Origin of the sequence: Sediminibacillus terrae (genome assembly GCF_009602435.1) — a bacterium.
In the GTDB taxonomy this organism is placed as follows: domain Bacteria; phylum Bacillota; class Bacilli; order Bacillales; family Amphibacillaceae; genus Sediminibacillus; species Sediminibacillus terrae.
Window position 1 is genome coordinate 346,029 of the sequence record NZ_VZDQ01000023.1, and the last position, 57,671, is coordinate 403,699.

The 57,671-nt window shown below is 43.4% G+C and carries 58 protein-coding genes and 1 riboswitch (2 of these 59 cut by a window edge); of the genes, 53 read left to right on the forward strand and 5 right to left on the reverse strand.

Annotated elements, in window-relative coordinates; all coding sequences use genetic code 11:
- From F6X55_RS10670 to hxlB, 13 genes are all read left to right on the forward strand, one after another.
- Positions 1 to 281: the 3' portion of an ABC transporter permease gene (locus tag F6X55_RS10670; RefSeq protein WP_153463147.1), read on the forward strand. It extends 664 nt beyond the left edge of the window; 281 of the gene's 945 nt are visible here — the last part of the coding sequence; the start codon falls outside the window, past its left edge; its stop codon occupies positions 279 to 281.
- A gap of 34 nt (positions 282 to 315) precedes the next feature.
- Positions 316 to 1,143, forward strand: coding sequence for an ABC transporter permease (locus F6X55_RS10675; protein ID WP_153463149.1), 828 nt, complete (start codon positions 316 to 318; stop codon positions 1,141 to 1,143).
- A 19-nt stretch (positions 1,144 to 1,162) separates the two neighbouring features.
- Positions 1,163 to 2,080, forward strand: coding sequence for an N-acetylmuramic acid 6-phosphate etherase (gene murQ / locus F6X55_RS10680; RefSeq protein ID WP_153463151.1), 918 nt, complete (start codon positions 1,163 to 1,165; stop codon positions 2,078 to 2,080).
- The gene (locus F6X55_RS10685) at positions 2,080 to 3,288 is read left to right on the forward strand and encodes an anhydro-N-acetylmuramic acid kinase (RefSeq protein WP_153463154.1); all 1,209 of its coding nucleotides are present in this window, start codon (positions 2,080 to 2,082) and stop codon (positions 3,286 to 3,288) included. The genes murQ and F6X55_RS10685 overlap by 1 nt, the downstream gene beginning before the upstream one ends.
- The gene (locus F6X55_RS10690; protein ID WP_153463157.1) at positions 3,285 to 4,271 is read left to right on the forward strand and encodes an ABC transporter ATP-binding protein; all 987 of its coding nucleotides are present in this window, start codon (positions 3,285 to 3,287) and stop codon (positions 4,269 to 4,271) included. The genes F6X55_RS10685 and F6X55_RS10690 overlap by 4 nt, the downstream gene beginning before the upstream one ends.
- Complete coding sequence (locus tag F6X55_RS10695) at positions 4,264 to 5,238, forward strand: ABC transporter ATP-binding protein (protein WP_026571002.1); 975 nt, start codon at positions 4,264 to 4,266, stop codon at positions 5,236 to 5,238. Before F6X55_RS10690 ends, F6X55_RS10695 begins: the two co-directional genes overlap by 8 nt.
- 1,080 nt (positions 5,239 to 6,318) lie before the next feature.
- Complete coding sequence (locus F6X55_RS10700; protein ID WP_272914943.1) at positions 6,319 to 7,326, forward strand: substrate-binding domain-containing protein; 1,008 nt, start codon at positions 6,319 to 6,321, stop codon at positions 7,324 to 7,326.
- Between the two features lies 1 nt (position 7,327).
- Complete coding sequence (locus F6X55_RS10705) at positions 7,328 to 8,338, forward strand: TRAP transporter substrate-binding protein (protein WP_153463161.1); 1,011 nt, start codon at positions 7,328 to 7,330, stop codon at positions 8,336 to 8,338.
- 318 nt (positions 8,339 to 8,656) lie between these two features.
- The gene (locus F6X55_RS10710) at positions 8,657 to 9,151 is read left to right on the forward strand and encodes a TRAP transporter small permease (protein ID WP_026570998.1); all 495 of its coding nucleotides are present in this window, start codon (positions 8,657 to 8,659) and stop codon (positions 9,149 to 9,151) included.
- Positions 9,148 to 10,428: a TRAP transporter large permease gene (locus tag F6X55_RS10715; protein WP_153463163.1), complete on the forward strand. Its 1,281-nt coding sequence runs from the start codon at positions 9,148 to 9,150 to the stop codon at positions 10,426 to 10,428. Before F6X55_RS10710 ends, F6X55_RS10715 begins: the two co-directional genes overlap by 4 nt.
- Positions 10,429 to 10,507: 79 nt before the next feature.
- Complete coding sequence (locus F6X55_RS10720) at positions 10,508 to 11,461, forward strand: sugar kinase (protein ID WP_153463165.1); 954 nt, start codon at positions 10,508 to 10,510, stop codon at positions 11,459 to 11,461.
- Between the two features lie 21 nt (positions 11,462 to 11,482).
- Positions 11,483 to 12,103 carry a 3-hexulose-6-phosphate synthase gene (hxlA, locus tag F6X55_RS10725; RefSeq protein WP_153463167.1) on the forward strand — a complete coding sequence of 207 codons (621 nt, stop codon included), beginning with the start codon at positions 11,483 to 11,485 and terminating at the stop codon, positions 12,101 to 12,103.
- Positions 12,100 to 12,663: a 6-phospho-3-hexuloisomerase gene (gene hxlB / locus F6X55_RS10730; RefSeq protein WP_035427030.1), complete on the forward strand. Its 564-nt coding sequence runs from the start codon at positions 12,100 to 12,102 to the stop codon at positions 12,661 to 12,663. Before hxlA ends, hxlB begins: the two co-directional genes overlap by 4 nt.
- Before the next feature lie 400 nt (positions 12,664 to 13,063).
- On the opposite strand, the gene F6X55_RS10735 is transcribed toward hxlB, so the two are convergent.
- From F6X55_RS10735 to F6X55_RS10745, 3 genes are all read right to left on the reverse strand, one after another.
- On the reverse strand, positions 13,064 to 15,085 hold the full coding sequence (locus F6X55_RS10735) for a penicillin-binding transpeptidase domain-containing protein (RefSeq protein WP_153463169.1): 2,022 nt from the start codon (positions 15,083 to 15,085) through the stop codon (positions 13,064 to 13,066).
- Between the two features lie 27 nt (positions 15,086 to 15,112).
- Positions 15,113 to 16,123 (reverse strand): LCP family glycopolymer transferase, encoded by a 1,011-nt coding sequence (locus F6X55_RS10740; protein ID WP_153463171.1) that lies wholly within the window; start codon positions 16,121 to 16,123, stop codon positions 15,113 to 15,115.
- A 398-nt stretch (positions 16,124 to 16,521) separates the two neighbouring features.
- Positions 16,522 to 17,133: a class D sortase gene (locus F6X55_RS10745; protein ID WP_035427028.1), complete on the reverse strand. Its 612-nt coding sequence runs from the start codon at positions 17,131 to 17,133 to the stop codon at positions 16,522 to 16,524.
- A 366-nt stretch (positions 17,134 to 17,499) separates the two neighbouring features.
- A riboswitch (cyclic di-GMP riboswitch) is annotated at positions 17,500 to 17,586 on the forward strand.
- A gap of 23 nt (positions 17,587 to 17,609) precedes the next feature.
- Between F6X55_RS10745 and F6X55_RS10750 the strand changes: the two genes are divergently transcribed.
- From F6X55_RS10750 to nagE, 5 genes are all read left to right on the forward strand, one after another.
- Complete coding sequence (locus F6X55_RS10750) at positions 17,610 to 17,744, forward strand: anti-repressor SinI family protein (protein WP_081704646.1); 135 nt, start codon at positions 17,610 to 17,612, stop codon at positions 17,742 to 17,744.
- A 79-nt stretch (positions 17,745 to 17,823) separates the two neighbouring features.
- Positions 17,824 to 18,156, forward strand: coding sequence for a helix-turn-helix domain-containing protein (locus tag F6X55_RS10755; protein ID WP_026570991.1), 333 nt, complete (start codon positions 17,824 to 17,826; stop codon positions 18,154 to 18,156).
- A gap of 861 nt (positions 18,157 to 19,017) precedes the next feature.
- Complete coding sequence (locus tag F6X55_RS10760) at positions 19,018 to 19,164, forward strand: hypothetical protein (RefSeq protein ID WP_153463173.1); 147 nt, start codon at positions 19,018 to 19,020, stop codon at positions 19,162 to 19,164.
- Positions 19,165 to 19,344: 180 nt separating this feature from the next.
- Positions 19,345 to 19,938, forward strand: a complete 594-nt coding sequence (locus F6X55_RS10765) for an REP-associated tyrosine transposase (RefSeq protein ID WP_051390451.1) — start codon at positions 19,345 to 19,347, stop codon at positions 19,936 to 19,938.
- A gap of 160 nt (positions 19,939 to 20,098) precedes the next feature.
- Positions 20,099 to 22,024 (forward strand): N-acetylglucosamine-specific PTS transporter subunit IIBC, encoded by a 1,926-nt coding sequence (gene nagE, locus F6X55_RS10770; RefSeq protein ID WP_153463175.1) that lies wholly within the window; start codon positions 20,099 to 20,101, stop codon positions 22,022 to 22,024.
- A 400-nt stretch (positions 22,025 to 22,424) separates the two neighbouring features.
- Here nagE and F6X55_RS10775 read toward each other — a convergent pair whose 3' ends face one another.
- Entirely contained in the window at positions 22,425 to 23,147 is a 723-nt protein-coding gene (locus tag F6X55_RS10775) for a GntR family transcriptional regulator (protein ID WP_153463177.1), read from the reverse strand.
- Between the two features lie 182 nt (positions 23,148 to 23,329).
- Here F6X55_RS10775 and nagA point away from each other — a divergent pair, with 182 nt between their 5' ends.
- Complete coding sequence (gene nagA / locus F6X55_RS10780; protein ID WP_153463179.1) at positions 23,330 to 24,523, forward strand: N-acetylglucosamine-6-phosphate deacetylase; 1,194 nt, start codon at positions 23,330 to 23,332, stop codon at positions 24,521 to 24,523.
- Entirely contained in the window at positions 24,513 to 25,244 is a 732-nt protein-coding gene (nagB, locus tag F6X55_RS10785) for a glucosamine-6-phosphate deaminase (protein WP_202616133.1), read from the forward strand. The genes nagA and nagB overlap by 11 nt, the downstream gene beginning before the upstream one ends.
- 90 nt (positions 25,245 to 25,334) lie before the next feature.
- Here nagB and F6X55_RS10790 read toward each other — a convergent pair whose 3' ends face one another.
- Positions 25,335 to 25,967, reverse strand: coding sequence for a YigZ family protein (locus F6X55_RS10790; protein WP_153463183.1), 633 nt, complete (start codon positions 25,965 to 25,967; stop codon positions 25,335 to 25,337).
- 213 nt (positions 25,968 to 26,180) lie between these two features.
- Here F6X55_RS10790 and F6X55_RS10795 point away from each other — a divergent pair, with 213 nt between their 5' ends.
- The 33 genes from F6X55_RS10795 to F6X55_RS10955 form a co-directional block, all read left to right on the forward strand.
- Positions 26,181 to 27,326, forward strand: coding sequence for a sensor histidine kinase (locus F6X55_RS10795; RefSeq protein WP_026570985.1), 1,146 nt, complete (start codon positions 26,181 to 26,183; stop codon positions 27,324 to 27,326).
- A gap of 296 nt (positions 27,327 to 27,622) precedes the next feature.
- Positions 27,623 to 28,303 (forward strand): response regulator, encoded by a 681-nt coding sequence (locus F6X55_RS10800; RefSeq protein ID WP_026570984.1) that lies wholly within the window; start codon positions 27,623 to 27,625, stop codon positions 28,301 to 28,303.
- A 184-nt stretch (positions 28,304 to 28,487) separates the two neighbouring features.
- Positions 28,488 to 29,330, forward strand: a complete 843-nt coding sequence (locus tag F6X55_RS10805; protein ID WP_153463185.1) for a DegV family protein — start codon at positions 28,488 to 28,490, stop codon at positions 29,328 to 29,330.
- Positions 29,311 to 30,906, forward strand: coding sequence for an ATP-dependent helicase ComFA (locus F6X55_RS10810; RefSeq protein ID WP_337189829.1), 1,596 nt, complete (start codon positions 29,311 to 29,313; stop codon positions 30,904 to 30,906). The genes F6X55_RS10805 and F6X55_RS10810 overlap by 20 nt, the downstream gene beginning before the upstream one ends.
- On the forward strand, positions 30,906 to 31,598 hold the full coding sequence (locus F6X55_RS10815; protein ID WP_153463187.1) for a ComF family protein: 693 nt from the start codon (positions 30,906 to 30,908) through the stop codon (positions 31,596 to 31,598). Before F6X55_RS10810 ends, F6X55_RS10815 begins: the two co-directional genes overlap by 1 nt.
- Before the next feature lie 339 nt (positions 31,599 to 31,937).
- Entirely contained in the window at positions 31,938 to 32,357 is a 420-nt protein-coding gene (locus F6X55_RS10820) for a TIGR03826 family flagellar region protein (RefSeq protein ID WP_026570980.1), read from the forward strand.
- An 84-nt stretch (positions 32,358 to 32,441) separates the two neighbouring features.
- Complete coding sequence (gene flgM, locus F6X55_RS10825; protein ID WP_026570979.1) at positions 32,442 to 32,711, forward strand: flagellar biosynthesis anti-sigma factor FlgM; 270 nt, start codon at positions 32,442 to 32,444, stop codon at positions 32,709 to 32,711.
- A gap of 16 nt (positions 32,712 to 32,727) precedes the next feature.
- The gene (locus tag F6X55_RS10830; protein WP_026772256.1) at positions 32,728 to 33,225 is read left to right on the forward strand and encodes a flagellar protein FlgN; all 498 of its coding nucleotides are present in this window, start codon (positions 32,728 to 32,730) and stop codon (positions 33,223 to 33,225) included.
- Between the two features lie 21 nt (positions 33,226 to 33,246).
- Positions 33,247 to 34,779, forward strand: coding sequence for a flagellar hook-associated protein FlgK (gene flgK, locus F6X55_RS10835; RefSeq protein WP_153463189.1), 1,533 nt, complete (start codon positions 33,247 to 33,249; stop codon positions 34,777 to 34,779).
- A 10-nt stretch (positions 34,780 to 34,789) separates the two neighbouring features.
- A complete protein-coding gene (flgL, locus tag F6X55_RS10840; RefSeq protein WP_153463191.1) occupies positions 34,790 to 35,659 on the forward strand; it encodes a flagellar hook-associated protein FlgL in 870 nt (289 codons plus the stop codon).
- 76 nt (positions 35,660 to 35,735) lie between these two features.
- Positions 35,736 to 36,326, forward strand: a complete 591-nt coding sequence (locus F6X55_RS10845; protein ID WP_153463193.1) for a DUF6470 family protein — start codon at positions 35,736 to 35,738, stop codon at positions 36,324 to 36,326.
- A 13-nt stretch (positions 36,327 to 36,339) separates the two neighbouring features.
- The gene (gene fliW, locus F6X55_RS10850; RefSeq protein ID WP_026570975.1) at positions 36,340 to 36,792 is read left to right on the forward strand and encodes a flagellar assembly protein FliW; all 453 of its coding nucleotides are present in this window, start codon (positions 36,340 to 36,342) and stop codon (positions 36,790 to 36,792) included.
- 2 nt (positions 36,793 to 36,794) lie between these two features.
- Positions 36,795 to 37,025 carry a carbon storage regulator CsrA gene (gene csrA, locus F6X55_RS10855; protein WP_026570974.1) on the forward strand — a complete coding sequence of 77 codons (231 nt, stop codon included), beginning with the start codon at positions 36,795 to 36,797 and terminating at the stop codon, positions 37,023 to 37,025.
- Positions 37,026 to 37,151: 126 nt separating this feature from the next.
- Positions 37,152 to 38,174, forward strand: a complete 1,023-nt coding sequence (locus F6X55_RS10860; RefSeq protein WP_153463195.1) for a flagellin N-terminal helical domain-containing protein — start codon at positions 37,152 to 37,154, stop codon at positions 38,172 to 38,174.
- A 144-nt stretch (positions 38,175 to 38,318) separates the two neighbouring features.
- Positions 38,319 to 38,927 carry a hypothetical protein gene (locus F6X55_RS10865; protein WP_153463197.1) on the forward strand — a complete coding sequence of 203 codons (609 nt, stop codon included), beginning with the start codon at positions 38,319 to 38,321 and terminating at the stop codon, positions 38,925 to 38,927.
- Positions 38,917 to 40,788, forward strand: coding sequence for a motility associated factor glycosyltransferase family protein (locus tag F6X55_RS10870; RefSeq protein WP_153463199.1), 1,872 nt, complete (start codon positions 38,917 to 38,919; stop codon positions 40,786 to 40,788). The genes F6X55_RS10865 and F6X55_RS10870 overlap by 11 nt, the downstream gene beginning before the upstream one ends.
- The gene (locus tag F6X55_RS10875) at positions 40,789 to 41,457 is read left to right on the forward strand and encodes a TylF/MycF/NovP-related O-methyltransferase (protein WP_153463201.1); all 669 of its coding nucleotides are present in this window, start codon (positions 40,789 to 40,791) and stop codon (positions 41,455 to 41,457) included.
- 31 nt (positions 41,458 to 41,488) lie between these two features.
- Positions 41,489 to 42,367 carry an N-acetylneuraminate synthase family protein gene (locus F6X55_RS10880; RefSeq protein ID WP_153463203.1) on the forward strand — a complete coding sequence of 293 codons (879 nt, stop codon included), beginning with the start codon at positions 41,489 to 41,491 and terminating at the stop codon, positions 42,365 to 42,367.
- On the forward strand, positions 42,364 to 43,557 hold the full coding sequence (locus tag F6X55_RS10885; protein WP_153463205.1) for an acylneuraminate cytidylyltransferase: 1,194 nt from the start codon (positions 42,364 to 42,366) through the stop codon (positions 43,555 to 43,557). Before F6X55_RS10880 ends, F6X55_RS10885 begins: the two co-directional genes overlap by 4 nt.
- A 113-nt stretch (positions 43,558 to 43,670) precedes the next feature.
- Positions 43,671 to 44,258 carry a hypothetical protein gene (locus tag F6X55_RS10890; RefSeq protein ID WP_026772263.1) on the forward strand — a complete coding sequence of 196 codons (588 nt, stop codon included), beginning with the start codon at positions 43,671 to 43,673 and terminating at the stop codon, positions 44,256 to 44,258.
- Positions 44,259 to 44,260: 2 nt separating this feature from the next.
- Positions 44,261 to 45,673 (forward strand): hypothetical protein, encoded by a 1,413-nt coding sequence (locus F6X55_RS10895; protein WP_153463207.1) that lies wholly within the window; start codon positions 44,261 to 44,263, stop codon positions 45,671 to 45,673.
- Positions 45,627 to 45,914, forward strand: coding sequence for an SH3 domain-containing protein (locus tag F6X55_RS10900; protein WP_153463209.1), 288 nt, complete (start codon positions 45,627 to 45,629; stop codon positions 45,912 to 45,914). Before F6X55_RS10895 ends, F6X55_RS10900 begins: the two co-directional genes overlap by 47 nt.
- A 197-nt stretch (positions 45,915 to 46,111) precedes the next feature.
- A complete protein-coding gene (locus F6X55_RS10905) occupies positions 46,112 to 47,173 on the forward strand; it encodes an NAD(P)/FAD-dependent oxidoreductase (RefSeq protein ID WP_153463211.1) in 1,062 nt (353 codons plus the stop codon).
- Between the two features lie 129 nt (positions 47,174 to 47,302).
- Positions 47,303 to 47,680: a flagellar protein FlaG gene (flaG, locus tag F6X55_RS10910; RefSeq protein ID WP_026570966.1), complete on the forward strand. Its 378-nt coding sequence runs from the start codon at positions 47,303 to 47,305 to the stop codon at positions 47,678 to 47,680.
- 14 nt (positions 47,681 to 47,694) lie between these two features.
- A complete protein-coding gene (locus F6X55_RS10915; protein ID WP_035427025.1) occupies positions 47,695 to 49,206 on the forward strand; it encodes a flagellar hook-associated protein 2 in 1,512 nt (503 codons plus the stop codon).
- 26 nt (positions 49,207 to 49,232) lie between these two features.
- The gene (gene fliS, locus F6X55_RS10920) at positions 49,233 to 49,634 is read left to right on the forward strand and encodes a flagellar export chaperone FliS (protein ID WP_026570964.1); all 402 of its coding nucleotides are present in this window, start codon (positions 49,233 to 49,235) and stop codon (positions 49,632 to 49,634) included.
- Positions 49,631 to 49,987, forward strand: a complete 357-nt coding sequence (fliT, locus tag F6X55_RS10925) for a flagellar protein FliT (protein ID WP_035427022.1) — start codon at positions 49,631 to 49,633, stop codon at positions 49,985 to 49,987. Before fliS ends, fliT begins: the two co-directional genes overlap by 4 nt.
- A gap of 187 nt (positions 49,988 to 50,174) precedes the next feature.
- Entirely contained in the window at positions 50,175 to 50,747 is a 573-nt protein-coding gene (gene hpf / locus F6X55_RS10930) for a ribosome hibernation-promoting factor, HPF/YfiA family (protein WP_153463213.1), read from the forward strand.
- Positions 50,748 to 51,224: 477 nt separating this feature from the next.
- Positions 51,225 to 51,461 carry a hypothetical protein gene (locus F6X55_RS10935; RefSeq protein ID WP_153463215.1) on the forward strand — a complete coding sequence of 79 codons (237 nt, stop codon included), beginning with the start codon at positions 51,225 to 51,227 and terminating at the stop codon, positions 51,459 to 51,461.
- A gap of 187 nt (positions 51,462 to 51,648) precedes the next feature.
- Complete coding sequence (gene secA / locus F6X55_RS10940; protein ID WP_153463217.1) at positions 51,649 to 54,159, forward strand: preprotein translocase subunit SecA; 2,511 nt, start codon at positions 51,649 to 51,651, stop codon at positions 54,157 to 54,159.
- 101 nt (positions 54,160 to 54,260) lie between these two features.
- Positions 54,261 to 55,359, forward strand: a protein-coding gene (gene prfB, locus F6X55_RS10945; RefSeq protein ID WP_235162508.1) for a peptide chain release factor 2 whose coding sequence is annotated in 2 segments (ribosomal slippage) — positions 54,261 to 54,323 and positions 54,325 to 55,359 — 1,098 coding nt in all. Because the reading frame shifts where the segments join, the coding sequence is not laid out codon by codon here.
- 310 nt (positions 55,360 to 55,669) lie between these two features.
- The gene (locus tag F6X55_RS10950; RefSeq protein WP_035427020.1) at positions 55,670 to 56,776 is read left to right on the forward strand and encodes an AI-2E family transporter; all 1,107 of its coding nucleotides are present in this window, start codon (positions 55,670 to 55,672) and stop codon (positions 56,774 to 56,776) included.
- A gap of 198 nt (positions 56,777 to 56,974) precedes the next feature.
- Positions 56,975 to 57,671 carry the 5' portion of a YitT family protein gene (locus F6X55_RS10955; RefSeq protein ID WP_419866467.1) on the forward strand. Its footprint extends 143 nt past the window's final position, so 697 of the gene's 840 nt are visible here — the first part of the coding sequence; its start codon is at positions 56,975 to 56,977; its stop codon lies beyond the right edge, outside the window.

Consider the following 57,671-nt stretch of genomic DNA (forward strand, 5'->3'; position numbering starts at 1 on the left):
GGGAAAGAGTAGTGATCTTTCAACACGCCCTGCGGAATGCGATGATTCCGATTCTTACAATCATAGGGATGCAAATCGGAACACTATTGGGCGGAACAGTCATCATTGAGCAAATCTTTTCGCTTCCAGGGTTAGGCCAACTTGTCCTCACCGCTATTACGCAAAGGGATTTTACAGTTGTACAGGGTGCTGTTCTTTTTATTGCCTTTGTTTTTGTATTGATCAATTTGTTGGTTGATCTTCTTTATTCCTATCTGGATCCAAGAATAACGTACAAATAAGTTAGTGGAAAGATTCAGGGAAAAGAGTGATGAAATGAAAAGTTTTTTTGAAAGATTGAGAAAAGATAAGGTTGGTTTAATAGGTTTCCTGGGTATCTTCATTGTCATATTGATCGGACTACTGTCGCCCTTTATCGCCCCCTATAGTCCGGAGCAGATGTTCACAGAACATACAATGGAAGGACCGAGCAGACAGTTTATATTTGGGACTGATGAATTTGGACGCGATATATTTTCACGAATTGTATATGGGACGCAAGTATCTTTAAAGGTGGGAATCATTGCTGTAGGCATCGGAGCCGGATGCGGCTTGATATTCGGTTTGATTAGCGGGTATTTTCAAGGCAAAGTCGATCAGGTAATCATGAGGATCATGGATGTCTTTTTTGCTTTCCCGGATATTTTACTGGCATTGGCTATAGTTGCTGTTTTGGGTCCCAGCTTGACGAACACCATGATAGCCATAGGGATTGTTTTTACTCCCGTATTCACCCGGACAGTCAGGGCGGCAGTTATCGCTGTGAAGGAAAATGAGTATATCACAAGTGCCGTGGCGATCGGCGTGAATCCGATAAATATAATACTTAAACATATAACCCCTAATATACTTGCTCCTTTCATTGTGCAAATCACACTGGCTTTGTCCGGAGCAATACTCACTGAAGCCGCCCTGAGCTTTTTAGGTTTGGGCATCCAGCCGCCGAATCCCTCGTGGGGGGTAATGCTTGATGCGAGCAGGACATATATGGAATTCGCCCCTTGGACAATCTTGTTCCCGGCAGGCGCCATTGTATTCACGATCTTTTGCTTTAATCTTTTTGGAGATAGTTTAAGGGACATTCTGGATCCGAAAATGAAATAGTACATGAGGAGCGTTTGGGATGGACGTAAAAAAAAGACAGCTTGTTACCGAAGAGACGAATTATTCAAGCCGAAAGATAGATGAAATGGGTACGGAGGAAATATTGACGCTCATCAATGAAGAAGATAGCTCAGTTGCTTCGGCCGTAAAAAAACAAATACCAAATATCCATAAAGCTGTGGATTTAATTGTCGCAAGTATGAAAAATGGCGGACGTTTATTTTATGTCGGGGCAGGGACAAGCGGCAGGTTGGGAGTACTAGATGCCTCTGAGTGTCCTCCAACGTATAACACTCCGTCCGATTTAGTGAGGGGATTGATTGCAGGGGGATATTATGCGCTTGTACACTCCCTTGAGGGTGTGGAAGATAACGAAAATCAAGCCGCGGAAGATTTGGTGGATGAGAAACTGTGTTCAGCTGATGTGGTTGTCGGAATCGCGGCAAGCGGCTCTACTCCTTATGTAGTAGGAGCATTGAAGTATGCGGGGATAATGGATGCTGGTACTGTCAGCATTTCGTGCAATCCTGGCTCCGTTATTTCCGATTATGCGGATGTTGCAATTGAAACTGTCACTGGTCCCGAGGTAGTGACAGGGTCTACTAGAATGAAAGCAGGAACTGCGCAAAAAATGGTACTGAACATGTTAAGTACAACGACTATGATAAAACTCGGAAAGGTCTATCAAAACTATATGGTGGATCTGCAGGCGTCTAATGAAAAACTAAGAAGAAGAGCATGCCGGATTTTGAGCAAGTTGACCTCAGTAAGCGAATCTGTCGCCTATTCCAAGCTGTCTGAATCAGAATGGAACATTAAAGAAGCCCTTGTCATGCATGAGGCAAACGTTAGCAGAAGCATTTCCCGAAAGTATCTGGAAGAAAACGCTGGGTTTGTAGCAAAGGCGATCAATTCAGCTAGACGGGAGGTGGATTAGTGGATAAACAGTTAGGGATCGGCTTGATGTCAGGTACTTCCCTTGACGGAATAGACGCTGTATTGATTGAAATAGAAGGTAGTTCCATCCACACAAAAGTAAACGTAATAGAGTCATTGACCCATGAATACGAATCAGATGTAAGGACCGCGATAAAAGAGTTGTGTAATCCCGAAAAAGCAACATTGGAAAAAATCTGTTCGATGAATATGTTCCTGGGTAGAGAATTGGGAATGATCGTCAACGAACTATTGGATAAAGCGGACATAGGCAAAGAAGAGGTCCTGTTTGTCAGTTCACATGGCCAAACCATTTTTCATAAACCGGTGGGTGGAGAAAATAGAATGGATGTGCCGGGCACATTGCAAATAGGGGATCTGTCGATGTTATCAGAAATGACGGGGATAACGGCTGTAGGAGATTTTCGGACAGCGGATATGTCTGCAGGTGGACAGGGAGCTCCGTTGGTATCTTTTGTTGATTATATTCTTTTCAACAATCCTGATCGTTCCAGGGCCATTCAAAATATCGGCGGCATAGGCAATGTCACCTACATACCGAAAAACGCAAAAAAGGATCAGATAATGTCTTTTGACACAGGCCCGGGGAATATGGTGATCGATGAAGTTGTTTATAGATTAACCGAAGGAAAACAAGCTTATGACAAGGATGGAAGAATAGCTTACAGGGGAGAAGCGAATAAAAAGCTATTGAATAAATTGATGGAGCATCCATACTTTGCGATGAAGCCTCCTAAAACTACCGGTCGTGAACTTTTTGGTAGTTCATTCGTAGACACTTTTATGAGAGATTCCGCAGATTTGTCTTTTGAAGACAGAGTGGCCACTGTGACCGCCTGGACTGCAAAGACAATAGCCCAAAGCTATTCGTCTTTTATCGAATCCTCTTGTAATTCTATTGATGACGTCGTGATAGGAGGAGGAGGAAGCTATAATCCGTTTTTAATGGAACAGTTACATCGATACCTTCCGAATCAAACAGTTTACAAGCATGAGGATTTTCAACTTTCCAGCGATTTGAAGGAAGCGATTGCCTTTGCCATTCTTGGCTACCACTGTCTTATTGGACAGTCCAACCAGATTCCTTCTGCCACCGGAGCTGACAATCCAGTTATCATGGGGAAAATCTCGCATACTCAGCAGCAAGCATTTCAACGCTTGAACGTTTTGAGGGGGAATTTACATTGAGTTCGTTGCTTGAAATAAAAAATCTTTCAATAGATTTGCATGCAGACCGTGAAAGATTCAATGTGATAAATAACATCAACCTTACCATTGAAAAAAGGCAAAAGTATGGCATCGTCGGTGAATCTGGAAGTGGAAAGAGTCTGACTTCTCTTTCCATTATGAACCTGCTTCCCGATGCTCTGACTATAAGTAGCGGGGATATTATATTCAATGGAGAAACAGATTTGACAAACCTCTCAAAAAAAGATTTTTTGAATATCAGAGGAAACGAAATCTCGATGATATTTCAGGAACCGATGACTGCTTTGGATCCTCTTTATCCTATAGAGCATCAAATAATGGAAGTACTGAAATTTCACGGAAGTTATAACAAAAAGCAAATGAAACAGTTGGCTGTAGAAATGTTGGAAAAAGTGGGGATTCCCAGGCCGCATCAATTGATGAAAGAATATCCTCATCAATTGTCTGGCGGCATGAGACAAAGGATCATGATTGCCATTGCTTTAATTTGTAATCCAAAGCTCCTTATTGCGGATGAACCGACTACAGCCCTCGATGTCACCATTCAGGCGCAAATTCTTGACTTGATGAATGAACTGACCGATACCTATGATACCTCGATTTTAATGATCACACATGACCTGGGCGTCATAGCGGAAACATGTGAACGGGTTGCGGTGATGTACTCAGGGGAAATTGTCGAAGAAGCCGATGTAGCCACATTATTTAAAAATCCTACTCACCCCTATACAGTAGGTTTACTTGAATCGGTAAAAACACTAGGGGATAAATCGAATAAATTATATTCCATACCAGGCAACGTGCCAACACCGAAGCAACTGACAGGAGGATGTCGTTTTGCTTCCAGGTGTCCCCATGCAATGGAAATATGTCGCAATCAAGCGCCGCCTTTGTTTTCTATTGAAGCAGATCATAGAAGTAAATGTTGGCTTTATGGGGAGGAGGAAGTGGTCAATGGCTGATCAACAAGCAGTGCTGGAAGTGAAACATTTAAAAAAGTATTTTCCCATAAAAGAGGGAGTATTTAAAAGGACGAAAAATCATGTGAAAGCTGTGAATGATATAAGTTTTGACGTCCAAGAACAGGAAACTTTTGCTTTAGTGGGGGAAAGTGGTTGTGGTAAATCTACTACTGGCCGTTCTATTTTAAGAATTTTAGAGCCAAGTGAGGGGGAAGTTTTTTTTAAAGGGGTAAATCTATTAGATTATTCAAAAAGGGAATTCAGAAAAGTGAGGAAGGATTTGCAGCTTATTTTTCAGGATCCATACAGCTCGCTGAACCCGAGAATGACTGTGAAAAAATTGCTTTTGGAACCGTTGCTCACACATGGAATCGCAAATAAAAAGGAAGCGGAACAAAAGGTAGTAGAAATTGCTGAAAGAGTAGGACTATCGAAAGAACAAATAAACAGGCATCCACATGAGTTCAGCGGGGGACAACGCCAGCGGATCAGCATTGCCCGTGCTTTGATACTTAATCCACAGCTCGTTATTTTAGATGAAGCCGTATCAGCACTTGATGTTTCGATTCAGGCACAGATTTTAAACCTTTTAATCGAGTTGCAAAGAGACCTGAAACTCACCTATATATTTATTTCCCATGATTTAAACGTGGTGAAACATATCAGCGACCGAGTAGGTGTTATGTATTTGGGCCAAATGATGGAACTTTCGGATACGGAAGATATGTATAGCAACCCACTACACCCTTACACGCAATCCCTTCTTTCCGCTATACCATCACATGATCCAACGATCAAAAAGGAAAGAATCATTTTAAAAGGTGATGTGCCTGACCCTGCCAACCCGCCTGCTGGTTGTCCGTTTCATTTGAGATGTCCAAAAGCCCATGAAAGATGTGCGGTGGAAAAGCCTGCTTTTTTTGAAAAAGAGCCGAACCATTGGGTTGCTTGTCACCTTTATGAATAATGATTATGTTTGCCGGAAGTTTTATCGCTAATGGATCCCTTCGTACGTATCCGGAATTTTAAAAGAAATCTCTATGCTGTAATACTTCTGGATCCGCCAGCATATCGGTTGATGGTGGAAACATACTTAAAAGAAGAATTAAATAATAGCATTATCAAAGTAATTGCGTTTCCGCCTCTTACTTATGATGATGCTTTTTTTACCCCGTTTTCTTTCCAACCTATTTGCCTGATGGTAGGATTTATTAAACAGGAAATGTAAGAAAAAATAGTACAGCAAAAAGTTTCCAACAATCTCAACCCCGGCACTCCAGCCAGTAACGTCCTTTGCAAACAGATTTGGAAGGAAGAAAGCAGATCCATCTTCTACATATAAAGTTAAAAAAGGAAAGGGAAAACCATACGAATAAGCATATTTGGATGAAGACACAAGGGTAGGAGCCATGTCTGGAATGAAAAAAGACAAGAGAAAAACTAATACTATGGAAGTGAGGAGAATTTTTTTGTTAAATACCCTTCCCCAGCCCATTTTTCTATAAAAGAAAAAAAGGGTGACCATGACAACGAACGATACAGCATATTCGACTGTATTTACACTGGAATATGGAAAAAGTAAGGATGCAATTCCGCCAAGTATCATCGAGAGAATGAAAAACAGGAGGATAAACCGTAGTGTCTCAAGCGTAACTTTCATTTTTCTCCCCCCTTGGAATCTTATGTTCCTGATATACAAACATCACTGTCATTTTAACATAAAATCACATTCATGAATGGGGTGTGAGCAGTGATTCCACTGTATCCTTTGCAAGCGACGAAGAGGTTTTCCGAAAAAAATTTTACCGGGTGTAAAAAATATAAGCCGGGGTGGCAGTTGGGCGGAAGGACGGTTGACTGATTCGCCTTCTTTCGACAAATTTAGCTATCTGCTTAATTTATGGGTTGCAAATTGAATGCGTTTACATTATACTCATACTAAATCGATTTACTAAACCGTTTTACTAAACGGTTGCTAATCTTTTACTCTATCTTTTAAAAAGGTGGAAGTGAGGGAGAGGGGGGCAAGGCTATAAAAACAGTTACGATAAAGGATGTCGCGCGAAAAGCTGGCGTGTCACCAAGCACGGTATCCCAGTATGTCAACAAGCGATATCATTATATGGGGGAAAAAACAAAGAAGAAAGTCGCCGAAGCCATTGAAGAACTCGGCTTCCATCCGAATACAGTGGCAAGAAGTTTGAAACAAAAGAAAACGCTTACCATAGGGGTGATCATTTCTAATATTTTGCACCGGTATTCGACCGTTGTCAGCCGATCGATCGAAGACTATTGCTACAATTTCGAATATCATACGATTATCTGCAACGCTGATGATGACCCGGAGAAAGAACAAAAATATGTGGAAATGCTGCTTGCCAAGCAGATAGACGGTTTGATAGTCGTTCCGACCAATCATAACCGGGAGCTTTACCAAAGTTTGAAAGACCGCAATATTCCGGTTGTTTTTCTCGATCGATACATCGAAGGGTTGGAAATACCGACCGTCATCGTTGACAACCAAAAGGTTACCGAGCAGGCGATCAATCATTGGATTGAAGCTGGCCACAAGCGGATTTCCCTAATCACCGCACCGTTGAAGGTAAGCACGCGAATCGAAAGGGTACAAGGGTATAAGCAAGCATTGGCAAAGGCGGAGCTTCCGATAGAGGACGACTACCTACACCACGTAAAAATGAAGAATGTGCAGGATGTTTGCCGACAGATGATGGAACTGGCACAGCCTCCTACAGCTATTTTGGCAGCCAGTGACCTCGTTTTGATGGAGCTCGTGAAGTTTATCAAGCAGGAGCATATCCAAGTACCGGAAGAACTGGCGGTGATGGTATTTGATGAGGTGCATTTGGCAGAATTGCATGAGCCGCCCATTACTACTATCAATCAACCATTCTACGAAATGGGTCAAAAAGCAGCGAGCCTGCTGATGGATATGATCGACCACAAACAGGTGGAAGATAAAAAGTATGTGTTCGAGGCCACCATCAATATAAGAGAATCGAGTGAAACCAAATTATTAGACAAAGGGGTTTTATAATATGAAAAAACGATTGGGAGTTATTTTTTCTGCACTCATTTTATCCGTTATGACTGCTTGCGGTGGAGGGGATACGGAAAATAGCAATGCTGCTGAAAATGGAAGCGTTAACTTGATTGCAGCTACGCAATTGAATTCAGATAGTGCCTTTGCCACCGGTTTTGAAAAATTCAAGGAAGTGATCGAATCGGAAACGGATGGCGATGTAACTGTTGAAATTCATACAGACGGCGCTTTGGGCGGGAATGAAGATGAATTGGTGCAAAATCTGGAGTCCGGATCCGTCGATTTGGTTGTTGCTTCTCCAGGCTTTATGACACAAGCGGTGCAGGATGTGGACTTCTTCGCCCTTCCTTATTTGTTTGAAAGCCGGGACCATTGGAAAAAAGTTGTCGATGGAGAAGTAGGAGAAACCATTTTCAATAGAATCGAAGAAAACACCTCTTTCAAGATGCTTGGTTACTGGTCTGCTGGTGTCCGCAATTACTATGGTTTCAAACCTGTCGAAAAGCCTGAAGATCTAAAAGGTGTAAAGGTTCGTGTGCAAAACTCTCCAGTTGTTCAGGATACTTGGAAATCGTTTGGCGCCCAACCGGCTAACGTCGCGTGGAATGAAATGTATCAGGCACTGCAAAACAAAGTAATCGACGCAGCGGAAAATGACTTTACGAATATTTACCAGGCAAGCCATTATGAGCTGGCGGATTATATTTCGGAAACTGAACATGATTTCACCACCCGCCTATTCTTTACAGCAGACAGAGTTTACGACCAGTTAAATGACGAACAAAAAGCCGCCTTTGACAAAGCGGCAAAAGAGGCAACGAAAGCTGCACTTGAAGCAGATGATAAATTGGCGGAAGAATCCTTGAAAGCAATGGAAGAACAAGGGGTAAAAGTCAACGAGGTGGATAAGCAACCGTTCATCGATGCCACCGAACAAATCAGAAAAGATGCAGTCAAAAAGCTGGGAATGGAAGACTTGTATCAAAAAGTTCAAGAATTGAAATAAGACACCAAATATGTTGAGTATATAATCCAAACGAGCAAACAAAGGGGATAAGCAGTAAACAGCATAAATAAAAAACCAAACACCCGCCGCCCCGCATGAAAGTTGTCGGGGGACAACCAACATGCAGGGAAGGGGACAGACCCCGGAACCAGCATTTGAACTCTGACGAAACGAAACTTCCGGGGTCTGACCCCATTTCATCGGATTCGCGCCTGAAATAGAAGCGGAATGCTATTATGACGGGATTTTCACCCTCATGGGGACTGACCCCGGTAGTGGTGCTTGGCGGGTTGGTTTTTAGATTGAGGGGTGTTATGTGTGAAGAAATTAATCAATGGCTTAGCGAAGGTTCAATTGGTATTGGCCGCTATCTTTTTCATCGTTTTTATCGTGTGTGTGATTTTGCAGGTAGCATCCCGTTATATCCCGGGGATTACTGTATTTTGGGCATCGACGATTGCAACGTATTCCTTCATATGGATGGTGTTCTTCGGAGCGGCAATCACCTTGCGTGAGAAGGAACACTTCAAGCTGACCATTTTGCTGGATAAGCTGAAAGGGATGCCACTACTGGTTTTGCAAATCGTGATTCAACTGATTCTGATCTGGTTCGGCTATGTCATGGTAACCGATGGCTATGAAATCAGTCAGCAGTTCTGGGGTTGGACGGTCAACAGCATGCCGCAACTGAAACAAGGCTATATGTGGCTGATTCTGCCAATCACCGGGGTAACTTTCATGATTTACGCATTAGAAAGCCTTATCGATGAAATTGTGAAATACCGTAAAGATAAAGGGGGGTATCAAGCATGACAGGCCTTTTACTTGTTCTATTGTTCGCCATTTTGCTGATTATCGGTTTGCCGATCGCATTCGTCATTGCAGTAACCGCTTACGTGGGCATTGCCATGCTTGATACCATTCCGATGACAACGGTCGTGCAAAGGATGTTTTCCGGCCTTGACTCCTTTATTTTGCTGGCTGTTCCGTTATTCATCCTTGCAGCCAACATCATGAACCAAGGAAAAATCTCCGATATGCTGATCAAATTCGCCGTGTCGCTCGTCGGGCATATCAAAGGCGGATTGGCGCAGGCGAACATCGTGGTTTCCATGTTTTTCGGGGGCATTTCCGGAGCATCGACGGCCGATACGGCGGGAGTCGGAAAAATTTTGATCCCCAACATGCTCCGTGAAAAATACAGCAAAGAAACATCAGTCGCGGTAACAGCCGCTTCTTCGACCATGGGAATGATCATCCCGCCTAGTATTCCAATGGTGATCTACGGAAGCATTGCCAATGTGTCAGTCGGAAAAATGTTTATGGCCGGTATCATCCCGGGGCTTGCCATCGGAATCGCGCAGATGATTTATGTGAATTTTGTCGCCAAAAAGCATGGTTATCCTAGTCATCAACGGATGAAAGTCGGCGAGATTCTTAAAGAAGGGCTGAAAAGTCTGCCGCCCCTTCTGACACCGATCATTATTTTAGGCGGAATCGTCGCAGGTATCGTTACACCGACAGAGGCAGCGGTAATCGCTTGTATCTATGCGTTTATTCTATCTTTCTTCTTTTATCGGACCATCAAGATAAAAGATTTGATGCCTATTTTGTATGACACATTGAAACTAAGCTCGCTGACATTGTTTGCGTTGGCAGCTGCCAGTGCATTAGGCCGCTTGATCAGCTATTACAATCTGCCGGTAGTCATCGGCAATTTCTTCACCCAGTACATGCCGTACAAATGGTTGTTCATTGTCGCTGTCATCATCCTGTTCCTGTTGATCGGCATGATTCTGGACACAGTTCCGGCTATCATTTTGTTCGTACCGATCGTTCTGCCGACTGCTTTGAACCTAGGAGTAGACCCAATCCACATCGGCGTCGTGATCATGATGTGCCTGGCAATCGGATTGGTAACACCGCCGTACGGTCTGTGCCTTTTACTGGCAAGCCAGATTGCCAAACTTCAAATCGGCAAATCATTCCGTGCCGTATTGCCCTATATCGGCATCATACTAATAGTGATTTTGCTTATCGCATTTGTGCCGGCTGTTTTCATGTGGCTGCCGACCATGTTTGACATCTAAATAGAAAATGAAAAGCAGCCAAGCGCACCGGGCGTCATGTTCGGCTGCTTTTCCAGTTCACACAAAGGAAGTGTTTCAAATGCTGGACGTAATAACAATCGGAGATGGAATGATCACTTTCAATCCCAAAAGTACCGGACCGATGCGGTTTGTAAACGAGTTTGAACGCAAAGTGGGGGGAGCAGAACTGAATTTTGCCGTAGGCTGCGCCCGGCTTGGACTTCGCAGCGGCTGGATCAGCCGGGTCGGGAAAGACGAATTTGGAAAGTTCATACTCAACTTTATGCGCGGGGAAGGAGTCGACGTCACGGAAGCCCGCCTTGTCGAGGGATACCCGACTTCTGTCAATTTTAAAGAAATTCGTGAATCCGGGGATGGCAAAACGTTTTATTATCGGGAAAAATCACCGACCGAAACGATGACGTTGGAAGACATTGACGAAGCCTACATCAAACAAGCAAAAATCCTTCATATTACCGGCGTTTTTCCGGCAATATCTGAACGGAATGTCGAATTGGTCAGAAGGACCATTTCACTCGCAAAAAAACACGGATTGAAGGTTTCTTTCGACCCGAATATCCGGTTGAAGCTGTGGAGCAAAGCAAGAGCGAGGGAAGTGCTCAAATCTTTTCTCCCGGATGTCGATATCCTGTTAGCGGGAATTGAGGAGTTGAGTTTCCTTTTCGAGATGGATGAAAAGGAAACGGAATTGGTCGAGAAGCTCGAGCCTTTTGGCATAGAAGCCATTGTCATCAAAAAAGGAGCTGACGGCAGTGTCGGATATATACATGGCCAACGCTTGCAAGCCCCTGGTTTCCTTGTAGGAAAAGTGGTCGATACAGTAGGGGCCGGGGACGGATTCGATGCAGGATTCATCTATGCATGGAATCAAGATTGGCCTGCCGAACGGATGTTGACGTTTGCCAATGCAGTGGGAGCGCTCGTTGTTTCCGTGGCTGGTGACAATGAGGGCTTGCCTGATTTAGATGAAGTGTTGGAAATGATAGGGGAGAAAAAACGAATCGAACGGTAGAAAGCGAAGGAGGAATGTTCCGTGAAATTACAAGTGGCGTTGGATCGCCTGTCATGGCCTGAATGCTTTGCGGTAATCGAATCTGTGAGGGGTTCTGTTGATTACATTGAAATAGGTACCGGTACCATCAAAGAATTCGGTGTTGAAATCATCAAAGCGATGAAACAAGCCTATCCAGAAAAAACATTGGTCGCTGATATGAAAATTTGCGATGCGGGTAAGCATGAAACGGCATTGGCGTTGGATGCAGGAGCTGATGTTATCACAGTAATGGGATTCGCACCATTGCAAACGATAAGGGACTGTGTCGAAGTGGCTGATCAGTCCGGCAAGCAGATCATGGTAGACTTGCTTGGAATCAGGAGTCGCGAAAAGATAGAAGAACTGGTGGGGAGTGGAGCCGAATTGTTATCGCTTCACATCGGCAAAGACGAACAGAAGAGCGGCGGACTGGAGGCGGAGCATTTTCGCCTGGTCGAAGGGCTGAACGGTGTCCAAACTGCTGTGGCTGGGGGAATCAATCAAGACAGCCTGCCGGCATTCATGGAGCACCGTCCGGATATCGTTATCGTCGGGAGTGCGATCACAAAAGCTGTGAACAAGGAAGAAGCTGCCAAAACGATTAAAGGGATGATCGAATGAAAAATATGAACCAAATCCTCGATACAGTCGGGAAAGAAATCACAGGAGTACTTAACCAGGTAGATACCGAGAGCGTTCAGCGCCTTGCTGAAGAATTGAACAGCGCCAAGCGGATTTTTGTCGACGGTGAGGGACGCACCGGCCTGATGGGGAAAGCATTTGCCATGCGGTTGATGCATGCTGGTTTTCCGGTGTATGTGGTCGGTGAGACTATCACGCCAAGCATAGCGGCAGACGACTTATATGTGGCACTTTCCGGTTCTGGTTCGACCGGCGGCACGTACACGAAAGCTGATAAAGCACGAGAAGTAGGTGCCAGAGTTGCAGCGGTTACTGCGAATCCTGAGTCCCCTTTGAGTCAGCTGGCTCATCATGCTGTCTACCTGCCGACAGCAACGAAAAAAAGGTTGGCACATGAGCCTGATACAATCCAGCCGCTCGGCAATCAGTTTGACCAAACCTTGCATTTAGTGTTGGACGCTTCAATTATTTACGCAATAGAAGCGTTCAAGAGCACCAGTCACGAGGCACTAAAACAACAGCATACAAATTTGGAATAAGATTTTAAAAGGGACTGTCAAACCGATAGTCCCTTTTGTTATTGGGGTTTTATTGTGGGGAAGTATTATGACATAGCGTAGGCAAACAAAGCAAAGAATGTTACGATTACCCAAATCAGCGGATGGATTCCTGTGTTTTCAAGAACGAAATCATGATAGCTTTTGGAAAAAGAAGAAAAGAAAAACCGAGCATTACCGAGTACAATTAGCATCCCATTGATAAAGGGTGTAACGTATTTCTGTGAAAAGCTGCGGATTTTGATTCACCTTTTTCATGGTTTTTCGAAAAGTGTTTCATGCACATTAAGGATCCTAGTTTAGAGAACAAAAAGAAGGATGACAGCTTATTTGCAAGTTGTCATCCCTCTTCACTGTCTTCCCGGCAGTCAATAGCTGGAAGCTATTTTATTTCCTGTAATGCTTCAACGGCCCGGTCGACTACGATATGGCTGCCACCTTGTTCTTTCACGTTTTCCATCATCATGGAAATTAAGAGGTCTTCATCTTCAGGATAGGTGACGAACCAACCGTTTTCCTCGGCATTTTCATCGTCCAGGCTTTTTTTCAATTCGGCCGTTCCTGTTTTCCCGGACAAATTGATGTCCAACGAAGCTGCACTGTGCGCCGTCCCGTTCGGAGCGGACACGACCTTGCGAAGTGCATCGCGGATTGTATCGATGTTTTTCCCGCTGACGATGCCTTCCTTCCAAACCTTGCTGTCTTCTTCACTTTCTTCCAAGGTCGGCTGAATCATATTACCGTCGTTTAGCAAAATGGTGTAGGCAACTGCCAGATGCAGTGCACTCATTTCCAATTGGCCTTGACCGTAGCTTGTGTCGGCCAACATTGCTTCACTATCGATTTCACCATTATTGGAAACGGTCGAAGCCTCGATTGGATAGGTGTAAGGGAAGTCTTCCCCGACACCAAATTGGTTAAGGCCGTCAATCAATTTGTCGGAGCCGATTTCCAGCGCCTGCTGAGCGAAGTAAATATTATCGGATCGGACGAGTGCATCTGTCAAATCGACAGGGCTGCCTTCAGATACCCGTGTTACACGATAGTCACCCCAGGACTCATCTTTTTGCCAGGTGAGACCGTTGATTTCGATTGCTTCTTTCGGATCGATTGCCCCTGTTTCAAGTCCGATTGCTGCGGTAATCGGTTTAATCGAAGATCCTGGGGCAAAAGTAGCGCTGAAACGGTTTTGCAGCGGCTTTTGTTCGTCCTCCTGCAATTCTTTCAGTCTTGATTGACTGATGCCATATGCAAGTTCGTTAGGATCGAATCCAGGTGCACTCACAAGTGCGAGTGTTTCACCGGTTTTCGGCTGTATAGCAGCGGCTGTCCCTGTTTGATCCTCGTACGAATCGTAAATCGATTGCTGGATATCTGCATCAATGGTGACCGTGATATCTTCTCCGTCTTTGACTTCCTTCTGGGTCAGTATCTGGTCTTCTTCTCCTTCTTTCGTAACAGCAATCGTCACTCCGGATTCTCCCTTGAGACGGTCTTCAAACAATAATTCCAATCCTCGTTTTCCGATAACGTCTCCATTGGAATACGCACCCGGCTCTGCTTCTTCCATTTCTTCTGCAGTGACAGAGCCGATATATCCGACCAGATGAGAAGCCGACTCCCCGTATGGATAAACCCTGCCGGTGGTAGTTTGGCTCAACACCGGTCCTAGTTCAAACAAGGCATCCAGTTGTTCTTTGTTTGTTTTTGGTACTTTTTTCAGCGGAACAAAGGAGTCATCTTGCACCCATTCAGCGTTCAAAGCTGTATTGATGGAATCGACATTCATTGCTAGAAGGTCGGCTATTTCTTTTTTTGTTTCTTCTGCGTTTTCCCCGAATTCCCCGGGAACGACGCCGATTTCGTAAATTTCTTCATTTATTGCAAGTCCGTTTTGATTCCGATCGAAAATCTCCCCTCTTTCAGGAGACTCGCTTTGGAACGAAATTTCCCCGCCATCCTTCAATTGCGGAAAAATGTAGCCTGGATCCCAATTGACTACCCAGTCAGTCTCTCCATCTTCATCTTCTATCTTGTTCATCGTGGCTTGATAATCAAAAGATATCGGTCCACCGATGGTATCCATTTCAACTGAAAGCGGGAAAGAAGCTTTATCTTCCTCTTCGCTGTTTTCTTCCCCTTCTTCAGGTTTTTCATAGCTGACACTCAGATTTTCCACATTTAAATCGTTATAGATTTTTTCGTACCGATCGACGAATTCCTCGGTTGGGTAAGCCTCTTTAGATTCGGAAGAAGCCATTTTATACATAGCTTCAAAATCCTTATCGTTCCAGTGTCCTACAAATTCATCCATCCGTTTTTTGGGGGTGACTTCATCGTTGGAACAAGCTGACAGTCCCAATATCAGTGTAACCATTGCTAGCAAACTATAAATTTTTCTCACGTAGTGAACCCTTCCTTTCTTTTATCGTTAGCGGGCTTGCATATGTTCCTTCAGTTCTGCGTGCAGCCGTGCCAATTCTTCATCCTTGACCATGTAGTACCAAATGCCATCATCCAGTGTTTCTCCGGATCCCTTGATTTCCAGTGTATCGATTGTTTTACGGGTCTGGCGGTAATTGGAATACACATTCCGGATATTTTCCATTTTCATATCGGTCCGGACGTTTCCTCCGATAATATCAAGAATTCGGCCGATCTTTGTGAAATTGGAGAAGTTAGCTGCCTGATCCAGGGAAGCCTGAATGACTTGACGCTGTCTCTCATTCCGTCCCAAGTCCCCCTGCGGATCTTTTTTTCGCATTCTCGTATAGGCGAGAGCTTCTTCGCCATTCAAATGGATTTCTCCTTTTGGGAAATCCATGCCATCCCGAGTGAAGGCGAAACTATTTTCAACCGTCACCCCGTTCAGAGCATCGATGCCGTCCCGGAACCCTTCCATGTTTATCTTTATATAAAAATCGATGGGGACATCGAAGGTTTGTTTGACCGTCTGGACAGCAAGTGCAGTACCGCCAAAAGCATACGCGTGATTGATTTTATCCATTCCCTCTCCGGGGATCTCGGTGTATGTATCACGGGGGATGCTCATCATCACCATAGAATCGGTATTTGGATTGGCGGATACCAGGATCATCGTATCGGAACGCCCCTGGTCATTGTCGCGTTCATCAACTCCTAGTAATAGGAAATTCAACGTCTTTTGTTCGTCATCGGTTTTCGTGACAGTATCGTCGTCAGATGAATTTGATTGTCCATCGGCGGTTTGATTGTTTCCTGACTGGTTGTTCGTGCCGGTTTCCTCTGATTGTTGTTCTCCGTTCAAGGGTTCATGGATATTTTCAACAGTGTCTTGCAACTTTTCGTATAAATAGATTCCGTATCCAGCCGCCGCAATAAGCACTACTAATAATACACCGCCCAACCAGAGCAGCAAGCGCCGCCGATTTCCGCGCTTTTTCCTGTGCGTCTGCCGTGCCACTGCATAACCCCTTTTTTATTGTTTAGTTAAAAGATTCCAAAAACCATTATACCCCATTAACCCGGCCAACGTCTAAAACAGAAACCAAAAAAACTGTGAATTCAGAAGGAAAGGAGAAGAGATCGATGCAGGGTCGATTCGGGGTCAGCGATTCGGGGTCAGGATTCGGGGGTCAGTCCCCGCTTCGGTCATTAAACGCTTGAAAAGGTAGAAACAATTAAAGGAGGGTCAGACCCCCTAAATGGCAAAAAGCCGATATTATAGGGTTTATAGTGAAATAACGGGGTGAAGCTCCTGTTTTGGGGACAGTTCCCCGTATCACGGAGAAGTCGTCTATATTCTATGTAGGACTTTTACGGGGACTGACCCCAATACTGGTCCCAAAGGCTGCTAATTGGTTATTCCACGGGAACAGCGGTGATAACATAGCGCTGAGGGGCATTGCCTAAATAGGAAAAGGGATAGCAAGTTGTCAGTGTCAATATTTCTTCCGGTGCAGTGGGCTTGATTACGGTTCGGTCATCGGCATCGACAACTCTGGCGCTCTTCATTTCATAACGGAACTCCCCGTATGGAAGCCTGACAATAAATATATCACCGACTTCTACTTCTCCCATCCGTCGGAAAACGGTGTCTCTATGTCCGGAAAGGACAATCTGGTCATCTTCGGCTGGATATGCTGTTCCTTTATAATGACCTACTCCTTTTTCCAAATCATCTGGATCGGTTCCCTCCACAATCGGCAGTTCAGCGCCTATTTTTGGTATTGACAGAATCCCGGCCGTTTCTCCTTGTCCCGGAAGATACTCAGCCGTGTTGGCTGCTCCTTGTTCGGATGTTTGAGCGGTATTCATTCTTTCATTCGTTTTCTCTCCATTCAGTAAAGCATGAGCATCAGCAAGACTGTTTTGCTGGGCACGTTCTGTGTGCATCAACTGTATGAATCCGCAGCTCAATAATACAATTCCAGCAATCATTACCAGAAACGCTATTTTTTTCACCCGGTTCATCTCTCTTTCCCATTTCCGATTTATTTTTTGAAAGCAATAGAAATCCGTCAATTTAGCTTACTTGCAGTTTAAATTTACCAGTTTTCCGTAGGCAAAACAACAGACAATAACCTTTGTGATTCGCTAATCTTTTCAAAGTGATCCTAGCAGATATATCACATTAGGGCCATCTGCCCGGAATATTGTTTCGGAAAAACGCCAGAAAAAAGAAACAACTTCGAATAGAGCGGTATTTTGTCATTTTAATGGGAGAATTTCATTACTTGCTGTTTTTTTGCCCTTTACAAAACTAGTAGTTATTAGACAAAAATACCCCGTAGGAAAGCCATGGGAAATATAGTATATTTTGAATATAACATTGCTTCTTCAGTAAAAAGGCAAACTTATTGAAAAGTAAGGACGCAAAGCAACAGATCTAAAGCGCCTAGGTGCAAGGATGGCTGTGCTGCCTGACAGAATATTGGAGGGTAAATTGTATGTTGAAAACGGTAGACGATAGAGTTTTGGATAAAGATTGGGTAAACCTGATGGAAGAAGCAAAGCAAATCGGACTGGAACTAGAAGACGTCAGGCTCTTTTTAACACAACACACCTCCATGAACAGCAAATAACTGTGATTGTTTTTTGTGCTTTATATAGAACCATTCACCTTTCTTATGATATAATCTGGTTGAAAGAAGGTGAATGGCCTTGATCGGGGATAAAATCAAACAATTACGTCAAGAGAAAAAAATGTCCTTATCTGAATTGGCAGAACAAGCTGGTGTGGCCAAATCATACTTGAGCTCTATCGAAAGAAACCTGCAAACCAATCCCTCTATACAGTTTATGGAGAAAGTCGGCGCTGTATTGGGAGTGTCCATCAACGAACTGCTAATGAAGGAAGACAGCGAAGAAATGAAGAAGCAGTTGGACGAAGATTGGTTGGAACTCGTTCAAGATGCCATGGACTCAGGAGTTTCAAAAGAGCAATTCAGAGAATTTCTCGAATTTAACCGTTGGAGAATCAACCAGGAAAAATAAATAAGAATAGAAAAACTGACACCCGGAGGGATGAACCCCTCTGGGTGTTTTGCGTTTCGTGGGGAAAAAATTTATATAAAAGGGTCAGTCCCTCATCTTATTAGTACGGTAAATCAGTAAAGCATTGTTTAACAAAAGGAAAACCTTGGGGGACATAGGCCAAGCAGGTTTTAGATGGTAAGTCCCAAGAATTTTCAGGGACTGACCCCCATTCTGGTAGAGCGGTAAAGGAATGGTATAAATGACAGATTGAATTAATTGCATGAAGGAAAGTGGGAGATGCAGCTCTTGTAAAAGCAGTGTTTCCGGATGTTGCCGATTTGTAGGACGAGAACAGATTTTGCTTTTCATCATAACCGTACAAAACAGAGCATGGAGCCTTATGTTAGGTGCATGTTTCTTGGAGATTATCCTTGATGGGAGAGGGGTTGTGAATCCGCTGAGTCCGAGATTACCGTGATTAGCATTCGTGCAATAGGGGTATATGGATTGGTAGAATCCTTCATATTGGCAGGGTTGAATGTGATCTTTATATTGAAGCTTTGTTTTTATACCGCCTTCAGAAAACAGTTGAATTCCAAATTAATTACATTCACAGATAATCTCGTTTTTTACTAAAATCGAACTCGCTTGTTGGTAGGGGATGAAGTACTGGAGAGAAGAGGAACCAACCGGCAATTGAGTGTAGCCTGCTAAAAAAATAAAAAGCCGCCTGAAAAATTTGTCAAATTTTGAAAAAAACATCGCTTTTTTGTCCCAGAAGATGGTATAGTAATGATATTATGTTTCAAAAAGTTTAGTTGTCAGATTATTCTGTTATTTAAAGTGATTGATAGATTGATAGAAAATTGAGGTGAAAAAATGAAAGAACAAGAGTTATATAAAAATGTATTGACTAAATTAATTGATAAAACAGAGAGTGCCCAAATAAATGATTCCCATGAATTTATCGAACATTTAATCAGGGAATTGAACCAGAATCAAGTATTGAAATCAGATAATGCCTAATGAAGAAAAAAGCGTTGAAACGATTCAACGCTTTTTTCTTTGCATGTTGGCTTTATCGCTCTACCAATATACCAAAGTGGGGGACTGACCCCACTAAATCCTGCCGAAGCATAGAAAAGGGTTTTTGGAAATATTGTCGAATGGTATGTTTGTAAATAGAAAATGAAAGGAGAAATGCGTATGGCGAGATTGTCGAGAGCATGGATTCCGGGTGGAACTTACCACATCACAGCCCGCGGGAACAGGAAGCAAGCCTTGTTTAGAGAGGAGGAAGATTTTCGGCAGTACTTAGAGATCCTTCAACTTGTGAAACAAAAATATCCATTCATTTTGCATGCCTACTGTCTTATGCCTAACCACATCCATCTCCTCGCGGAAGCCACTGATCAATCCCCGAGCAGCTTTATGAAAATCCTGCACATGAAATACGCTATTTATTTCAACAATAAATATGATTTAGTCGGACACGTTTTTCAAGGAAGGTTTCATGCCCATTACATCACCTCTATACAATACTTCCTGCATGTTTCCCGCTATATCCATTTAAATCCTTGCGCTGCCAAAATTTGTACCCTCCCCGAACAATACCGCTGGAGCAGTTACCATGAATATATATTTCCCGAAATGCACAAAAGAATAATAGAGCCAAATAAGCTGTTATCCTATTTCTTCGAACCAAGAAGGCTCCATTACCATGAGTATGTCAATGACAGGAAAACAAAAGTGACCGCTTTGGCTCCGGTATTGCCAGGTCCTATCCCGGAAGACCAATAATTTTTGGTTTTTATTTGGGGACAGTCCCTCTATAATAGGTTTAGCCGAATATTGCGGAGGGAGGAACTGTCCCCTTACAACAAATTGGTATAGACATCTATATATCATTGATGTTATACTTTCTACAGCGTTTTCAAAAACAGCAAGAGGAGTGGATGAAATGTTAGCGTTTTTACAGCGGATTGGTAAATCACTAATGTTCCCGATCGCTATGCTTCCTGCTGCGGCTTTGCTGGTTAGACTAGGTGCCGACGACATGTTGGATATCCAGTTTATCAGCCAAGCTGGAAGTGGGATATTAGATAATCTGGCACTTATTTTCGCTATTGGTGTCGCAATGGGATTTGCCAGGGATGGAAGCGGAGCTGCTGCTTTGTCGGGTGCCGTTGCTTTCCTGGTACTGACTGGCGGTGTAGGATCCTTTGGGGATGATTTGGATATGGGAGTGTTCGGTGGTATTATCGCCGGAATTGTTGCGGGTCTTCTATACAATCGATATTCCAATATTCAACTTCCAGACTGGCTGGCGTTTTTTGGCGGTAAACGATTTGTTCCGATAATTACAGCAATTGTCATGGTAATATTATCTGGTATCTTCGGAATCATCTGGCCGCCAATCCAAGCAGTAATCAATGGTCTGGGTGAATGGATGCTTGGTGCGGGAGCACTTGGCGTCGGAACATATGGTTTCTTCAACCGGTTACTGATTCCAGTCGGTTTGCACCATGTGATCAACACCCTCGTCTGGTTTGACTTTGGCTCGTTCGTGCCTGATGGAGCCTCTGAACCGGTACGTGGAGAAATCAACCGATTCTTGAAAGGAGATCCATCAGCAGGAACTTTCCTTGCCGGTTTCTTCCCTATCATGATGTTCGGTCTGCCGGCAGCATGTCTGGCAATGTATGCCGCAGCTAAAAAGACACGCCGTGCAGCAGTCGGCGGCATGTTGTTCAGTATCGGTTTCACCGCATTTTTGACAGGTGTAACAGAACCAATAGAGTTTTCGTTCATGTTTTTGTCTCCACTATTGTATGTAGTGCATGCCGTATTGACCGGTATATCCATGATGGTTGCTCTATGGCTCGATGTCCGGCACGGGTTCGGTTTTTCGGCAGGTTTTATTGATTATGTGTTGAATTTCGGCATAGCCCAAAACCCGATCATTCTGTTTATACAAGGATTGGTCTTCGCCGCGATTTACTTTGTCGTTTTCTACTTGTTAATTATCAAACTTGATTTAAAAACACCTGGTCGTGAAGACGAGGACGAAGAACATGCCGACGAGAGCGGGATCGCTTCAAAAGGCGGCAAGAATTATGATGCAAAAGCATATCATTACTTACAAGCTTTAGGCGGTCCGGAAAATATCAAAAATCTGGATTATTGTGCAACCAGACTACGTTTGGAAATGAACAACATGGAGCAAGTCGACGAAAAGGCGTTAAAACGGCAGGGTGCCAATGGTGTCATGAAGTTGAACAAGCGTAACTTACACGTCGTGGTCGGAACTACCGTTGACTTCCTGGCAGAAGCAATGCGGAAGCGGATGGAAAACAATAACATGGAAGCTCCCGGAGAAGAGTCAGTAAACGATCAGGCAGAGGGTAACAAAGAGGCTCTAGGAGAACTTAGCGGCGATGATTTTGTTGCTCCGGCTTCTGGGAAAATGATCGATATCACTGAAGTCCCGGACGAGGTCTTTTCTCAGAAAATGATGGGAGAAGGATTTGCGATTGAGCCGGATGAAGGCTTATTTGTCGCTCCGGTTGACGGTGAAATTATTAACGTTTTCCCGACCAATCATGCTGTCGGAATTAAAGCCGAGAGCGGTCATGAAGTCCTTGTCCATGTTGGACTGGATACGGTGCAGCTTGGAGGCAAAGGCTTTGAGGTTTTTGTAAAAGAAGGTCAGCAAGTGAAAAAAGGAGACAAACTTCTTCAGGTTGATCTTGCCTTTATTAAAGAAAATGCAGCTTCCACCATTTCGCCTGTCATCTTCACGAATCTAGAAGAAAATGATCAAGTGAACCTGGTTCAAACCGGAAGCATCAAAGCGAACCAAGCCAATATCGTCGAAGTAAAGTAAACATAATAAGAAGAAGCATACAAAACCCCCGGCTGTACCTCAAACAGCCGGGGGTTTCGTGTAGGTTCGGGGACTGACCCCAAATAAGAATGAAAACCGAAAAATGAATGATTCACTGGCATAGGGGACTGTCCCCCGTTCTGCCCCCCGTTTCAGCCATAACCTGTGGAAAATAAATTAGGGGGTCAGTCCCCTGGCCGATATAAAGCCCATGGAATCAAGTATTTCAACATTAACGCGTACGAAAAGGCCGCTATAGGGACTGACCCCACAACGGCCTTTTTCACTCTGGTAAGGCTTAAAATGAACAATCGGGGACTGACCCCAAATCCCCAAATCCCAGCAGACACAAACTCCCAGACCCCACATCGGAGCCTGTGCTGAATTCACTCAACTTGTTTCAGCGAGGCATCTGGAGTTTGAATTTGTATTTGTCTGCACGGTAGGCGGATTTCACGTATTCGAACGGTTCATCATTGCTTAAGTAGGTGAGTCGTTCGATCAATAAGACGGGATCGCCTGGATTCAGCTGTAGGTGTTCGATTTCTTTTTCATTGGCAAGTGCCGATTCGATTTCCTGATTGGCATGTTTGATGGTGAACCCTAATGTGCTTTCAATATAGTCATAGAACGACGGAGCAAAGTCATCTCTCGTCATGTTCCCAGCGATTTTTTTTGAAGTATAGATGGTTTCGACGGCCAGTGGCGCTTGATCCGCCATCCGGATCCGCTCGATTTTAAAAATGGACGCGCCTACTTCCACCGCAAGATTGGCGGCCAGTTTTTCATCTGCTACAATCTCTTCAAAACTGACTAGTCTGCTGGAAGGTTGGAGGCCGCGAGCCCGCATATCCTCACTGAAGCTGGTCAGTCCCTGTAAATTTTGCTCGAATTTTTGCTCGGCAACGAAGGTGCCTTTGCCTTTTTGCCGGAACAGCAATCCTTCAGCCGCCAGATTGTTGATCGCCTGTCTGACGGTCATCCGGCTGATATGATGTTTCTCGGCATATTCCCGTTCGGAAGGGAGCAGTTCTCCCGGCTTGAGCTGCTCGGTTTTGATCAGCTGTTTGATTTCTTCTTCCAATTGATAATATATAGGTAACGGCGAATTTTTATCGACCATATCCTTCTCCTTTCATCAGTTGGCTTGTTTGGGAAAACTAACGTATCTTTAAAAATTTTATCAAAATATTCGGGCTAAGTATATACTTATCTTAATGTATAGACAACTATATCTCATTATGATACCTTAAAAGTAACTTCAGGCGATGATTTTTGCAATAAAATGAAAAGAGGCGAGCGACAGTGGCGAAGGAAAACACGTTACTTATAAAAAATGTCAAGGTTTTCGCGGAAGAAGAAGTCATCGAAAACGGATATTTGATAGCTGAACAAGGAAAAATAACGGAAATCGGCCACATGAGTCAACTGAAAGATCACAAATTCACGACAGCGACCAATATAGACGCGAAAGGTCTCAATGCCGTCCCGGGATTTATCGACGGGCATATTCATGGTGCCGACGGTGCTGACGTCATGGATGCGACCCCGGAAGCATTGGAGACCATGGCTTCAGCCCTCCCAAAAGAAGGAACCACCAGTTTTCTTGCAACGACCATTACCCAATCAGAGGACAATATCCACCGCGCATTGGCGAACGTGGCATCTTATCAAAACAAGCCGGCACAAGCTGAAATCATCGGCATCCACTTAGAAGGACCGTTTATCGAGGAAAAGAAAGCAGGTGCACAGCCGAAGGAGCACATCCTCGCTCCGGAGGTCGAACAATTTGAAAAATGGCAGCGTATTTCCGGTAATAAAATCAAGACGATTACGATGGCTCCGGAAAAAGACGTGGAGGGAGCACTGATCAGGTATCTCGCCAGTCAAGGCATTAACGTTTCGGCAGGTCACACCGCAGCAACGATTGCCGATATGCGAATAGCGGTCGAGCACGGTGTCAGACAGGTTACCCATTTATGCAACGCCATGTCGCCGATTCATCACCGGGATATCGGGGTGGTAGGAGCGGCTCTCACTTTGGAAGAACTGAAAAGCGAGTTGATTGCCGATAAAATTCATGTCTCTCCGGAAATGATCGGTTTCATTTACCAAAACATTGGCAGTGAACGGCTCCTGCTCATAACCGACGCGCTCCGGGCAAAGTGCTTGCAACCGGGGACCTATGATCTTGGTGGACAGGAAGCGACGGTAACAGAGGACAGGGCGACGTTAAGTGACGGAACCCTGGCCGGATCAATCTTAAAAATGAATCAAGGCGCGAAAAATATACTGGAAACAACCAATGCGACGTTGCGGGACATTATCAACATGACGGCAGTGAATCCGGCAAAACAAATCAATATGTACGAGAGAAAAGGCAGCCTTGCTCCGGGCAAAGATGCCGACATTTTGCTGGTGGAAGATGATGTATCGGTAAAATATACGTTTTGCCGCGGAGAATTGGCATATGAGGAGGCGGACAAAAGTGGAAATTAAACAAGTAGAGGACTACCAAGCTATGAGCGTGGCCGGCGCCCAATTAATCATGGAAACAGTGAACAGACTGGAAAAACCGGTGCTCGGTCTGGCGACAGGCTCGACCCCCGAGGGCGTTTATCAACGCCTGATAGAGGCACATCGAAGTGACCAAGTATCCTTCCGGAGTGCGACAACCTTCAACCTTGATGAATATGTCGGAATGCAGGGAAGCGACCCGCACAGCTATCGTTATTTCATGGACGAAAAGTTTTTTGACCATATTGATATCGATAAACAAAAGACTTTCGTGCCGAATGGAGAGGCGGATGATCTAGAGAGCGAGTGCCGTCGGTATGAGCAGCTGCTGAAGGATCATAAAGAAATCGATCTTCAATTATTAGGAATTGGTACGAACGGCCATATTGGTTTCAACGAACCGGGAACTCGGTTTACGACGAAAACTCATGTTGTTGATCTGGCAGCTTCAACCAGAAAAGCAAATGCCCGTTTCTTTGAGAATGAGCAGGAGGTACCAAAACAAGCAATCACGATGGGAATCGCCACCATCATGAATAGCAAGCAGATTGTGTTGCTCGTATCAGGGGAGAAAAAGGCCCGGGCATTAGATCAACTGCTGCACGGTAAAGTATCGGAGGACTTTCCCGCATCAATCTTGCAAAAACATCCCAATGTTCAAGTCATCGCCGACAAAGCAGCATTATCGAAGGTTAGTGTTTAGGCAATCCAGTGATTTTTCACAGAGGGATTGCCTTTCCTCTTTCCTTTAAAAAATTTCCCGGGAAATAATTGTTTTTTGTCGAAAAAACGGTCAAACATCGATTTCCAAGTATGAGTTCCCCTCGGCTGTGATTTCAGCCTGGTCACTGGTCAAATCGACGATCCACTCGGTGAACGCTTCTTCCTGTCCACTTTCGACATAGACGGAGAATTCCACGTTTTCCTGATAGCCAATTTCCTTCAACAAATGTGGCGAATTCCGGAGCTGGTTTTCCAATTTGCCGAGCAGGGCATAGTCGACCGTGATAAGAAATTTTTGCATCAGCTGGCGTTTTACGATGCCGGTTGTCTCCAGAGCCTGGGAGGTGGTGCTCGAATATGCACGGATCAGTCCTCCGGCTCCGAGCTTGATTCCTCCGAAATAACGGGTGACCACAACTGCAGTATCTTTAAGGTCTTTCTTTTTCAAAACCTCGAGAATGGGAACGCCGGCAGTTCCGCTCGGTTCGCCATCATCATTGGCTTTTTGAATAAGGTTCTGTTCACCGATCATATAAGCAGAACAGTTGTGGGTGGCATCATGATGTCTTTTTTTGATTTCACTGATGAATGCTTGTGCTTCTTCTTCGGTTTCTACTCTTTTCACATGGCCGATAAAGCGCGATTTTTGAATAACGATTTCATCGGAACCGTCGGATTTTACGGTAAAATAGCTATTTAGCATCTTGCATTTAACCTCCTAAATCTTCATTATATAAAGTAAGAACAAGTGCCGCAAATAATTGAGAATCTGCTGGCTGCGCGTGTGGGGCTTTTTTGGGCAACTTGGAAATATTTGAAGGAACTTTTTTATGAAAAATTTAGCAGTACAGGGGAAATTACCCCCATAAGCCTGATTTATCCTTCGAATGTACTATGAGGAGATAGGTGGAGAAAGATGACAAAGAAAGCAGATGAGAAAGCATTGGACCATATTATAACTGAGATGATCGATACCGTGGAAAACAGTAAGGATGAAGTCTTTTACATAGGCGAAGAGTCACGTAAAGAATATGAACAGCTGCAAAATGAATTAGCTGAAACAAAGCGTAAGGTCATCCATGTTATCGAAGAAGGCGACGATCTCGAACAAAAAGTGCGGTTCTCCAGAATTAGACTATCCGAAGTTAGTAAGCATTTTGATAATTTTACAGAAAAAGAAATCAGAGAAGTTTATGATCAAACCCATACGTTACAATCCGAGCTGACAATGAAACGGGAAAAAGAAAGAAACCTCCGTGAAAAACGTGATGAAATCGAGCGCCGCCTCCGCTCACTGGAACAGACAGTCAAGCGCGCGGAAGGGCTGGTCGGAAAAATTTCGGTTGTGCTGAATTACTTGAATGATGATTTCAAGCAGGTTTCCGAAGTCCTGCAGGATGCTCAGCAAAAACAGGAATTTGGTTTGAAGATCATTGAAGCACAAGAAGAGGAACGCAGACGTCTTTCCCGCGAAATGCACGATGGTCCGGCCCAGATGTTGGCTAACATCCTTTTGCGCTCTGAACTGGTCGACCGGACTTTCCGCGAGCGGAGTGTGGAAGAAGCTGTCCAGGAAATGAAAAGCATGCGGAAAATGGTCCATACTTCTTTGTCGGAAGTAAGAAGGATCATTTATGATTTGCGGCCGATGGCTCTCGATGATCTCGGGCTTGTTCCGACAATCAAAAAATACCTGACGAATACCGAAGAATATAACCGGATCAAAATCCAATTCACACCGCTTGGCGAGCAACGGCGACTGGATACCAAGTATGAAGTTGCCTTGTTCCGTTTAATGCAGGAATCTGTGCAAAATGCCGTCAAACATTCAGAGGCGAACTTGATCCAAGTGAAAATGGAAATCATGGAGGACAAAGTTGGATTGGTCATCAAGGATAATGGGAAAGGGTTTGAAATGGGCAACAGAAGGGAAAAGTCATTCGGTATCATCGGTATGAAGGAACGAGTGGAAATGTTGGATGGGGAAATCGACATTTACTCTAAAATCAACGAAGGCACTTCCGTCATTATCAATGTGCCGTTGAACCAGCCGGAAGAATAGCAGAAACGAGGATTGTCGTAATTTGTTGACCATAAAATCTTAGAGAAACTGGCACAAATTAATACAAATCCAACTATATCATGTATAATAAAGAGAAAGAGACATGCTGCGACAGCAGATAAGGTTTAGTAACTGGTGGTAGAAATCATAGCAACTATTACAACAAGAGGAAAAATCAACGCGCATGGCGGCGGGAAGCTGCTGCCCCTGTTACATGTTGATTTATTCTGGCCATTGGCGGGCATGCATTTCCCGCTGAAGGAAGTTTCACTTCATGCAATTAGGAGGAGCAGAGTATGACAACCAACATATTACTAGTCGATGACCACAAGTTATTCCGTGAAGGTGTGAAAAGAATTCTAGATTTCGAGCCTTCATTCAATGTTGTCGCCGAAGGAGATGACGGTTCCACTGCTGTGAAGCTGGTGGAAGAGTTCAATCCGGATGTCGTATTGATGGACATCAATATGCCGAATCTCAATGGTGTCCAGGCAACGTCGGATTTGATTGAAAAACACCCGGACATAAGCGTCATTATTTTATCGATCCATGATGACGAGAACTATGTCACACATGCTTTGAAAACCGGTGCGCAAGGATATTTGTTGAAGGAAATGGATTCCGATGCGTTGATCGAAGCAATCAAGGTCGTCAGCGAAGGCGGTTCTTATCTACATCCGAAAGTGACCCACAACCTTGTCCAGGAGTATCGCAGACTGGCAGAGGAAAGTGCCAACAAGCCGGCGGAAAAGCAAATCGATTATCGCAAACCATTGCACTTGCTGACACGAAGAGAGTGTGAAGTGCTCCAGTTATTGGCTGATGGTAAGAGCAACCGCGGTGTTGCGGAAGCACTGTATATCAGTGAAAAAACAGTCAAAAATCATGTCAGCAACATTTTGCAAAAAATGAATGTAAATGATCGGACACAGGCAGTTGTTTCGGCTATCCGGAATGGCTGGGTCGAAGTATTATAAACAGCGAAGAAGGAGCCGGGGTGATCCCCGGCTTTTTGTCGATTCTGTGTGAATCCCTTTTTGGTATGGACGTGATTCTATTAAAAGTAGCGCGCAAACCATTTTTGTGCTAGATTATCGAGGCACCTGCTTGTAAAATAGTAGGTGAGCACAATCGAAAATTTGTCCATGAAAGGTAGATTTTATGAAAATTGCTGTAATGACAGATAGTACGGCTTACTTACCAGAAGAAGTCCGCCGCGACAAGCATATACATATGGTGCCGCTCAATGTCATATTTGAGAACGAGTCCTATCAGGAGGAAGTCGATATCACGGCAGAGGAGTTTTATCCCAAAGTGAAGGCTGCCGCAGAACTCCCGAAAACCTCTCAGCCTTCGATCGGCCTGATCACGGAAAAGCTGGAGGAATTGGCCAAGGACTATGACGCGGTCATTTCCGTCCATTTATCAAGCGGAATCAGCGGGACGTTCGAGGCTGTCGGTTCTGCCGGGAAAATGGTCGAAGGAATCGACGTATATCCGTACGACTCTGAAATGAGCTGTATGGTACAAGGCTTTTATGTATTGGAAGCAGCTGAAATGGCGGCAAACAATGCGACGGTTGACGAAATCCTGTCCAGGCTCGATGAAATGAAGCAGTCGATGATCGCTTATTTCATGGTCGATGACTTGAGCAACCTGCACAGAGGCGGCCGTCTGAATGGCGCACAAGCTTTGTTGGGCAGCATGCTACAGGTCAAACCGCTGCTTTACTTTGAAGATAAAAAAATCGTTCCGTTTGAAAAAATCCGGACCCGCAAGCGTGCTTTGAAGCGGATTGAAGATTTGTTTGCAGCCGACGCGGAAACGGGTAAGCCGATCCGGGCGGCCGTCATTCACTCATTGCGTGAGGAAGAGGCACAGCAGATGAAACAGGATTTCGAAGCAAAGTATCCGAACGCCGAAGTGGTCGTCAGTTATTTTGGCCCCGTCATCGGCACCCACCTTGGCGAAGGCGCCATCGGACTTGGCTGGTATTTTAAATAAGCTTATTGCTATCATTTCATTTTATTTATATGCTAATGTCCCGCTTTTTGGGCGGGACGTGGAATTTCAGGAAAAGGAGCTGGTTTTTATCTCTAACTTTATTTCCTCGATTCAGTCGTATTTTCACCCTGCTTTCGACTGGATTCCTTCTATAAATATTTCCTCAGAAACACCTTCCGACGTATTCTCCGCAAAAGATTTACTTTCCATAGCCAACCGCTTTTCAGGAAAATTACTGCTCCGTGAAGAAATGAAAATCGAAGAAGTATTATGGGACGAATTAACCGAAACTGGAATGCTTCAAGCTGTAGAAGCAATCGAATCCCGCTGGTGGGGATGGCGCTGCCGCCGTTGTGGGAACAAGCTCCGCCGGATGTTTGCGGAAATTCCTTGTGCTCGATGCAACCAAACCCACATTTACTGCCGCAATTGTGTGGAAATGGGAAGGGTACTGGAATGTCAGCAGTTGTATGTCTGGACAGGCCCCCCTCCAAAATGGCCGGTTCAGGAAGAAGCATGTAGATGGGACGGAGAGCTGACCCATGCCCAACAGCAAGCTTCTGACCGTATTAGAGGAGTGATGGAGAGAGGCGCAGGTGAGCTGCTGACGTGGGCGGTATGCGGGGCAGGTAAAACGGAGATGCTTTTTGCCGGCATCGGTTGCTCATTGGAAGCGGGGAAGCGTGTCTGTCTGGCTACACCGCGTACCGATGTGGTCAGGGAATTGCTGCCGAGATTTCGTCAGGCTTTCCCCGGCACTTCGATTTCCGCTTTGTATGGAGGAAGCGAAGATAAAGCGGCTGACGGTCAACTTGTGTTGGCTACCACCCACCAATTGCTGCGTTTTGCCCGAGCCTTCGATATTTTGATCATCGATGAAATAGATGCTTTCCCCTACCACAACGACCCGTCATTGCCGTTCGCCACCTCAAGGGCAGCAAAAATCGGGGCATCCCGTATCTATTTGACCGCCACTCCGAGAAAAGAGCAGCGTTGTCGCCTTGAACATGGCCAACTGGACTGTGTTTTTGTGCCGATCCGTTTTCACGGCTGCCTGCTTCCGGTTCCACGCCTGATTTTTTCCAATAAAATGAAGAAGGACTTGCAAAAAAATATGCCGCCAGTGGCATTCTTTGACTGGTTGAGGCAGCGCCGGCATCCGGAACGGCAGCTCTTGGTATTCGTGCCGTATGTCGAGCTTGCAGGAAAGATGGAAAAAGCGATAGGTCCTCTTCTGCGAAAAGAATGGGGGGAACTTGCGATTGCCTCCGTCCATGCTGCCGACGAGGATAGGGAAAAGAAGGTGCAACAGTTCCGAAATCGAGAACTGCAGCTACTGATAACTACGACGATATTGGAACGTGGGGTCACCTTTCCCTCTGTCGACGTTGTCGTACTGGATTCCGGTCATGAAGTATTTGATGAAGCTGCCCTCGTCCAGATTGCCGGAAGGGCCGGAAGAAGCCCGGATGACCCGGATGGAGAGGTGCTGTTTTTTCATGCCGGGAAAACGAGGTCAATGGTGGCTGCTGTCCGTTCGATTAAGGAAATGAACAATCGGGCGGTGAAATTCTGATGCACTGTTTATGGTGTGATGAAGAAGTAGTGCCGGAAGTACACTGGGGGAATTTACTGCTTCCTGACAGAATTACGCATTTATGCGGGAAATGTGAAGCAGCGTTGGAAAAGTTGGAGGGGAACCTGTGTGACAAGTGCGGCCGGCATGTTGATCGTGAAGGGGAGACTTGTCGGGACTGCCGGCGTTGGGAACAGCTTTCTCAATGGGAGGGAGTACTTACCCGAAACCGGTCTGTTTATACCTATAATGGGCGGATGCAGACGATGCTTGCCAAGTGGAAATATCGTGGCGATTACAAATTGCGGGAAGCCTTCGAGCATGAGTTCCGTGATACTTTTCATCAAGTCTTCACCAGGGATTTCCGTAAGCGTGCGACATTGGTTCCAATTCCACTAAGCGAAGAACGGCTTTGCGAACGAGGGTTTAATCAGGCCGCAGCGTTGATTGACTTGTTGGGCAAACCGGCGGAGCAGCTTTTGACGAGAACCCACGGAGAAAAACAGTCCAAAAAAACGCGCCGCGAGCGCATTTTTACAGAAAACCCCTTTACGTTGACCAGGCCGACCGACAAACCTGTGATTCTGATCGACGATATCTACACCACCGGAACCACCCTTCGCCATGCAGCCCGTACCTTGAAAAATCAAGGCTGCCCGGAAGTGTTTTCCCTAACCCTCGCCCGCAGTTAAGCCAAGGAACCCCCTCCCAAAAGAAGAGGGGCTTCTTGACGAAGGTAGAGGGGTCAGTCCCCGAACTCCCTGTTCTGTACCGATGTGTCCGAATTGGGGACAGACCTTTACCGCTCCAAACACTGTACTAGCAGCACTTACATTTGAATTGGCGGCAAAAACACCTGTTTTGGGGTCAGTCCCCAAACCTGATTAAATAGCACAACCATACCCCTGGAGGGACTGACCCCATTCTTCAATTCCGCTTCTTTTTCTTCTCCCAAAATATCTCAATTTCTTGTCACTATCCTGGAGGTCATGTGCTATAATGAACGAAAAATGCTTTTAGGGGGAACTACGATGGGAGAATTAATGAACTGTCCGCGCTGTGGTACACTTTTTGTGTCTGGCGTCCGTTCGATTTGCCAGGACTGTTACAAAGAGGAGGAGCGTGCTTACACGACAGTTTACGATTTTCTTCGTCCGCGGAAAAACCGGCAGGCGACTGTTCCGGAAATTGTCCAAGCGACTGGAGTCGACGAGGAAATCATCTTCAAATTTGTTAAGGAAAGACGCTTACGGGCGTCCCAGTTTCCAAATTTGACTTATCCTTGCGAGCGCTGCAGCACGAAGATTTCTGAAGGGAAGCTATGTCATTCCTGCCAGACCGAAATGAAATCCGACCTGGATGAACAAAAAAAACTAGTCGAGATTGCCGAACGCAACAAACAAAACGTAAACGAAACCAATACCTACTATACAGTCGAAAAAAAACATTGACTTTTTATTAAACATTACTCCCAACCTGCCGATATTAAGATTAAGAGCATGTACGCCAGTTAACCGTGAAAGGAGTGCAGTGCATTGAAGATTAACGGAACCAATCAATCCAACTTTAATCCGTACCAAAAACAACTGCAAAAGCAGGCGGAAGTGAAACAGGAAATGAAAAACAAGGAAGATAAATTGCAAATATCGAACCAGGCAAAGCAACTGCAGGAAACTGCCAAACCTGATCCTGCACGGCAACAGCGTGTACAGGAAATCAAGCAAGCGGTAGATTCTGGGGAATATAACATCGATCCAAAACAGACAGCCAAGAAAATGATTGCGTTTTGGAACAATCAACCGTAAAAAGGGAGGACATTGTATGTCCGTTCAACCTATCGTTGAATCATTACAGCGTCTGATCAAACTTCATGAAAGCTTGTTGACCCTGTCCAAGGAAAAAACGGAAACGTTGAAAGCCGGAGATACGGAAAAACTTCAAACCTTGATGCTGCAAGAAAGAAAGCATGTACAAGCAATCAATCAGGTTGAAAAGCAGCGTCAGGAAGAAGTGGGTTCGTGGGCATTCCAAGCCGGAATCGAACCGGAAGATGCTACTGTGTCGGTCATACTCGATCACTTGGAAGATAAACAGGAGAAGATTGATTTAGAAAACCGATTCTTAAAACTGACGAATGTACTCTATGATTTAAAGAAGCAAGAAAACTTGAATCAAGACTTGACCAAGCAATCTTTGCAATTCATTCAAATGTCAATCGACATGATGGATCCATCGCTGAAAAACATGAATTACGGCAGTAACAAAAGCCAGCAGCAACCACAGTCGTCGAAACGGTCGCTGTTTGATTCGAAAGCGTAGCAGGAGAGAGGAGTAACCACTGTGAGTTCAACTTTTAATGGATTAGAGGTAGCGAGGCGTGCGCTGACCACTCAGCAATCCGCTCTATATACAACCGGGCATAACATAGCCAACGCCAATACGGAAGGTTATACAAGGCAGCGGGTCAATTTTGAACAGACCGGCCCATATCCTCCCGCATCGAGGAACCGCCCGGAGATTCCTGGACAGGTCGGAAGCGGCGTCCAAGCAGGCTCGATTGAACGTGTCCGCGATCAGTTTTTGGACAAGCAATACCGAAGCGAAAATGCCAAGCTTGGTTATTATGATTCCAAAGCAAGTGCAATGGAGCAAATGCAGAGTATCATGAACGAGCCGACGGAACAGGGCCTTTCCAAGACAATGGATCGCTTTTGGCAATCGCTGCAAGACCTCGCTACAAATAAAGATGAGGGCTCCAGATCTGTTGCGGTCCAACGAGGTACTGCAGTGGCTGAGACGTTTAATTATGTTTCCGATTCCTTAAATTCAGAAAGAAGCAATCTGCAGGAAGAAATGAATGTTACGAAAAAGGAGATAAATTCATTAGTCAGGCAGATAAACAACTTAAACAAACAAATCGGGGACATTGAACCCCACGGTCTGGTACCCAATGATTTATATGATGAACGAGACAGATGTATCGACAAGCTCTCCGGCCTTGTGAACATCAATGTTTCCTATGAAAGCAGCGGTGGACAGCCAAGCGCGATTGCACAGGGGAAAGCAACCATCACTTTGGCTGATGGACAAGGAAAAGATACAGGCACCACCCTGATCGATGCTTCATCTGGGGAATATAAGCAAATGGAAATAGGCCTCGATGATGAACAAAATGTAGAGCAATTCAATTTCACAACCATTGACAAGGATGGCAATGAAATATCGACTGATTCCATTGCTGCGGCTGACTTCTCTTCTCAAGGTAAAATGAAGGCTCTTATGGAATCGAATGGTTACATAGATGGTGGTGAAGCAGTCGGGGAATATCCGGATATGCTGGACGAGTTGAATTTTTTAGCTGAAAACCTAGCTGCCGCACTTAATGAAGTTCACGCTCAAGGTGTTGATGCCAATGGTGACCCTGGGCAGGAATTCTTTGTGATTGACGACCCGGCCAATGCTGCTGCATCGATAAAAGTATCTGAAGCAATTCAAGAAGATAGTGACTTGATTGCTGTCAGTGCCAATGGAGACAGCGGTAATGGGGAAAACGCGCTCGCCATGGCCGAAGCAATGCGTAAGAAAGGTGTCGGCGAACTGGGAGAAGGTTCGTCGATACAAAGTTACTATGAAGGGATTATCGGTGAAATGGCCGTGGTTGCTCAGGAAGCCGAGCGGATGCAAAGCAACGCTACGGTACTCAGAGACCAAGTGGATGAAAATAGACAATCGGTCAGTGCCGTATCGCTCGATGAAGAAATGACAAACATGATTAAATTCCAGCACGCATACAATGCGGCTGCACGGAATATGACGACCGTGGATGAAATGCTTGATCGGATCATCAATAACATGGGATTAGTCGGAAGGTAGGTGACTGAAAATGCGCGTAACACAAGGTATGTTATCGAATAATATGTTGAGGAATTTAAGTAACAGTTATGATAGCTTGGGGAAATATATGGACCAGTTGTCTACAGGTAAAAAGATCAATCGCCCTTCTGATGACCCGGTTGTCGCTATGAAAGGTATGAATTACCGTACGCAAGTGACGGAGATTGAGCAGTATCAGCGAAACACAAGTGAAGTTCATAACTGGATGGACAACTCAGATTCGGCTTTGGATCAAGCTACGCAAGCTCTTCAAAGATTAAGGGAATTGGCGGTTCAAGGCAGCAATGGTACGTATGAAGATGGACAAAGGGAAAACATGGCACAAGAAGTCGATCAATTGCGTGATCATTTGGCTGATATTGCCAATACGAAAGTGAACGGGAAATATATTTTCAATGGAACGAAAACCGATATTCCTCCTGTTGAAAATGGTGTAGTCCAGGAAGGCGGCGGAGACGTTCTAGTCGAAGTGGCCAGCGGCACTAAGTTAAAAGCCAATATTGATGCCGGAGAAGTATTCAGTAGTGATTTGTTTGACGATATTCAAGCTTTCTCTGATGCTTTGAGGTCTGATATACCTGATGAAGAATTGGATGCCAATATTTCTTCGCTGGATAATCATATCGACAATGTAGTAAACGAGCGAGCAGATTTAGGTGCACGCATGAACAGGTTAGATCTTATAGAAGACCGCCTTTCTTCTCAAGAAGTTACAGCTAACAAAATGATGTCAGATAATGAAGACATTGATTTAGAAAAAGTCATCATGAAACTAACCACTCAGGAGAGTGTTCATAGGGCCGCTCTCAGTGCCGGGTCACGAATTATCCAGCCAACTTTGACAGATTTTCTAAGATAAAATAATTTTGGTGAAAGCACTTGCCCTCTATATGAGCGGCAAGGCTTTTTACTATGAAGGGAATGGAGGAGCACGTATGCAACTGCCGCAGGTCAGAATGCAATCTAAACTGGCAAAAATCCAAATCACGCAGACACCGGTACAGCAAACCATTAAACAACCAAAAGCGGAACAAACAATCAGACAGCCCCATGCTGAAGTTACCATGCAACGCATACCGTCCAAAATGACTATTGATCAATCAAAAGCTTGGGAGGATATGAATCTTAAGAGTGCTGCCAAGAGCATATCTGAAGCGGCCCAAAAAGGGAAAGAGGCAGTATATAAGGGCATGCAGCGAAGAGTGAGCCAAGGGGAGCAACTGATGAAAATTGAAAATGGAGGAAATCCAATAGCCGTCCAAGGAAAACAAAATGGGGAAAAGCCAATGAAGCAATTCAATATTGGCTGGATTCCATCCCATTTTGCCGTAAAAACCGATTACCAGCCGTCCGAGCTGAAGATAAATGTCCAAACCCATGAACCGATTATTGAAAATAAGCCGAACAAGCCAATCATCAATAATCAACCCGGTGGAGTAGAAACATCTATTCTTCAAAAGGAGAGTTTGGATATTGACTTTGCAAATTTGAAATTTAAAGGTATTGATTTTGAAATGTTGATATAAAAGGATGATGAATATGAAAATAAAAACAAAATATTTGGGAGAAGTAGAGATAGATAGAGAAAAGGTGATCGCTTTTCCACATGGAATTCCGGGTTTTATTGAAGAGAAGGAGTTCGTTTTGTTAGATTTGCCAGACAACCCTGTCTTTCAAATATTACAATCTATCAACACCCAACAACTAGCCTTCATCGTTACTGCACCTTATCAATTTAACAGTAGTTACGAGGTTGAATTAGATAAAGCCATTTTAGATGTATTAGAAATAAATGAAGAACAAGAGGTAGTCATTTTGGCCATTATTTCATTAAAAGAGCCATTTGAAAAAAGTACGATAAATTTACAGGCTCCCCTTGTTATAAATAACAGGAATTGTATGGGAAAACAGTTTATAACGAATAATAAAAGATATGGTACAAAGGAACCGATCAATGTTGAATCCATTTCCTCTAGTGAGAAGGGGGATTAATGATGCTCGTATTAACCAGAAAATTAGATGAAGCAATTCAAATCGGAGAAGATATTGAACTAAAAGTATTAGAGATAGATGGAGAACAAGTAAAACTGGGAATAACTGCACCAAAGCATATCGACATCCATCGGAAGGAAATCTATCTCGAAATTAAGCGTGAGAACAATGAGGCTGCTCACGTTTCAAAAGACTTGCTGAATTTATTAAAAAATAATTCAAAAAGAGGTTAAACATTACGCAATTCTCTCCGATAATATAAATGTACACCAAATGATGCCAAAGACGGCCGCTTTGGTTCATGCGGTGGAGACCACAAGGACGTGGGATATATTTAACCATTCAAGGAGGAAATAATAATGAGAATTAATCACAACATTGCGGCGTTAAACACACACCGCCAGCTATCAGGCAACCAGAATGCCACTCAAAACTCTCTGGAAAAACTATCTTCAGGTCTTCGTATCAACAAAGCTGGAGACGATGCTGCAGGACTTGCAATCTCTGAGAAAATGCGCGGACAAATCCGTGGATTGGATCAAGCGCAAAGCAATGCACAAGACGGCATTTCTTTGATTCAAACTGCTGAAGGTGCGATGAATGAAACTCACTCTATCCTTCAACGTATGCGTGAATTGGCTGTTCAATCTTCCAACGATACGAACACCGACGCAGACCGCGCTGAACTTCAAAAAGAAGTAAACCAGTTGTCTGAAGAATTGACTCGTATTGCAGACGATACAGAGTTCAACACACAAAAACTATTAGATGGTAACTTTGAAGGTAAATTCCATATCGGTGCCAACGAAGACCAAAATATTTCTCTATCTATCAATGCTGTTGATGCTGAAACTTTACAAGTAGGACAAGATTTTGTAACTAGTGGCTCTGGCTCTTCGTCAACCATTACTGTGGGATCGGGTTCTGGTGCTGTGACTGGAACTTTTTATGCTAAAGGCGACTCTATTGGAAGTGGATCCGGTGCAATTACAGTAGATGAGGCTGGTTATTATGAAGCTTCTGGTAACCAAATTCTATCTGCTTCTGAGGCTTTTGCAGATGGAACAGAAGGAGTAAAAGGCATCGACATTTCTTCTCAATCCGGCGCTAATAGTGCAATTGATACAATCAATTCTGCAATTGAAACAGTATCCGCTGAGCGTTCTAAACTAGGTGCATACCAAAATCGTTTAGAACATACTATTAACAACTTGGGTACTTCTTCAGAAAACCTTACTGCTGCTGAATCTCGTATCAGAGACGTAGACATGGCTAAAGAAATGATGGCGTTCACCAAGAACAATATCCTTTCTCAAGCTGCTCAATCTATGCTGGCTCAAGCTAATCAACAGCCACAAGGTGTTCTTCAACTACTTCAATAATATAGTATTTAAAACCGCCGTTTTAGACGGCGGTTTTTTTGTGTTTTCATATTCGCAGAAATAAAACACAAATTACACTTGATAGTTGTCGATTTTTACCGATATAAATAGTATAATTACCTAAGTTTATGGGAGGTTTATTAGGTGCTTCTTACAATTAACGACAATTCATTTGAATTAGAGAATAAATTATCCGCTGTTGAGTCCATCATCAAGAAAATTGAAAACGAAGTTTCTGATTCAAATCAGTTCTTTAGTCACTTAATAATTGATGATGAGGAAATTTTTGATCAGTTTGAACTGAGAATTGAGGAAGACATTGCTTCTATCCAAGAGGTGAAGGTTGTCCTTAAGTCCATTAAGCAATTCGTGAACGATTGCCTTACCACAAAAGAAGATTATTTAACAGGAGCTATTCCTGAATTGGAAATTTTAATAGATGAATTATACCAGGGACCAACTAATGAAACCTGGAAAAAGCTTGGACAACTTTTAGAAGGCTTGCAATGGTTGAATCAGCTCATCGATACCATTGACAAAGGTTCGCATCACCCGGGAAATTGGGATGCCTATCTCCGATTGCATGCTACATTAGTTGCTGAGTTTTCCTCATTAGAACAGGCAATAAATACGCAGGATCACATTCTTATTGCGGATATCCTTCAATATGAGGTACTGGCTGTATTGAATTCATTGAAAACTGAAACAACAACAACGATTGACCGGGAAGGGACAAGAAGTAATGTTAATTGAAAACATTAACTATTTAAGAAAGCACTATCGGCAAATAAGAGACTATTTCAAAGAAAATGAAGAAATGTTATTAGAAGAACCTATTGAAATGGTTCAATCAAAAACAGGAATACCGACTCTTCAAGTGCGTACCGAAAGTGGTTCATTGCTACTCCATAGTAAATATAACCCTGAACAAGAAGCTGAGCGTCTCGTTCAAAAATACAAAGATGAGATGGACCAATACCAACATGTGTTATTCTACGGAGTGGGATTAGGCTACCATGTGGAAGCATTCTTGAAAGAGTTTCCAAATATTTCTTTTTCATTGTATGAACCAAGCCCCGCTATCTTTTATCATTATCTCTCTACTAAGCGATTAGAAAGTCTGCCGGTAAAACAGTTGACCAACCTATACTTGGAGACCTCGCCCAGGACTAGTCTGAAAAGTCTTGTCCATCATACTAACGAATTGAACGGGAATATGCTGCTGGTACCTTTGCCAAGTTATGAACGTGTATTTAAAGAATCCTATCAAACCTTTTTGAAGCAATTAAAAAAAAGCATGCAAAACAAAAAGTTCTCGTTTCATACAAACTTAGCATTTGAAAAACGCTGGACGGTCAATAGTATGAAAAATTTTCCTGAAGTCATCAAAACACCGAACATTCTGCACAAAAAAAATGAGGGCATTTTTAAAGATAATCCAGTGATTATCGTTTCTGCAGGTCCCTCGCTAAATGAAGAACTGGAAAATTTGAAATATATCAAACAGAACCGTCTAGCTTATATTTTTGCGGTAGGCTCAGCAAACAAAACACTTATCAAACATGGCATAATCCCCGATGCCGTTTGCTCCTACGACCCTAAAGCGGTGAATTATTTGGTAGTCGAAGAAATTAAAACAAATAAAATCGACATTCCTCTTATTTTTGGCAGTAGTGTAGGTTTTGAAACTCTTGAGAACTATCCTGGGCCTAAGATTCATTTTATCACAAGCCAGGATACGGTTTCAGGATACTATTTGGATGAAGAGCGTTCGGATTATTTTATTGTCGATGATGCACCTTCTATTGCCATTATCACCTTCCAGATTCTTTCCAGACTAAAGGCAAGTACAGTTATTCTGGTCGGGCAAAATCTGGCATACAGGGATAACCGTTTTTATTCATCTGGGATTGAGTATGAGGGAAGGAGTACTTCGGTTTCTAAAAGCGATCTGGATAAAGCAATGACCGTAAAAGATGTTCAGGGAAAAGAAGTTTTAACCAATGAAAGCTTTTTGCGCATGAAATCAGTACTTGAATATTATATTTCAAAGTCCAAAATGAAGGTGATTAATACGACAAAAGGCGGGGCTGCCATCTCTGGCACCACTTTTGAAAGCCTTGAGGAAGTAATTAATCAAAAGTTGACGAATGCTGTGGTGGATGAGAAATGGTATCACGATCTTAACTATTTTTATAATGTGGAAAATATTTGGAAAAGACAATCGGACATGGATAAAGCCAGGACCGAAATTGGAAATATAATGGATGGACTGACTACCAGGCTCCGACAAATTGAATATTTAACAGACAGGAAGCAATCCAAGGAACTTGAAAAAGAATTCGTCGGTTTAGACAAAGAATTTAAAAAGCTTAGAAAGAATGTCTTTTATCGGACTTTTTTACATCCCATGCTGCGAGTTCCCTTTGAATTTACTGAAAAAAAGGTAAAAAATGTAAAATTCGAACATAATCAGATAGTAAAAGGGACAACCATTGTTAGAGCTTATAGCCGATTCATTTATGAATGCAAAAAAACTTTAAACCAGACGTTACCTTTTTATCAAGAGCTTGAAAGTACAACAGCTAAAGAATCACTCAAAGGAGAATACTAGATGATACAACTACCTGACTTTGACAAAAGTTTTGACTATGAGAATGACTTTTATTTATCGTGTGATCCATCAAGGATCTCAAAAATTCTCGCACACTATGAGTTATATAAAAAAGTCTTAAACATTCCGGGAGCAATTGTGGAATGTGGGGTGTTTAAAGGTGCTTCATTGGCCAGATTTGCTATGTTTCGGGAGTTGTTTGAAAACTCCTTCTCTAGAAAAATATTGGGTTTCGATGCATTTGGAAGGTTTCCTGATACTCATTTCTCAGAAGATAAAGAATTAAGGCGTCGTTTTATAGAAGAGGCGGGAGAAGAAGGAATATCAAAAGAACAATTATACGAAGTTCTTGAAAATAAAGGGATAAATAGTCAAATTGAATTAATAGAAGGCGATATTTTGAAGACAGTACCTGAATACGTTAAAAAGAATCCTGGATTAAAAATATCACTACTAAACTTGGATACGGATATTTATGAACCAGCGGTTACAATATTGGAAAATTTATATCCCAAAATATCTATAGGTGGCATCCTCATCTTGGATGACTATGGAGTATTTGCAGGTGAGACAAAGGCAGTAGATGACTTTTTCAAAGATAAGAATGTAGAAATTAAGAAATTTCCATTTGCAAAAACCCCAAATTTTATTATTAAGAATGAGAATTAAATAATAATTGTTAAAAAATATGGAGGCTCATATGACAACACCAAAAATAATTGCTGAAATCGGATGTAACCATAAAGGCGAGATGGAAATAGCTAAAGAAATGATAAAAATGGCTGCTATTTTTTGCAAGGCCGAGGTTGTTAAGTTTCAAAAGCGCAACCCAAAAGAATCTTTGACAAGTGATCAGTATTTTGCCCCTCATCCTAACCCTGTAAATTCATACGGCGAAACTTATGGGGAGCATAGGGAGTATTTGGAGTTTACAGTTGAACAACATGCTGAACTCAAAAAATACTGTGAAGAATTTGGCTTGAGTTATAGTACATCTGTTTGGGATATGACTTCTGCAAAAGAAATAGCATCCCTGGAGCCTTCCTTAATAAAGATTCCTTCTGCACTTAATAATTATGAGGAAATGTTGGAATGGCTATGCGATAATTACAAAGGTGAAATTCATGTTTCTACGGGAATGACTACAAAAGAGGAAATTGATAAGTTGGTGGCTCTATTTGTAAGAAAAAACCGGAATAAAGACGTCGTTTTATATAATTGTACTTCTGGATATCCTGTTCCATTTCAAGACATATGTTTAAAAGAAATTAGCAGATTAAAAGAAAAGTATGGAGAAGTGGTAAAAGAAATTGGATTTTCTGGTCACCATTTGGGAATTGCAGTAGATATTGCTGCATATACCTTGGGGGCAACCTGGGTGGAAAGACATTTTACACTTGATCGGACATGGAAAGGCACTGATCATTCCGCTTCTCTTGAACCAGATGGTTTACGGAGATTAGTTAGAGATTTAAAGGCAGTAGAGGAATCACTGAAGTACAAAGAAAAAGATGTGTTAGACATAGAACAAGTTCAAAGAGATAAACTGAAGTATAAAGGAAGTATGGTAGTGCAATGACTCAAAATAATGTAGCTTTCATACCAGTACGTGGAGGAAGTAAATCTATACCTTTAAAGAACATTAAATTGATGAATAACTATCCACTAATTTACTGGACAATGTCTGCGGCCGTAAAAAGCAAATATATTGATCAAGTATATATAAGTACAGATAGTGAAATAATCGCAAACAAAGTGGATGAACTTAAAAACTTGTTTGATGATAAAGCTGCAGCCAAAATCGTTTGTATAACAAGAAGTGCTGAAACAGCGACGGACGAGGCAAGTACTGAATCTGCATTGATGGAATTTGCAGAAAAATATACTTTCAAGCATGTTTTTTTGATCCAGGCTACTAGTCCATTGCTCACATTTAGAGATTTGGACTGCGGCTACGAAAAATTCTTAAAAGGAAAATATGACAGTCTTTTATCAGTAGTTAGGCAGAAAAGATTTATTTGGGAAGAAAGGGATGGCAGTGTAATCCCTGTTAATTATCAACCTGAAGGTAGGCCAAGAAGGCAAGAATTCAGTGGGTATTTAGTAGAAAATGGTGCTTTTTACGTAACAAGTAAACCGGCGCTCCTTGAATCTGGGGTCAGAATTTCAGGTAATATAGGCCACTATGAAATGAGTGAAGATAGTTACTTTGAAATAGATGAGCCTCAAGATTGGAATATTGTAGAACAACTACTAAAACGCTCCGGCAAAAATGAACTTGAAGAAAAAGTGAAGAATATAAAATTGGTGGCAATGGATTCGGACGGTGTACTGACGGATGCAGGAATGTACTATACCGAACAGGGTGATGAAATTAAGAAATTCAATACGAAAGATGGTATGGGAGTTTCTTTGCTACATGCCAAAGGTATAAAGACAGCTATAATTACTGGAGAGAACTCCAAAGCTGTAAAACGACGTGGAGAAAAATTAGGAATTGAGCAAGTTTACTTGGGTGTTAAGAATAAAGTCAAAGTTATTGATGAATTAGCCGCCTTTTATAACTTAACCTATCAGGAAATAGCTTATATTGGTGATGACATTAATGATTTGGAAGTATTAAGAAAAGTAGGCTTAAGTTTTTCAGTCGAAGATGCGTTGAGTTTAATTAAAAATGAAGTTGACTATGTCACTGCTGCCAAGGGCGGACAAGGAGCTGTCAGGGAGGTAACAGAATTTTTCCTTTCTGTTTTAGATAATAAAAAATAATAAATTGAGATATCTTATTATAGCTAAATGTGAAGGTATAGGTCCATCAAAACGAAGAGTTTTGATGGATTTTTGGCAGAGTTTAAATATACAAAAACAGGGCGGTGATCAAAGTGACGACAGAAGATCTAATGAGCGGTTTGTTTCAAAATATACACCAAACCCAGGAATCACTAACACAACAACAGGTTTTACCTAATTTTCAAGGCGGTTATGACATACGTGAATCTGATGGCAGTGTGGCTGTTTCCATCAATCCTAGTGTAGATGGTTCATCAACCATCATTGGAGATTCAGGAATGGCAGAAGGACATATTCGTGAAGGAGTTGGCGGTGAAACGATTTATGACTTTGGAGCCGGGGAAACGGTGACTGCACGAGAAACGATTACCGGTGGAGAAGTATTTCAAAATGATTTTGGGCAAACAATCGGATACAGTGAACCTTCTTTCATGGGGGAAATGGATTATGAATTTAACAATGGTGCATCTTTTACCGTCACGGATAATCCAATTGGAGAAGGGCTAACCATTGATTCCCATGTAAGTCCGTCACTTCCCGAATTTGAAAGCTTTGCTGATCCAGGGATATCTAGCTTTGAAGGCTTTCATGAAATCGGAACGGTAATGGATACGCTCGACTTTGGTGCAACAGCTGTTGAGGGCACCGGTATTTTCGATATGATTTCGGAGTTGCTGTAAAGATGGGGGCGGAAGCGGAACAATTATTCGACCAGCCTTTCTTTCAAATAAAGACGGCTCGGCAACGAATGAACGAACATTTAAACAAAGATGTGGTAGATGAAATTAATGCATTTGTCGATAGTGAAACCAATGACATGCTTGATCTAGTCTATAAAAAAATAACTCCACGGTATAAACAGTTGAATCGTGAAGTCTACCAGCACCTAGAAAAGGTAGAGTCGAAACAGGACTATGAGCAATGCATCCAACGCTTTTTTGAGTTGACGGACGTTCGGCAAGTAAGTCATGACATCGAGCAGGCGTTGAAGTTTCCTAAATTAAAAAAACGCTACTATCATGCTTTACAAAATTTCTCCAAACAGGAAAATGGAAATCTTATTAAGGCTTATAAATTTGACTCCGACGTTTTCGATTATTTAACCCAGGGGCTTTACATAGAATTGGAAGAAGTGAAAGAGAGCCTTGGAGAGTATGCTCAACGAGTGAAGGAATATATTGAGCTCTTAGCATCTATCCGACATGCTGCCGGTGGGAAAACGTTCTTTAAAATAGTCGCTTCATTTGCAGGTGGAGCGTTGGGAGGTCCATTTGGATCTTTAGCGGCACGCGGTTTATTGAGTGCTTTTAATAATGATGATGAAAGAATACAGTCTTCCATGGTAGCAGTGGAAGAAGCTTGGGATTATTATACGAAAACGCTGGAGCGTTACCTGGACAACCTGAAGATGCACTATCAACATATTCTCCTTTCACTTTATGGGGGGCTGTTTATCAGTGTACAACAGGAACTTGCCAAAAGGTGGCTGACAATTCAGGAGTTGAACCTGCTGCATGATACATACACCCTGGCAGTCCACCCTGATAAACAACCAGATGTCCAAAAGTGGACACTAAAAAACGTCCGGACTGTTGCTTCCCATATTAAAAAAAAAGAGTTAAATCGAGCTAAAGCAATCGCAAATGAGTTTTACCATTATATTAATCAACAGCCTGCTCTTTCACGTCAAGCGATCAATGGGAGTAAAGATGTGCTTTACTATGCCCAGCTTGTAAATGGGAGCACGTTGCTGAGTCAAGCAAATAGGTTAGAGGATAAACATGCCTATATTCAATTCTCGGAAGAATTATTCCAACAGTCCCCTTTCCTGGTGGACGATGAGGATTTACTGAAAATGAATTTATCCCTTCAGCTTGATTTGTTGCTAGATTATGTGATGGCATGTGTGAAGGTTGATAAACAGCTTGATTTTGAATCCTTGTTAACCTATTTTGAGCGGACAATTGAGACATTGGGGAATCGACATGGGGAAGAAGCATGGATATTTGAGCAAGACTCAGACTTACTGAATTTGACGATCATTATTAGTGATTTTGCCAAGGACTTTGGTATCAAGCATCATAAATTTCAATAAGGAAATAGAGCAGCCAACGGGCAAAAGGGAGACGACAGTTTTACAAATTACTACAGATGGTGCGAATATTCGTGCCAGTGCCAGTCTGGATTCCGATATCGTCGCCGTTGCTACTCCCGATACGGACCTAACGTATGAAGGTGTTTCTAATATGGATGAATCGCAAATCGAATGGTACCAAGTGAAAACACTAGATGGAACAACGGGCTGGATCAGCAGTAAGATTGTGCAGGAAAAATAAACAAAGGAAAACCCGGTATTTCTTGTAAAAAATACCGGGTTCAAATTTATAAGAAGAAAGTCTCACAACCTTCTTATTTCCTCTAGTCATTCGACAGCTTTTTTGATACTCTTTAAAGTGGGGTAACGGTGTAAGCGCTTGTGTCCGTTAACAGCGCATACATAGCCAGTCAACTAGAACAGATAAGGGGTTAAGGTATGAGGAGATTAGTGATACTGGGCGGCGGCTACGGAGGGGTTAAAATTCTGAATAAACTTTTGGATGGTGGATTACCTGGAGATGTCCATATTACGTTGATCGACAGGAATCCTTACCATTCGTTGAAAACAGAATTTTATGCAATAGCTGCCGGGACAAAAGCAGACAGGGAAGTAAGAATGGAGTTTCCGAAGCACGGGCAGGTTGATTATGTGTATGGAGAGATTGAAAAAATCGACGTGGACGATAAGCAGATTCTTGTCCAAGGGTTGACGGATGCTGTCCCATACCATTACTTGGTGATCGGGTTGGGCTGTGAAGACAATTACCACGGCATTGAAGGAGCAGCGGAGTTTACCGAGAGCGTGCAAACCATTTCACGGGCCAGACATGGAAGTGTCGCAGTCGGCGACTTAAAAGCATATGGTAAGGTTGCCATCGTGGGTGCCGGTTTAAGCGGTATTGAGGTAGCATCCGAAATCAGGGAAAGCCGGCCGGACTTGAACGTAAGGTTGCTCGATCGTGGGGAAACGGTGTTGAGTGCGTTCAACTCGAAAATTCAAAATTACGTGGAAGAATGGTTTGCCAAAAATGACGTCGAAGTCATTCACAAGGCAAATGTCGAATATGTCGAAAAAGACGGTGTATGCAACAATGGGGTTTGCTTTGTGAATGATGTTACAATTTGGACTGCAGGTGTACAGCCAAATTATTTGGTCCGGGAGCTTCCATTCTCGAAGGACCGACAGAATAAGATAGTGCTAAATGATTATTATCAGGTTCCTTCTCATCCGACGGTATATGTTGTGGGGGACTGTGCTTCTTCTGTGCATTCGCCCAGTGCACAGCTGGCTGGACAACAGGGGGAACAAATAGCGGATGTACTGCTTGCATTGTTAAACGACAATGCGCCGGAACAGCCGAAAGAAATCAAGTTAAAAGGAGCTTTAGGCTCATTGGGCAAATCGGACGGTTTTGGAAATATGCTGCAGCAGCCGGTGACAGGATTGTTGCCTCGCCTGGCCAAATCGGGTGTGCTGTGGCTGAACAAACGACACTAGCATTCAGTATTGGTGAACGGATAGGAGATGTCCTATCCGTTTTATTATATATTTTTCGGATGAACCTTTACTTTTTAAATGTCTTGCCGATATAAAAAGAAACTACATAGAATAGGAGTGGCTTTTGTCATGAACGTTGGGAAGATTTTATCTGGATCCCAACTCCTGCAAAAGACTGAACAACTTGAGTTTTCTACAACTGCAAGAGAAAGGTCCATTAATGAACCTGTTAGTGAACAAACTGATTTTGAAGTAATTAATGGTGCGTATAAAGAAGAAAATGAAAAAAATCAAGTCCAAAACACTATCGACGCACTGAATGAATTTTTAGAGCCGACTCATACTGGTCTCAAGTTTGAATTGCATGACAAGCTTGAAAAGTATTATGTAACAGTGATAGACACGGATACAAAGGAAGTAATCAAGGAAATACCACCGAAAAAGCTTCTTGATGTCTATGCAGCAATGGCTGAATTCATGGGATTTATTGTCGATGAAAAGATTTAAAGGCTGGTGAAAAAATGGTAAACAATGTAAATAGTATGCGAATTGGCGGTTTGGCTTCCGGGATGGACATCGATCAACTAGTCAATGATTTAATGGAAGCTGAGCGTATCCCGCTGCAAAAGATGGAGCAAGACAAAACGTGGACAACTTGGCAGCGCGATGCTTACAGGGATGTAAACAAAAGTTTATCTGAATTAGATGATCTGGTTCAGAAAATGAAATATCAAAAAGTCTATAGTACCAGACAGGCTTCCTCGTCACAAGAAAATGCAGTATCAGCCACGGCAGCTGCCTCAGCTTCAAATGGAACCTATAACATTGAAGTGACTCAGTTGGCAGAGGCTGCAGTGAATGTCAGTACCCAAGGGATTTCTGGAGGAACTGAAAAGATAAATCCGTTCGGCAAACTATCTGAGCAGAATTTTACCGGCGGTGTTACAGTACCTAGTACGATGAAATTCACCACATATGAAAATGGAGAAGGAACAGAATACGAAATTGACATTACAGAAAACGATACATTAAATAGTGTGTTGACGAAGATTACAAACCAAGATAACGGAGTACGTGCTTTTTATGACGTACAAGCGGATAAAGTCGTAATGGAGCGAACAGAAGCAGGTGTACATAATGAAGGAGGCCCGGAAATCGATTTCAGCGCAGACACCTCCGGGTTTTTTACAGGCACCTTGCAGCTTGGTCAGGAGAAGGCTGCGCAAGATGCAGAATTCATATACAATGGCGCTATTACGTTGAAGTCCAAAACAAACTCAACGACTCTAAACGGCGTGACATTTAACTTCAATGACATAACAAATGGTTCCGCCAATATAACCGTCAGTAATGACGTGGATGCTTCTGTAGAAAAAATCATGGAATTTGTCGATAAGTACAATGAAGTGATTGAAAAGGTGAACGGAAGTTTGAGCGAAGAAAGATATCGTGATTATAAACCATTAACAGATGCCCAAAAAGAAGAAATGTCAGACAAGGAAATTGAGTTATGGGAAGAGAAAGCGAAAAGCGGATTGTTAAAAGGTGACTCGATACTTTCCTCGGGGATTTTCAGTATGCGGCAGGACTGGTATTCGGAAATCAACAATGAAAGTGAGTTCTCTCATTTATCTGAAATAGGGATTGAAACTTCTCCGAATTACTTAGACGGGGGAAAATTGATCGTAACCGAGAAGAAATTGCGTGAAGCACTTCAAAAAGATCCTGATTCAGTATACAAGCTCTTCTCAAACGATGTGGAAGGTGAGGGACGGGGGATTGTCAACCGTCTTGATGATTCCATCAATTCTACAGTAAATAGAATAGAAGAAAGAGCTGGTAAAGGATATCAAACACTTGAACAATATACGATGGGGAAACGCCTTAAGGATATGGATAGCAGGATCGATCAATTTCAAGATCGATTGACCCAAATCGAAGACCGATACTGGAGCCAATTTACTGCGATGGAGAAAGCAATTCAAAGAATGAATGAACAATCTTCTTATTTGATGCAACAATTTAATGGATAATATGTTATGGGGAGTGTTTTACACAAATGTCAATGCAACAGCAATACCAGGCGTATAAAAATAATTCCGTGACAACCGCTTCGCCAGGGGAATTGACGCTGATGCTATATAACGGATGCCTCAAGTTCACAAAACAGGCAGTCAAGGATATTGAAGCAGGAAACCATGAACTAAAAAACATCAATATACAAAAGGCTCAAAAAATCATTCAGGAATTAATGGTCACTCTTGATCAAAAAGCCGAAATTTCCAAGGAAATCCTGCCTATTTATGATTATATAAATCGTCGGCTTATGGAAGCGAACATAAATAACGATAAGGAAATCCTGGAAGAAGTTATGGGCTTGGTGGAAGAGTTCCGTGATACTTGGAAGGAAGTCATCAAACTAAATAGACAAAAACAATATGGCCGGGGAGCCCAAGCATGAAGAACCGGATCCAGCCTCTTTATGATATTACCCTGGAACTAAGCGAGAAGTTAAAGGGAGAAATTCCTGCAGACCAGCGTGAAGAGACCATTTCAGAGATTAATAGAGTGCTCGAACACAGAGACACTTTGATAGAAGGAATTGCATCACCTTATTCCGAGGAAGAAATGGAAACAGGGCGCGCTTTACTGCCGATAAACCGGGAAGTTCATGACAGCCTGAAACAGTTACTGATGAGGTTGCGAACAGAAATGAAAACAGTCAAAAAGCAAAAAAACTCTAACCATAAATATACTAATCCTTATAAACAATTAGCGAATTATGATGGTATGTTTTTAGATCAAAAGAAGTGAAAAAGAGGCGTTCGACGCCTTTTTTTTATTGGATAAATCCTGTGAAGCGGGATTGGATTAGGAGTAGAGAATGTCTTTTTACTTAATCTTTCGACACAAATTCGACAAATGATTTCTTCGTTTAGGCAGGAATTGGACAGGGTATTGTGGAATAATAAATACATAAGGTTAAAAAGGAGGCACTGACATGAAATTCAACATTCGTGGTGAGAATCTAGAGGTGACTGAATCCATAAGCAGTTACGTGGAGAAGAAGATCAGTAAGCTAGAACGGTATTTTGAAAAACCGCCAACATCCGATGTATATGTTAATCTAGGTGTCTATAATGATGAGCAGGTAATCGAAGTAACCATCCCGATGACCAATCTGCTGTTGCGGGCAGAGGAACGACACAGCGATTTATATGCTGCCATCGACCTTGTAGTGGATAAATTAGAACGGCAAATCCGTAAATATAAAACAAAAGTCAATCGAAAATCCCGGCAAAACGGCGCTCCTAAACATGTTTTCGCAGAACTCGAACAGGAGGCGTTGGAAAGCCAATTGAATCAGGAAGAAATGGAAGAAGATGCGGGCGTTGAAATCGTCCGTACCAAGCGTTTCAATTTGAAACCGATGGATTCAGAGGAAGCAGTCCTGCAAATGGATATGCTGGGCCACGCTTTCTATGTATTCACCAACTCGATTACAGGTGATACGAATGTCGTCTATCGCCGGCGGGACGGCCGTTACGGTTTAATCGAACCGAATGAGGCTTAATTGCTTCCTTAATCAAAATGATAATTGACAAGTATGAAGTCAGAATAAATTCCATGTTCTATTTTTGTAAAGAAACGGTCCAGCAGATATTGATCGCTGGACCGTTGTTTTGTTTTAGTCATGTGAGAACCGCCCTTGTCAGTGTCCGATCTAACCTTTCCCTTCTTTTGTGAATTTACTTTCTAAAGCAGCATCGCTGCACGCCTTGTATTTCATATCCCTTTTTTAAAAATATTTTCTTTTCGCCAAACTTATAGTTTGCGAGTTATATTACCATTTAAATTCAGAAAATCCTCCTGGCAAACGTATCGTTTCAGGGGGATTTTCTTTGGGTTTTAAGTAAATGGCGATTTTCCGGGAAATAAATCGTATGGTATAACATACTTAACACGGAAACAGGCTGGATAAAAATGGCGGCGCTTACCCTCTCCGGCCTGTTCCGTCCATTTATTCCATACCTCAAGGGAGGGAGCGCATATGGCAGTCGGCCATTGCAAACAATGTGAATACCAAAAAAGTATCCTGAAGCAACACGAAGATACGATCACCCAGCTGCTGGAAATCATCGCTGTGACCAACAGGAAGCTGGCAGAATTAGAAGCGAAGCATATCAAGTTCGAGAAAGTTTACTTCTTTCAACAGCATGATCCCCGTTTCACCGTGCCTCCCAAAGCCTCGCACGTCACCTCTATGCTCCCTCGCCTGCATAAGTAGCCCGCTCCTCCGGGCTGCTTATTTTATCTATCTGGAAAAGCCTGACTCCATTCCCCGGCGCTTTCTTGTCATCGCCCCCCGCTAGTGTTATTATTGATTTTGGACTAACCTATTTCTTACAGATTTAAAATATAGGAGAAAGAAAGCCTGTTTTATGAGCTTTCCTAAATAAAGAGGAGCGTTTTACATGCGTGGATTACTGAAGAAAGTTTTCGGGGATGGTAACCAACGTCAAGTGAACCGTCTGCAAAAAACCGCAGATGAAATAGAAGCGCTGGAACCTGAATACGAGCGATTGACAGATGAAGAGTTACGAAATAAAACAGAAGCATTTAAAGAGCGTTATCAAAATGGAGAAGACTTGGACAGTATGTTGCCGGAAGCATATGCAGTTGTCAGAGAAGGCGCCAAGCGCGTGTTGAATATGCGTCCATTCCCTGTCCAGTTACTGGGTGCGATAGCCCTGCATGAAGGAAATATTGCGGAGATGAAGACAGGGGAGGGTAAAACCCTTGCTTCAACCATGCCCGCCTACCTGAATGCTTTGACTGGAAAAGGTGTCCATATCGTCACGGTCAACGATTATTTGGCTGAACGTGATGCCAACCAGATGGGCGAACTGTTTCAATTTTTAGGACTCACGGTCGGCATCAACAGCAACGGGTTGAGCAAAGACGAAAAACGTGCCGCCTATGCTGCGGACATCACCTATGGAACCAACAATGAATATGGTTTCGATTATTTGCGTGACAATATGGTGCTCTACAAAGAACAGATGGTGCAACGACCGTTGCATTTTGCCATCATTGATGAAGTAGACTCGATTTTGATCGACGAAGCGAGAACGCCTTTGATCATTTCCGGCTCGGCTCAAAAATCGGCGAGTCTTTACCAGCAGGCGAATGCTTATGTGCGTACACTTCGCAATGAAGAAGATTACACATATGATGAAAAAACAAAAGGGGTTCAACTGACCGAAGAAGGGATCAACAAAGCGGAACGCTTTTTCGGAATAGAGAACTTGTTTGATTTGAACAATGTAACCTTGACACACCATATCAACCAGGCCTTGAAGGCCCATGTTTCGATGCACCGTGATACCGACTATGTGGTGGAAGAAGGGGAAGTCGTCATTGTCGATCAGTTTACAGGCCGCTTGATGAAAGGCCGGCGTTATAGTGATGGGTTGCATCAGGCGATTGAGGCAAAAGAAGGCTTGCAGATTCAAAACGAAAGCATGACCTTGGCATCGATTACTTTCCAGAACTTTTTCCGGATGTATGAAAAACTTTCCGGGATGACCGGTACGGCAAAAACAGAGGAAGAGGAATTCCGCAATATTTACAACATGGATGTTATGGTGATTCCGACCAACAAGCCGATCATTCGTGATGACAAAGCGGATCTCATCTACCAGTCGATGGAAGGGAAATTCCGGGCAGTGGTCGAGGAAATCAAAGAACGGCATGAAGCTGGACAGCCGGTACTTGTCGGTACGGTTGCCGTCGAAACGTCCGAGTTGATTTCCAAGCTATTGAAAAAAGCGGGTGTCCCACATAATGTGTTGAATGCGAAAAACCATTATCGTGAAGCAGAAATCATTGAGGATGCCGGACAAAAGGGTGCTGTTACGATTGCCACCAACATGGCCGGACGCGGTACCGATATTAAACTAGGAGAGGGCGTCAAAGAACTGGGCGGTCTAGCCGTTATTGGCACAGAGCGACATGAATCCCGCCGGATTGATAACCAGCTGCGTGGTCGTTCCGGTCGTCAAGGAGACCCGGGTGTAACGCAATTTTATCTTTCCATGGAAGATGAATTGATGCGCCGTTTCGGTTCTGACAACATGAAAGCGATGATGGAGCGTTTCGGCATGGATGATACCCAGCCGATTGAGAGTAAAATGGTTTCCAGGGCCGTCGAATCTGCTCAAAAACGAGTCGAAGGCAACAACTTCGATGCTCGTAAAACGATTCTTTCCTATGACGATGTACTACGTCAGCAAAGGGAAATCATCTACAAACAGCGTTTCGAAGTGATTGATTCCGATGATCTCCGCGAAATCATCGAGCGGATGATGCAGTCTACGATCGAGAGGACCGTTCAATCCTATACTTCTGATGAAGAGGAAGAAAACTGGGACTTGAACGCGTTGGTCGAATATCTGCATGCCAACCTGCTGGAACGAGAGGACATTACAGTCGATGATTTGACCGGAAAAGATCCGGAGGAAATGATCGATGTAATCTTCGAAAAAGCGAAGCAGCGCTACGACAAGAAAGAAGAAGAATTGACACCTGAACAAATGCGCGAATTCGAAAAGGTCATCCTGCTCCGTTCGGTAGATACAAAATGGATGGACCATATCGACCAAATGGATCAGTTACGTCAGGGGATCCACCTGCGTGCATATGGTCAAAATGATCCACTCCGTGAGTATCAAATGGAAGGCTTTGCGATGTTTGAACAAATGATCGCTGCCATCGAAGAAGAGGTTTCCAAGTATGTCATGAAGGCACAAATCAGGGAAAACCTCCAGCGGGAAGAAGTAGTCAAGAATACGCAGGCTGTTTCCGGCGGCCAAGAAGAGAAGAAGAAAACGAAAAAGCCGTATGTCAAAACGGACACAGTAGGCAGAAATGACCCTTGTCCATGCGGCAGCGGGAAAAAATATAAAAACTGTCACGGGCGCTAATGCTCAAGCAGAGGAAAGGAAGACACTTCTTTAGCAGGAAGTGTTTTCCGTTGTCCGGAACGGGAAAACGTTGATAAACAATCATTTGAGGTGACGACAAAATGGAATTAGTGGAAATAAGGCAAGAGTTGGACAAAATGGCTAAGCGATTAGCGGACTTCAGGGGGTCTCTTTGACTTAGAACAAAAGAGGGCCCGTATCGCTGAATTGGAAGAAGAAATGACTGCACCGGACTTCTGGGATGACCAGCAGGAAGCACAAAAGGTCATCAACGAAGTGAACGGTTTGAAGGAACTTGTTGAAAACTTCGATAAACATGAAGAAGCCCATGAAAACTTGGAAGTATCCTATGAACTTGTCAAAGAGGAAAATGATGAGGATCTTCGTGAGGAATTAGAGTCGGAGGTCAACAAATTGACGGAAGCACTCAACAATTACGAGTTGTTCATTTTGTTGTCGGAGCCGTATGACAAAAACAATGCAATCCTGGAACTGCACCCAGGTGCAGGCGGTACAGAATCCCAGGACTGGGCCAGCATGCTGCTGCGGATGTACACACGCTGGGCGGAAAGAAAGAATTTCAAGGTGGAAACGATGGATTATCTGCCTGGTGAAGAGGCAGGAGTGAAAAGTGTAACCCTTTTGATTAAAGGGCATAATGCATATGGTTACTTGAAAGCGGAAAAGGGCGTACATCGTCTGGTCCGGATATCGCCGTTCGACTCTTCGGGAAGAAGGCATACATCCTTTGTTTCCTGTGAAGTGATGCCAGAGCTGGATGACAGTATCGATGTAGACGTGCAAACGGAAGATTTGAAAATCGACACTTACCGTTCCAGCGGTGCCGGCGGACAGCACGTTAACACCACGGATTCCGCGGTCCGGATCACTCACATCCCGACGAACACCGTTGTTACTTGTCAATCGGAACGTTCCCAGATTAAGAACAGGGAACAAGCGATGAAGATGTTGAAAGCGAAACTGTATCAATTGGAAATCGAAAAACAGCAGCAAGAGTTGAATGAAATCCGTGGAGAACAGAAGGAAATAGGCTGGGGAAGCCAAATTCGTTCGTATGTATTCCATCCTTATTCCATGGTCAAGGATCACCGCACCAATCATGAAATCGGAAATACGCAAGGCGTCATGGACGGAGACATCGATCCGTTCATCGATGCTTACTTACGTTCTCAAATGTAAGGATTAGAAAGACTGGAAGTGCCAAGTTGCATTTACCAGTCTTTTTTTCGATCATGGAGATTGATGAGGATTGGAGAATGAGTGAGAAGCATCTGAATGCCTCAGTGGAAATCAAGCAGCGCATTACGTTGATCATTTTGAAGGAGAAGCAGAAATACTTGTGTGTTGCTGGTGACCGGTGACCGGGGCACGGCGCTTTTCATATTTAACGGAAGACAGTCGGGCCCTCATCAATCCTCTTTCCTACGTTTACCAGGCTGGCAGTTAGGCTATTATTTGTATAGGTAAGAAAAGAAGAGGAAGTGACGTTATGCATGAATTGACGAAACGCAAGTGGTTTGTCCCGGCTGTGGGAATTATTTTGTTGTTATTGATTATTTATTTATTGGATTTGGTGAGTTTTGTGTTCACCCCGCTTGTCATTATCTTTACAACGCTGGCGGCTCCGCTCATTGTTGCCGGTGTTTTATACTATTTGATGAGGCCGTTTGTCCACTTTGGAAGTAAATATATGCCGGATTCTCTGGCGATTTTGCTGGTTTATTTATTGGCCGCCGGAGTACTGACAGGACTCGTCTTTCTGATCGGTCCGCCTTTACAGCAGCAATTTTCCAGACTTGTGGAAAATATCCCTCAGATAGTCGATAGTGTGCAAGGCTGGATTGCAGATGTACAAAGCAATGGCTGGGTTCAGCGGTTTCAGGAGAATGGCAATGTTTCCACTGATCAACTGGTCAGCAAGGCCGGAGATTACCTTAGCAGTTCGCTGGAGTCGATAGGCTCCAATATTGTGTCGGTAATCACCACGATAACGAATATTGTGGTATTACTTGTTACCGTTCCATTTATTCTGTTTTACATGCTGCGCGAAGGCGGCAAGCTGCCAAACAGGCTCTTGCGCTTCACTCCCAACAAATATGAGAGCGAGGGAAGAAAAGTACTGAAGGATTTGGATCATGCATTAAGCTCCTATATTCAAGGGCAGCTGATAGTCAGCCTTTGTGTTGGTACACTGCTTACGATAGGTTACTTCATTCTCGGATTGGAATTTTCCCTGGTGCTGGGGGTCGTTGCAACAGTGACAAACGTCGTCCCATTTATCGGACCGTTTATCGGGACAGCACCTGCTGTGATCGTCGGCTTTACGGAGTCGCCTGTAAAAGCATTGCTTGTCCTGCTGGTGATCGTCATCGTTCAGCAAATCGACAGCAACTTTATCTCTCCTCAAGTAATGGGAAAAAAGCTGGACATCCATCCGTTGACAGTCATCTTAATATTGCTTGTAGCAGCCAATTTCGGAGGCATCATCGGTTTGATTTTGGCAGTTCCCGCTTATGCAGTAGGGAAATCGATCGTCGTCAACATGTACCGATTCATCCTTATCCACCGCAAAGCAAAATCTGAAGAACAAGTATGAATGGGGACGCCCCCTGCCGATTTAGCTTGGTAAAGCGTTGTCGCGCTAATGAGCTAACGTGGTGGGGGACTGTCCCCAAAGTCTTGTTACCGGCTTGCGGTCATGATATACTCCTTAAGGTTGGGTGGGGAAGGTTGTCCTTCTCTGCTATTTGATGAACGGGGTGTTATGATGATTGCGAAATATAGGCGGAATCCCATGCCGAAATGGCTGGTTCATGTAATTGAATATTCGGTGGTGATTATCGGAGCGTTTTTTGTGGCGCTCGCTTTTAACGTTTTCCTTTTGCCTCATGATGTGGCATCAGGTGGAGTGGCGGGCATCAGTACGATAACAAAAGCATTGTTTGGCTGGGAACCTTCAGTAGTCCAGTGGGCGCTGAATATCCCGTTGTTTATTTCCGGGGTAATAATTCTTGGTAAAAATTTCGGCCTGAAGTCATTGGTCGGTACAATCGTACTGCCGTTTTTCGTGTTTTTAACGAGAGATCTGCCGCCCGCAACACCGGATCCTTTGCTCGGATCTATATTTGGCGGGATGGGAGTCGGTCTCGGACTTGGTATAGTTTTCCGTGGCAAAGCATCTACTGGCGGAATCGATCTTGCCGCACAAATTCTCCATAAATTCACGCATCTCCCGCTCGGTGTCTGCGTGCCGATTTTTGATGGGATGATTGTGTTGACGGCTACCTTCGTTTTCTCTGTAGAAGAAGGGCTTTATGCATTGATCGGTTTGTTCGTTACCAGCAGGACGATTGATTTTGTCCAGGTTGGTTTGAATACGTCCAAAAATGTACTGATTATTACGGACCATACGGAAGATATCCGGCGGGCTTTGCTCCAAGATGTCGACAGAGGAGTCACCGTTTTAAATGGAACCGGCGGATATACAGAAC

What these genes read in the sequence shown, in the direction of transcription:
- F6X55_RS10675 (WP_153463149.1), top strand. Translation starts at nt 316, where the DNA reads ATGAAAAGTTTTTTTGAAAGATTGAGAAAAGATAAGGTTGGTTTAATA.
- murQ (WP_153463151.1), top strand. Translation starts at nt 1,163, where the DNA reads ATGGACGTAAAAAAAAGACAGCTTGTTACCGAAGAGACGAATTATTCA.
- F6X55_RS10695 (WP_026571002.1), top strand. Translation starts at nt 4,264, where the DNA reads ATGGCTGATCAACAAGCAGTGCTGGAAGTGAAACATTTAAAAAAGTAT.
- F6X55_RS10705 (WP_153463161.1), top strand. Translation starts at nt 7,328, where the DNA reads ATGAAAAAACGATTGGGAGTTATTTTTTCTGCACTCATTTTATCCGTT.
- F6X55_RS10715 (WP_153463163.1), top strand. Translation starts at nt 9,148, where the DNA reads ATGACAGGCCTTTTACTTGTTCTATTGTTCGCCATTTTGCTGATTATC.
- F6X55_RS10720 (WP_153463165.1), top strand. Translation starts at nt 10,508, where the DNA reads ATGCTGGACGTAATAACAATCGGAGATGGAATGATCACTTTCAATCCC.
- hxlB (WP_035427030.1), top strand. Translation starts at nt 12,100, where the DNA reads ATGAAAAATATGAACCAAATCCTCGATACAGTCGGGAAAGAAATCACA.
- F6X55_RS10745 (WP_035427028.1), bottom strand. Translation starts at nt 17,133, where the DNA reads ATGAACCGGGTGAAAAAAATAGCGTTTCTGGTAATGATTGCTGGAATT.
- F6X55_RS10750 (WP_081704646.1), top strand. Translation starts at nt 17,610, where the DNA reads ATGTTGAAAACGGTAGACGATAGAGTTTTGGATAAAGATTGGGTAAAC.
- F6X55_RS10760 (WP_153463173.1), top strand. Translation starts at nt 19,018, where the DNA reads ATGAAAGAACAAGAGTTATATAAAAATGTATTGACTAAATTAATTGAT.
- F6X55_RS10765 (WP_051390451.1), top strand. Translation starts at nt 19,345, where the DNA reads ATGGCGAGATTGTCGAGAGCATGGATTCCGGGTGGAACTTACCACATC.
- nagE (WP_153463175.1), top strand. Translation starts at nt 20,099, where the DNA reads ATGTTAGCGTTTTTACAGCGGATTGGTAAATCACTAATGTTCCCGATC.
- F6X55_RS10775 (WP_153463177.1), bottom strand. Translation starts at nt 23,147, where the DNA reads ATGGTCGATAAAAATTCGCCGTTACCTATATATTATCAATTGGAAGAA.
- F6X55_RS10790 (WP_153463183.1), bottom strand. Translation starts at nt 25,967, where the DNA reads ATGCTAAATAGCTATTTTACCGTAAAATCCGACGGTTCCGATGAAATC.
- F6X55_RS10795 (WP_026570985.1), top strand. Translation starts at nt 26,181, where the DNA reads ATGACAAAGAAAGCAGATGAGAAAGCATTGGACCATATTATAACTGAG.
- F6X55_RS10800 (WP_026570984.1), top strand. Translation starts at nt 27,623, where the DNA reads ATGACAACCAACATATTACTAGTCGATGACCACAAGTTATTCCGTGAA.
- F6X55_RS10805 (WP_153463185.1), top strand. Translation starts at nt 28,488, where the DNA reads ATGAAAATTGCTGTAATGACAGATAGTACGGCTTACTTACCAGAAGAA.
- F6X55_RS10815 (WP_153463187.1), top strand. Translation starts at nt 30,906, where the DNA reads ATGCACTGTTTATGGTGTGATGAAGAAGTAGTGCCGGAAGTACACTGG.
- F6X55_RS10820 (WP_026570980.1), top strand. Translation starts at nt 31,938, where the DNA reads ATGGGAGAATTAATGAACTGTCCGCGCTGTGGTACACTTTTTGTGTCT.
- F6X55_RS10830 (WP_026772256.1), top strand. Translation starts at nt 32,728, where the DNA reads ATGTCCGTTCAACCTATCGTTGAATCATTACAGCGTCTGATCAAACTT.
- flgL (WP_153463191.1), top strand. Translation starts at nt 34,790, where the DNA reads ATGCGCGTAACACAAGGTATGTTATCGAATAATATGTTGAGGAATTTA.
- F6X55_RS10845 (WP_153463193.1), top strand. Translation starts at nt 35,736, where the DNA reads ATGCAACTGCCGCAGGTCAGAATGCAATCTAAACTGGCAAAAATCCAA.
- fliW (WP_026570975.1), top strand. Translation starts at nt 36,340, where the DNA reads ATGAAAATAAAAACAAAATATTTGGGAGAAGTAGAGATAGATAGAGAA.
- csrA (WP_026570974.1), top strand. Translation starts at nt 36,795, where the DNA reads ATGCTCGTATTAACCAGAAAATTAGATGAAGCAATTCAAATCGGAGAA.
- F6X55_RS10860 (WP_153463195.1), top strand. Translation starts at nt 37,152, where the DNA reads ATGAGAATTAATCACAACATTGCGGCGTTAAACACACACCGCCAGCTA.
- F6X55_RS10870 (WP_153463199.1), top strand. Translation starts at nt 38,917, where the DNA reads ATGTTAATTGAAAACATTAACTATTTAAGAAAGCACTATCGGCAAATA.
- F6X55_RS10875 (WP_153463201.1), top strand. Translation starts at nt 40,789, where the DNA reads ATGATACAACTACCTGACTTTGACAAAAGTTTTGACTATGAGAATGAC.
- F6X55_RS10880 (WP_153463203.1), top strand. Translation starts at nt 41,489, where the DNA reads ATGACAACACCAAAAATAATTGCTGAAATCGGATGTAACCATAAAGGC.
- F6X55_RS10885 (WP_153463205.1), top strand. Translation starts at nt 42,364, where the DNA reads ATGACTCAAAATAATGTAGCTTTCATACCAGTACGTGGAGGAAGTAAA.
- F6X55_RS10895 (WP_153463207.1), top strand. Translation starts at nt 44,261, where the DNA reads ATGGGGGCGGAAGCGGAACAATTATTCGACCAGCCTTTCTTTCAAATA.
- F6X55_RS10905 (WP_153463211.1), top strand. Translation starts at nt 46,112, where the DNA reads ATGAGGAGATTAGTGATACTGGGCGGCGGCTACGGAGGGGTTAAAATT.
- flaG (WP_026570966.1), top strand. Translation starts at nt 47,303, where the DNA reads ATGAACGTTGGGAAGATTTTATCTGGATCCCAACTCCTGCAAAAGACT.
- F6X55_RS10915 (WP_035427025.1), top strand. Translation starts at nt 47,695, where the DNA reads ATGGTAAACAATGTAAATAGTATGCGAATTGGCGGTTTGGCTTCCGGG.
- fliS (WP_026570964.1), top strand. Translation starts at nt 49,233, where the DNA reads ATGTCAATGCAACAGCAATACCAGGCGTATAAAAATAATTCCGTGACA.
- fliT (WP_035427022.1), top strand. Translation starts at nt 49,631, where the DNA reads ATGAAGAACCGGATCCAGCCTCTTTATGATATTACCCTGGAACTAAGC.
- hpf (WP_153463213.1), top strand. Translation starts at nt 50,175, where the DNA reads ATGAAATTCAACATTCGTGGTGAGAATCTAGAGGTGACTGAATCCATA.
- F6X55_RS10935 (WP_153463215.1), top strand. Translation starts at nt 51,225, where the DNA reads ATGGCAGTCGGCCATTGCAAACAATGTGAATACCAAAAAAGTATCCTG.
- secA (WP_153463217.1), top strand. Translation starts at nt 51,649, where the DNA reads ATGCGTGGATTACTGAAGAAAGTTTTCGGGGATGGTAACCAACGTCAA.
- F6X55_RS10950 (WP_035427020.1), top strand. Translation starts at nt 55,670, where the DNA reads ATGCATGAATTGACGAAACGCAAGTGGTTTGTCCCGGCTGTGGGAATT.